Below are 48,362 nucleotides of genomic sequence, written 5' to 3'. Positions count from 1 at the left end.
AAATGAATGCAAAATAGTTAGAAGAATTAAGCTATTGAATTGTATGGATAAAATCACGACTAACTGTTAGCTTGGGTCCAGAAGCAATCGCATCGATAAGCGCAATTGTGCTCACAGCTGAGCTGCAACAGTGTTAGTGATTGCGGCCTGCTTCATCCCAGCCCGCCTCTATTTCTTTGGCAATTTTCCGCTGCCCTCGGCGCGACCACCAAATCAGACCAAGGACAAAGGAAAAGCAAAGTCCGATCGCACCCAGCAAGTAAAAATAATCTCCCATACAGCCTCCAGTTCTCGGGCACGATAATCAGGCCCTGGTAATGCAAAAGGCCCTAACAAGGGCCTGTGGGAATCTGGTTGCAAGAACTACCCGCGTAAGCCTCGCCGGCTTGTGTTACGGGGCGCTGCCATTGTTTTCCACTAATCCAGGATCAGCTAAAGGTTTCCTAGCCTTTGGGTGCTGCGAGCCCAAGGCGGCGGATGATTGCATTTCGATCACCCTCAGCCAAAAGCATGTCTTCTGCAAACTGCGCTGTTTGCAACTTGTATCGCTCCCAAACCTCACGCTGTAAGGGTGTCATCAGAGCTGTACCGGCCTCGATAAAATCAATGGCGGTAGCTATCTCCTCAAATGCTGAAGCACACCACGCGGTTGACATTCGTCGCGGAGAATCAACCTCTGGAAGTAGTTCGTTAATTTGCGTCTTGGTAGCGTCCATGAGTAGTTTCTCAGTAATCGTTATGGCCTCAGCGTCTCACGGGCTTTCGGAATCCCAAGCGAAAGATCCGACCCATTTAGCTGTTGTTTTGCTGGTGGCTATCCCAGCCCACCCACCACTCGTTGTGCTTCCAGGTGTGCTCCTCGTAGGGATTGAACATCCGGCTTAGTCCAATGGCAGCAGCGGCATATCCTTCATCGAAAGGAAGCTCAATAGTCGACGACTCGGGCTTTTCCCCGGTCGCGATAAGCCGCTTGCGGCGGTAGGCCAGGCGCTGGATCTCACCCATAACTTCTTGGGCTCGTGGCATTTTCTGGTCGAGCAGCCAAGCATCTGCTTCGGCATTTAACTCCCGCCACGGGTCCTCAGGTCGACCTGGGCTAATCGGCATACCATCAGGATGCAGCACTCCCCCGTAGCACTCCGGGCAAAAACGTCCGAACGGTACGGCCGGCTTACCGCAGGCCGCACAGGGCCGGTCGGGGGCTTGCTCGGTCATGGGGAATGACTCCTTCGTGATTACATCAGCTGCTTCTAACAATTTTCCCACAGTTGCGGGTAATCCAAACCAAAACCAGGCACTCAAATCAACTCAACCAGGACGGGCCCTATAGCTCGTGCAGCGACCATCTACAAACGCCCCAAACCTCCAATAGCTCGTCCTCTCCCAGCCGCAAGGGTGGATACCTTGGGTTATCTGCGCACAGCATCGCCCTGCCATCGGAGTCGTACTGCAAGCGCTTGACCAGAAACTCCGAGCCGACAACCGCCAACACCACTTTCCCTGGTTGGGCCTGCCGCGACTTGTCTACCGCGATTAAGTCGCCGTCATGGATACCCGCGCCGATCATAGAGTCGCCAAACGCACGGAACAGGAAGATCGAGGAGGTTGGACCTATGCCAACCAACTTATCGAGCGAGAGGTCAGGCTCCTGGTAGTCGGCGGCCGGCGATGGAAAGCCACAGCTGACGGGGCCGCAGAACTGGAGGGTTGCCGGGCTGGAGTCTGGCGTGAGCTGGCCTATTAGATGTACGCGCATTGCTACTACTGTTCATTTATACAGCATTGAGTCTATATCTACCGCCAGCCTCATGCAAAGCGCAGTGGATTTTTTCTCCTGGGATTGCTTTCGTGCCTGAGAACTGCCCAACCCCCACCACGCCTTCGCCTTTTCTAACCGTTATCCGTCCTGATATTCGCCTTGCGCCTTCGCTCGATCTGGAAAAATGCCACACGGACACACCTTCAAATTGAGTACCAACATGCCAACATCCGTTGAAATCGAAGCGATTCTCTGCGATCCAGCCACCAGCGGCTGGCTCAAACGCTGTCTCGAAGAGGCGTTGACACGTGACCCGCGGTAACTGTCAAGGTATCTGTCGCCCTGTTTGATTTTTATGCAGCTATTTTCTCTACCTCCCTAACTACTCGGCGCTCTGGGTTTAGCGATACTAATGTCACAGGATGCCAGTTGCGGGCGTCACCACTCCAGCGCTCAGGATGCGCAGCTCTGGCTGCAAGGTTGAGCGCATGTCTCTTGGCTAATATGGCTTTGTCTTCTCCTGTGTGGCGCTGCATCGGCGTCACGAAGCGGATAGCACTGTGGCGGTGCTCATAGTTGTACCACTGGACGAAGCCGTGCACCCAACGCTGGGCAGCTGATAGGTCAGCGAAGCCACTGACGGGGTAGTTCGGCACATACTTGCAGGTGCGGAACAGAGCCTCGGAGAAGGCGTTATCGTTGCTCACACGCGGTCGACTGAACGAAGGCTGGATCTGCAGATCTCTCAGCTTCTCAAGCAAGGTGACGCCTTTGAAGGGGCTGCCGTTATCAGCGTGCAGCACCAGAGGCTGGCCTACCATGTTTTCGGCCAGCACGGCTCGTTCAATGACACGGCGTGAGTTAGCTGCAGACTCCCCCAGAAAGGCTTCCCAGCCCACGACTTTACGGCTGAAGATGTCGAGGATCATCACCAGATAGTAGTAGGTACCCTTGGCTGGCCCAGGAAGCCAGGTGCAGTCCCAGGACCATACCTGGTTGGGGGCGATTGCTGTATGTGTAGTCGGCGCTGGCTGTGATTTGCGGGCTTTGGCGCGTCCCCGGTGTGCCAGCTGGCCATGTTTACGCAGTACTCGATAAAAGCTCGATACGGAGGCAATGTAACGCTGCTCTTCATCCATCAGCCGAATAACAATCTGATCCGGCGGTAAAGCAGCAAACTCGTCACGTTGGCATTGCCTCAAGATCTCAGCCTCTTCTTCTGGGGTCAGCGCATTAGCAGGGGCTGGGCGTTCGGCTACAGGGCGTTTATCGCCTGTTAGCTTTCCCGCCTGCATCCAGCGTTGGTGAGTCCGGATAGAAATCCCGACGACTTCACAGGCAGCCGTCAAGGTGGCGCCCTCGTTGCAGGCGACAGCAATCAGCTCTACGGCACGTTGGCGATCCTCGATGCTGATCATGACTCCTCGTCCCCCCAGATCGCCCGTGCTTTTTTTGACAGCGTCAGCAGTGCTGCTGTCTCCGCGAGTGCTGTGTTCTTGCGATGTAGCTCTCGTTCCAGCTCTTTGATCCGCTTGCGCTGCTGCTTGGCTTCATCCGCTTCTCGACGGCGGTCCTCATAGGACAGGCTGGCGGCTTGTTCGCAGTCATGACGCCAGCGTTGCAGCTGCTCGGGATACAGTCCCCGTTGACGACAATAGGCAGCAACGTCTTCGGTGTTCATCGCTGCGGTCTCAACCACCGCTGCAAACTTGTCTCGGGACGACCAGCCGGACGTACCCTGGTCACTTGCATCGGGCAAGCAGCGTCCCTCAGCACGAGCTTCTTTGCGCCACTTGTAAACAGTGGCTGGCGAGATACCCTCCTGCCGGGCGACCTCTTCTACGCTTTGGTTATAAGGCGGTAACAGCTTGGCCACAGCGGCCTGACGTCGCTCATCGGAATAGCGAGGCATACAGATCTCCAAACGCCCCTGAATGTTTAAGAGAGTGTAACAAGGGACGCGACATCAATCCTGACAGAGGGGGATCCGGACGAGATCGCCCAGATGTATCTGCAACTGCACCGGCAACACCGATCCACCTGGGCATTTGAGGTAGCGCTCAGGCCATGGAATGAGAAATGGTAGTAGGCGCTAATCCGCGTCAGATCAAATCACTTTCAACGTCCGAGACTAATGACCACCCTGATCGGTGGCCTGATAAGAGCCATACTGGCCCCGATGGTGACAACAAAAAAAACCGAGAGGTGAGCATGAGTACACTACGAAGCAACTTTGAAGCGGCTGCGCTGGCAGACCAGGAGTGCCTGTCCGAGTGGCACGTTATCACCCAGGCCATGGTGGACGAGTACGCCGCGCTCACCGGCGACGGTGAAGGCGAATGGGTCCATCTGGACCCGGAACGCGCCGCCCAGGAGCCCGGCTATGCCGGCACCATCGTCCAGGGATTCTTGCAGGTTTCACACCTGATCAAGCTGCACGCCGAGGCAATGAAAGCCCGGCCAGCCATCGACAAGAACTTCGCACTCAACTACGGCTTTGATCGGTTGCGCTTCGTCGGTCAGATGCCGGTGGGGGCGAAATTTCGGGCGCGTGTGGGTGCGCGTGAGCTGGTGCAAAAGCCAAATGGTGGGTGTTTGCTGAAGCAGGAAGTGAAGCTTGAGTTGGAGGATGGGCGGCCTACGCTGGTGGCTGAGTGGCTGTTTTATCTGGATTCGCGGGCGTTTCTTGAGGGTTGACTGGTAGGATTCAGGTTGACACAGGATCAGTGGTCGCCAGTGTATGTGATCTCACGGCGCAACCCGAGGCGCAGGATATAGCCGATACCCTGGATGCCGCCTGATAACCCATCAGGCGGCTGAAGCACCTAGCAACACCCTGGCCCTGGAACAGCTCTGATGCGAATCAGCTGCGCAGCCAAACCTCGATATTGCCCGCCCGCGCCACGCTGTAATCCCGACCTAGCGGCACTGCTGCGACCAACCCGAGCTGCTCCAGCTGTGCTATCAAAACCCGCGCTTCATCTGCAGGCAGGGCGTTTACCACGTCCGCAGCGCGCTGCAACAGGAACAACAAATAAGGCTCTACGCCAACCTCGATCGCTGTCCCGCGAAAGCAGGTGCTGACCATACCAATCTGCCGCAGCGCAGGCTTTTCAGTCACCGGCTCGCCGTCAGCCGGCTGCGCCTGCGCGACCCACCGATCCATAAACGCCAGCTTGTCGGTGAGCTCCGGAAAAATATCCACTGCGATGTGCTGCAGGACTGGTAACAGCGTTGGCGGCAAGGCGTCATTGGGCCAGAACTCAGGACGGCTGTCGGAATACTCCACCACATCCAGCCCGGGCGCCGTCATGCGCTCGACCCAACGGTGTACGCGGGGAGCACGGGTTTGCATGATCCCCAGCGGCACCGGATCGCGTCCCAGGTGAGCGAACATGGGGCCTATCAGGCCGTAATCGGCAATTGAAGGACGCCCACCCAACAGATAGGGCATCACCGCGAAATGCGCGTCCAGCACCTCAAGGAGTTGCTCGAAGGATTGCTCGATCAGCGCTGCGCTCTGCTCATTCACGCCCAGGCGTGGCAGATAGGAATTCATGCGCCCCATGATTTTCTCGGCCATTTCTTCGCCAGAGCCGCTGATAAAGGCATGGCGTAAAAAGCCTTCCTGCTGCACGCGGTACGACCAGCGATAATGCATGGCGTGCTTGAGCATGGCCTGGCTGCCGTAGTATTCGATAATCACCGCGACCACGCGTTGCAGGGGTGTGCTCGGGTAAACGGGATAACGCACGCCCTGCGCCTCGAAAAAATCGATAATGTCGACCGTGTCCTGAATCACTCGGCCCTCCGGCGTTTCCAGCACCGGAATAATCCCTCGGCCAATTTGCGGCAAAATGCGCGTGGCAAAGTCCGGGTGCGAAGTAGGCACCTCCACATAGGCGATACCCTGGTTGCGCAAATAACAGCGCGCCTTGCCGGTATATAGCGAGTGCGAGGAGCCGTAGAGGGTATAGAGGTTCTGATCGAGGGACATGACAAATTCGTTGTTATGGCTGGAAGACTGCCTCAGATCCTAGCGATCTTCTCCCCTGAAGGCAACCCGAAACCACGGCTGGTGTTGTCACCGGGCCGCCAAAGAGAGTGGCCACGCTCCAGACGTGGTTAGAGCTACCACGCGTCTGTGTCCCGGGAGTTAACCTTCACCTGCCCCCAATTAGGGTGGTGGTGGTGTTCTTGCCAACTTTCCATTCCTGCTGCTGGGTCAGTTGGTTGGCGTCGTCATAGGTGATGGTTTGATCGCTTTCACCATATGACCCTGAGCCAGACTTTTCATTTCAATTTCAAACGGTTAGCGCTTAAGTAAGTGCCATTCTCATCTGACCCCGTTACCGTGCACCGTTACCGCGCAAGACCCGTACCGCCTTACCACTGTCCCTTCAAGGCTCCCAGCCCGGAGGGGGCTGGCGCGGGCGATATCGTGGATCAGGATACTGCACGCCGCGCGCTTTAAGCATATCGATAACTTGGACTTTATGTTTCATTGCATCCGATTCGGCCGGTACTTGTCGTATCTGAACACTCAACGCCAAGTCCTGAAGGTTGTTATTCAATCCCTTCTGCAAAAAATATGCAACTAGATCGAACCTGCCCATGGCGACGGCCACTTTCGCGGGCGTATCTCCATTATCACACTGTACATTCACATTTGCATGATAGTTTTCAACCAACAAACGGACACACGCCTCACAAAACTCAATGACAGCCTGATGCAACAGGCTGTCTCCGTTTGGCCCGATCAGATTCGGGTCCCCTTTGTAGCGAAGCAGCACATCTAAAAGATCGACCCTGCTGGCGCCAACAGCCAAATACAGTGGCGAGGCGTGCAACTTTTCGTCACGGTAATTCGGATTTGCACCCAGCTTCAGCAGTTTCTCCGCGCCCCGGACGTTTCTTAAATAAACCTGCCAGATCAACGGCGTCACCCCATCAGCACCGATCGTATTGACGTCAGCTCCAGCCTGGACTTTTTCATCCACTTTCTGAAAATCATTTTGAGTAGCCGCTACCACCAACTCAGCAACTAGCGGATCACTAAAAGCTTGCTGAGGAGTCATGCCGCCGACCTTCTGTCCGGCAGCACAACTGCTTACCACTGAGAGCATGACTATAATAAACACCCTATGTTTAATGTTCATCTGACTCCAATTACCCCTTGATCCATGTTATTCTTCAGAAAAAACTCTTTTGGGTATTACGTTGTTCGAGATTTTTCCAATTTCTACGAGGCTGGGTTTTTTACCAAACTCGTGCTTTGCATAACCTGACTTCAGCAGGTGTTTTATTTCACCCAATTCCGCTGAAGACGCAAAGTCATATTTATACCTATTGGAAAGCGTACCAACTAAATTGTATAGGTAAAAAGAGTTTTTTGGGATTGATGAAATATAACTTTCCACATTGGATTTCCAATGTGCAGGCCTTTCATTTACAACCATAAGAATTAGATTGTGCCTGATAAGCTGGTCGCTTTCAGAATCTATGCAGTCATAAAGCAAGGGTGCAATCTTATTTGAGTATAGGTCCCCCGTGAACATTCTTACTACATTATAAGGATTTGCCAAAAATATTTTTTCACTCTTTCTTCTACTGTGTCGCCAAACCCATCTTCCAAAATAAAACCTTGGCCCTCGAAAGCAACTTTCCCTTGCGATGCTAAAAGCGGCGTAAGTGCAAACAGTATTTGCGAAACTTGTTTCCAACCACGAGTTATCTGCTTCAACAACAGTCTCTTAATATCTGGATCTACGTAGTCACTATTCCTAAGCGCTCGCGAGCTAGCCTTTATCTTCTGTATCAGACCACTAAGCGAGTATTCTTCAATAATATATTGAATTCTTTGGTCGTAAGGTCTTAGCTGATTATAATTTTTATCAGCGTGGTCATCTTTCAATGTATCGGGAAGGTTAGAATTTGAAATATTTTCGCTGACAGCCTCTTTTGCAATGGCTATAGATTCTGCGGAAGGACTCCACTCAATAGAAGCTAACGGATTTAGTTCCGCAGGAAGTCCTGTCTTTTGATCTACCAAGTCACATGCAGATGATAAGTCATCTGTTAGTTTTTCTAAGAGGTCACCCCGGTCCCGGTCGATACCTGTGTAGAATTCTATTATTTCAGGAAATGACGCATAGTTCTTTTGGCCTATAATGTAATCATGAAACTCTTTGCTAGCATACATTCGGCCCGGTAGACGCAGCCAACGACGCCGAGTTGCTTGCTGAAGTTCTCGCGAGCCATTGCGATAAGTTGCAACAGGCCAGCCGGTAAAGTCCTTGGGTTTTCCGGCACCTGCTTAACCCTAAGGTCCTCATCACCACCTAATGGAGGCCCAATGCCCAGCCACGCTCTTAACATCTATCCCCCGCAACGCTTTCGGGTGCGTGATGTTTCTCAGCACAAGGGCCTGCCACGTTTCGATCTCATCTTCGATGACTTCGAGAATGCCGTGGAGCGCTACTCAGAGTCCGTGTGGGAGACCGAAGCTCAGGCCCAGATTCAGGCCACCATGCTCGAAGAGGCCCAGGCCCGCCCTGTACATTGGGACGTGGTACGCCCAGACAATGAGAATTGATCTATGGCAAAAGGCGTAATAATTAGGATTGCCGCTAGTCTCACCGCGTCTTGGGCATCGTTTGCGCCGGTGTTACGCCCTTTCGTAGAAAGAAAGTCTCAATAAATAGGGATTTCGTACGGTATGGAAATTCCGGACTTGTCCCGCTTCTCTTCTTCATAGTGAATCGCAAGTGACGTATAAATTATTGCATACCGTACTTTTTTCATAAGCCTCAATGTTTGTTCTCGCAGCTCTTTGTCTGTGATTACAAGAGGATATCCTCTTAAATTTTCCTTCCCCTCAATTAGTTCTAGATCAGCGGCTATTTTAAGTTTTATTGCTTTTTGCTCTGCCTTTGGAACTCCGCTCTTGAGCAGTCTTCTATTCTCTTCTATGCGATCTAGAATTTCCGCACGATTTTTGTCTTCACGCTCAAGCTCAAAAGACTTAGAGATTGTATAGAGATCATCAATAACAACCCTGAATCCGCCGTGCTCAATTTTATTTCTTATATCCGCCAACTTACCGGCATTTGGGTCCATCCAATGATCATGCCCTTCGGCTTCGTTGTCATTTATTTCTCTGGACAACCAGTACAAGGCCAAAAGAAAGGGATTTTCTGATTCTAGAAATCTGCCCTTAACGTCCTTATCACGCACATACCAGACATTGGAAAAATATACTCTAGCGGCGGAATTAGGCTCCAAGTATTTAAAGAGAAGAACTGCAAGCTTATCAAAGCAAGAGTACAGCAATCTAAAGCAAATCTTAATCTGCTCGATATCGCGCCGATACAAGCAATAGTCCAAAGAGTTTGTCAGAAAAAGATCATTGCTCGCATAATGCGAAACCTCTCTTTTAGCGTACTTGCTTTCAATTGCCTCAAAAAAAGTAAATCTGGCATGCGCATACTGGTGCTTAATTTCAGAGAAGCCTCCGCTTAACCACAAACTTTCGGATACGCCAATTAGGGGGTTGATCGAATAAGTAACACTGGGAAGACCCATCACATCTTGGGCCACAACCGGCTCGTTAGAAATATCATTCAAGTCGTTAATGAAAAGGCGATTCTCTAAACACCACTGCTTATACAAACGCTCTTTCTGCGATCTTCCGACAAACCCCTCTAGGGTAGACAGATGAGGAAAGCTTTCACATATCTCGGAGAAATTGTCATCAAAATGCCGGACAAAGCCCTGCAAATGCTGGGCAGCATTCACAACTGCCAAATGTCCTTCATCGAACAAATCGTCCTTGCACTCATAAACGTATTTTAATATTGGGTAAGCTTCTTTCTGGAAGTACATGCAGTGACCTTCATCATATAAGCCACGCGAAAACTCCATAAGAGCCTGCCCTTTGCAAAAAAAGGCCATAGGGTTGTTGAAAGTAGCTATTGCTCTATCATATTCCACTACAGCCTCAAGGTATCGACCCTGACCATAAAGAGCGCTAGCTAGATTTGTATATACCCGGCTCTTCACGTCATCATCAAGTGCAGAGAACCCTGGCTCATACTGTGCTTTTTTGAAAAAATTAACTTGAAGCCCCGTTTTTTCATCCCAAGGGGAATTAAGTCTATCCGCAAGTACAGCATAGCCGTTTCCGACAATATAATGATTGTACGCCCGCAGCTCAGAGTTATCGTACATGCGACAAACTAGCAGCTCTATAAAGGCACTAATTTCATCGTACTTGCGCCCTGCAATTAGTTCATCCATCTTCGCAGCATCATCATTAATGCAGGTCTTTCCCATTATGTAAGGCTTCCGATGGTTGAGGGATGAACTTTCAGCTAAACCTTGAGCTTAATCTGAATCGTCCCTGGTTTTGTAGATGCCCAACTGTTCGCATTTTCCCTGGAACCGATAAGTACGCCGAACGCACCAGACCTACAGTAGCGCGGCGCTAACGAAATGTGCGGCGAGCGCTGGCTCATTACTGGTTCTCCCTGGAAGGCCGGGGCATAATGCACGTCAAGCTTCATCCCCTTCACTCAGGGGGCAGCCTATCCCAACCGGGAAAGGGTGTTCTCACCAGCCTCGGAGCCTTCATGCAACGCCACTACCTGAACGACTGACGCTCTCGCGCTCTCGCAGAAATGGCATTCCTTCGGTACGCGCCGAAATCGCATGAGGCTCACCATGACTACCCTTGGAACTACCCTGCTCGCTGAGTGGGAACTCGCCCTGCTGCAAATGCAGGTGGATATTATTGCCCTCGCCGCCAGTCACCTGGAGGAAGGAACCCGAGACGCAGAAGTCGCCCAAGAAATCGCCGACCGGGCGCAGGTGTTCGACATGATAGCCACCAACGGTCATATGCCGCTCAGCCCTGCTGCACGAAGCTTGATGCACCAGGCCTACTACGATGCTGCAAAGCTACTGCATGACGCCTACGGAGAGGCGGTTGAGGTCTAGCCATCCTGTGTTGCGCTGCTGGCCCGCCAGCAGCGTACTTGGGATCAGCGGCGCGCTCTGTAGATTGGGATTCACCCAGTCCTGCGGAGAAGACCATGACCACCATTGAGCGAGTTTCCCCTCAAAGACCCTACGTTGCGTCCTGGCGGGCATTGGGCGGCCATCAGATGTTCGTCGGGGCTTTTGAAAGTGCCAGCTGCGGCATAGTGCTGCTGGCCACCGACAAGGACAGCGAGGCGGCTGGCTTCGAGACGCCCGAGCAGTGCGCTGCGGCGATGCTGGCCCACGGGTTCAAGACCGACTCAACTACCTGGCTGGACATAGGCCCATTTCAGGGGCAGCTCGCCCTGTTCTGAGCGCGCGGGCGCTTGGGATTCTGACGGCTGGGGGTAGCCTGGAACCATCTAAACCAAGGAGGTTTCCTATGTCCCCGCTGCACTTCTCCCTCATTTTTTCAGGCACCGTTTCCCCTGACGGCGGCGATGCTGAGGCGGAAAATATCGCCCTGACTCCGGTCGAGCTGCTGGCCAACCTGGAGCAAGCCGTGAACACCATCACCGGAAACGGCCTGGTGACTGGCGATTCGCCGGCCACTCTCGACGAGCATTCCCATTGCGTGCGTGTCACCAGCGGTAAGCTCGACATGATGGCCATGCCGGTTATCTCGATTGCCCACCTCGACAGCGATACAGCTCAAGCGCTCACCGCCAGCGCCGGCCAGTGCAAGTGGGCTACCGTCGCCTGCTATCCAGAGGGGTTTTTCATCGGTTTCTTCGACGAAGGCCACGATGCCGAGATGCCCGAGTCCGCCCGAGCCATCCACCAGTGGCTCAAAGGTCAAAACCTAAATCGCTGGGTACGCCTGGATTGCGATTGGGATACCGTCGACGGCCTGCCTGCGTATGTGTGGTGATCGCCATGACCGACAAAAACACTTCGCACTCTGAACGGGCCAAGACCTTCAATCACGCCTTCACCATCGCCTTCGAGGTCGGCGGCTCAACCACAGAAGACGGCGCGGACGTGACGGCCGAGCAGATGGCCGCAGCCTTGAGCAAGCGGATAGCCGATCTGCTGGCCAACGGCGAAATGCTTGAAGCCGTGGGCGGTCCCAACGATACCTACCGCGAGGACGTGTAAGCTCTGTTATCTGGCCACGCATGGGGCGTGGCCAGCGCCGGAGATCGTCATGAGCAGCACCCCCTTTCTGCGCATCAGCGCCACCCTGCTTGACCAGCAAGCACCGCATACACCGCATGCTGGCCTCGATCTGGACGAGCAGGAAACCCAGGCCCTCACCCTGCTGCTGAACCGCATTGGCCATGCCCAGGTTCAGCCGCTGGCAGGCGATCAGCTTGAGGCGCACCTGATGGTTGCCGCCTTGGACAAGCTGCGCACAGCACTGCACCGCGCCTACGATGCCGAGTTTCCGCTCCCGGTAGCCTAGCTTGGGATTGCGAGGCCTTCCGGTAGCCTGAACTCAGCTACCAAGAGGCCTCCGCAATGGACAACCGTACAGTCAAGCACCTGATGCGCAACCCGCTGGCGATGGCCAACTACAGGGCCACCGGCAAAGCGCCGCAGTTCCGCACCCCCTCCAGCCCCCTCATCACCCTGCTGCAATCACTGTACCCCCGTGAGCGCGCCCAGATCACCGCTGTGCGCGTCAACGAGCAGCTGGGCTACCAAGGCGGGCGGCAGTTCCATAATGCCGCGCAAGCCCTCAACTGGCTGCTGCCGGCCAATCCAGGAACGCACATTCCTAGCGAGTCGTGGCAGAACAAGCGCTTCCAGAAGGCGCTGACCATTGATGACCTTGCCCAGTGCGCTCGGGTACCGGATCTGGTAGCTGATGAATGGTGGCGGCGTCACCCGCAGCTGGCCAGCTTGCGCCAGTCCACGCAAACAACTTCCAGTCCGCAGGCTCTGGAGGGCTCCCAGTGAATTTTGTCCCTCTCGATCACGGCAACCCGCCGAGTTCGGTTGCATCGTGCTGTTGCGAACGTCTTTGCCTAGACATGGCACAATGATGACCTGACCACCGCCAAGATTGAGCGACGACGTTTGAGCACGGACACTCTCTTACCCAAGATTTCTGAAGTAAAAGGCCAGCCCACGTGGGTTGATAGCAATCTTCCCGACCTGCGTACCTTGGAACGTGAACTGCGTACACACGCACTTGAGGAAGTCACTGCCGCGACCACCCATGAAGACGCTATCGAGGTGACAGCTCTGCACCTGGGATTTATTGACCCTGCGATCTTGTCCATAACCGTCGAGACGCCTATGGGGGATGTGACTATCCTGCGTAGCAGCATCTATCATATCGTCGAGAAACGACTGGATGCCCGTGAGCGCTACGTTAGATTGGCTTTAGATACGCTCACAGGGCCGCTGGAGGTCTGGAAAGTGGCCTTCACAGACGGCACTGACCGGCTGGCTTTCATTGGTGTGTATGAGTCAAAGCGGCAGATGCTAGTAAGCGTTGTGTTCTTCGAGGGCCAGATGCTCTGGAACTTTATGCACACGGACGCCAAATCGCTCAACAAGCATCGTCATGGCGAGTTGCTGTACAAGCGCTACACGCTTTTGTGAGAGCAAAGAAAAAGGGCTACTGGTTACAGTAGCCCTCGAATTTTTGCTTGATATTCATATACACACCCTCAAGCAGGGGTGTGGAGGTCTCACCCTACGCCGATGTTCAGCCATCGCCGGGGTTCCTACGCCAGTCATTGCCGCTGAAGGCCACTGGTTTCGCGCTCACTTGCAATCATATACAAGGCGACACTTGTGTCAATCAAATTTGATGAATGACCGTGATGTTACGGGACTTCCAGTGATCCCGGATGAATGACCATCGAGCAAGCCAACGAGCTTCGGCATCAGTTCCGGTTACTCATAAGTCGGATTCAGGCTCAGGCCTGAGCCAACCCTACCCGAGCAAGCTGAAGCCCCCCCGCTGCTGACCCAACTCGCTTGGGATTTTCCTTGTTAGCCGTAGCCTGGAACCATCTTCCAGCGGCCAACACGGAGTTGCCCATGTCACTTGCTCGTAAAGCCTCAATCCTCGCTCCAGCCCTCATTGCCTGGGTCTTCTTTGCCCTCGGCGGAATCCAGGCCGTTACGGTCTGGGCAGGGGTCGGGGTTATGATCCCTGATGAGTTTATGATGCTGGCTGGAGGTCTCGCAGGGACGGCCGGTATGTTCATCCTGGGTCTTTTGGCCTGGGTGTTCTGGGGGGTGCTGGGTCTGTTGCTCGGATTGCTGGCAGAAGGGAGCGATCGGGCATGAAGTACAACACATTCCAGGTGAAGCGCCGCGAGGTTAGCGTCAATGAGCGCAAGGCAGCGGCCTTCCGCCGCAAGCAGCAACGCGAGGCGCAGGCTCTGCCCCTCTTCAGCGAACAGATCCGCGAGCAGCAACACAGCTGGGACACCGAGCTGGAGCGCCGACAAGCTCAAGATGATCTCACTGTGGGGCGTATGCGCTCATTCGAGGCGCAGATGTGGCGCAAAGCCCGCGCCATGTACTTCGCCCTGCCCCTTGAGCTGCGAGGCCCCTGCAAAGCCGAATGGGAGGCCTGGCGTGGCCCTCACAACCCGTTCAACCTGATCTATGTGGTGCAGAAGCACAACGGCGTTGGCGCGGCCCGCGAGGAAAAGATGGCCGCAGAGCGCCGGGCAAGCAATGCGCGAATTGCCGCGATGGTGAGCGCGCAGCCCTGTTTGGTCTGAGCCGCTTCTCTGGTTGGGTATACTGCACTGCCGGTACCAAACGCTAGATTTGATCAGATAGGCAAAGTTGCCTACTCTCTTACTTAGGCAATGTTGCCTATTCCTCGTGGCGAAATCAGATGGACAACCGCAACCGCTTCCTGACTTTGCTGAAAGAGAACGGAATAACGCAGGCGAAAAGTGCTGTCCTAATCGCTGCCGTCACTCAGCGTCCTTGCTCGCCGCGCACCGTTAGATCCTGGGTGAATGATCCCGAAAAGGCCAGCTCGACACCATGTCCTGATTGGGCTGTTGCCGCACTCGAAAAGGCAATCGAGTTCATGAAGCGCGCATTGCAACGGCGCGAAGAAGAGCGGCAGGCGAAGGGCGATGAAAGGGAGCAATAGCACCGCTCCCCTACCAGCTGATCACTGACGCTTTGGCCTAACCGGCAACCTCTCGACGTTTGTCGATTCTTCGATTGCCACCTGGGCCTGCAGGTAGGCGAAAAATTCAGCATGTGACTTGCGGATACCGTCTATTCGCTGCCGGGCAAGATCGAGCATGGCAGACAGTCGCTCCTGCGGCGGGTGGTCCCGCTCCCAACCAAGGTTGGCGTCCAGGCCGCTCCTCAGATCACGGTAGATATAGTCCGCAACCTCCCAAAGCGATTCACTGCGGGCTGTGTATCTGTCGACCTTGCGCCGAAGGTCCGCCACCAGCTCATCCTTGCTCATGAAAGTGAGGGTCATCTTTTCTGCGTGAAGTGCCAGCAGCAGCTCAGTCATGGAGAGGATTCGAGCGCCGATGTCGGTGGCGTCCCGCGAAATGGCCGGTAGCGTTTTGTCCAAGGCCTTATCGATGGCAACCTGGTGAAGCTGCCGGGCCTTCTCCTTACGTTTTTCCTCCCGATTCTTTATCTCCTTAGCGTGCTCAACACGGGTATTGAGCTGGCGAACCAGGTCAGCAGCCTGACGGATAATTTCAGCCTCGTCTGGGGTCAGTAGGTGGCTCAGCCGGCCCCCCAGCAGCTTTTCCAGCTGGGTAGCTGCACCCGATAGCTTGGACTGCTGGGTGCGCAGTTCGGCAGCGCTGAAGTAGCGCATAGTCTCCAGAATTTGCTCGGGGGTTACCCGCCACTTCAGCTTGTCGTCTGCCATGTCCTTGGTCCTTGATGTTTGTGCGTTGATCATAGCCCGTAGGATTGGGATTCTGCCGGAGGCTGGCATTGTGAGGCAAAACCAAGGAGGTTTCCCCAGTGATTACGACCAATGCCCGCACCAAAGACCTCGAAGACGTAGGCCTGCTGCTCCACTCGATCCTGCGCTACGCAGAAGCCAATGCCGAGCGCTTGGATCGCTCGATTATCTCTATCGGCTACAGCACCCTGCTGAGCAACGCCGATCAAGCAGCCTGCTGGCTGGCAGAGCTTCACGTTGATACCGGCCCAGACTGGGACGGCTGTGTCTGGCTGGAACGCCTGGAGGACATCAGCGAGGGCAGCTTGGCGCAGATGCTCTACGCCGAAGATGTGGACGTAGAAAGCGCCGTGATTCGCTGGCTCTCGCGCCGTTGAAACCAGGCAGAAAATATTGATTGAGGGTATCCCTATGAGCGAACACACCACCATGCAATTTGGCACCCTAGAGCTGCGCAGGACTGAGGAGGGCTGGCAGTACCTGAGTGAGGGCGTCGGTCACGAGCCTGACGCTTGGAACGATGCCGCCAGCGTCCTAGGCCCTTTCGGCGGTTCTGGCGTCAACGATCTGCTTGATGAGCTGGCAGCTGTAAAGGTCAGTGCCGCTGCGCGGGAGCAGGAGCTGGTAGAGGTTCTGAAGCACATTCGAGGCAAGAGTAACTGTTGCGATGCCTGGGATGATATCGACGAAGTTGTTCCCTACAACCACGCTCTTTACAGCTGAAACAGCTGTGATCTGAGGCGGATTTTATCTTCTCCAATGCTCCGCGGTGATGCGGGTTTCCGGCCTCCTCTGGCGCTTGGGATTTTCTGGGCCGGTGAGAGGCTGAAGGCATCACCAAGGAGGCGATGCACATGCACACCCAACCCCACGACTTCAGCCATGACGCCCAACACATCATCGCGGGCGATGTCCTCGATCAGTTCTACGCCCCGGTCCAGTTTGATGCTCTGACCCTGCTGGCCAGCGAGCATATCCGCCTGCGCGAGCGCATCATCGAAGTCCACGGCATCATTACCCAAGAAAACGTCAGTGGCGTGATGGGCTTCTTCTTCAAGGGCAACGGCAGCGACAAATACGGTCACAACGCCTCTCTGCGGCACCTCAACTCCTTCACCGAAATCTTCAACCTAGAAGGCGCGCTCAATGAGCTGACGGCGAACTTCTGGGACCGCGCGCTGCGCCAGACCGACCTAATGGAGTACATGCCCCAGGCTCGCCGCTCGCAATGGACTGAAACCCTTAACGCCTGGCGTGAGCATGGGTACCAGCGAGGAAAGAACCCTGAGATGGACATGCCAGAGTTCAACCTCGATAACCTGCGCGCCACGGTGCAAGGGCTCCTGGCTCGCCGTGCTGAGTTCCTGGCTGAGCGGGTCGATGGGATTTTTCGAGGCCTGTCCAAGCAGCACGTCACCAATGTGCCGGAAGGCTTTTCTAAGCGCATGATCATGAGCGGAGTCTTCAATGAGTGGGGCAGCACTGACCACGAGAGGGAGGGCGTGGTACACGATCTTCGCTTGGTAATCGCCAAGTTCATGGGCCGCGATGATCCGTCCCGAGCCTCTACCGGCCAGCTGCTGAAAACAGCCCGCGCCTCGCGTGGCGAATGGCTGGAAGCTGATGGCGGGGCCTTCCGCGTCCGCGCCTACCAGGTCGGTACCGCCCATCTCGAAGTGCATCCTGACATGGCCTATCGCCTCAACAGCGTGCTGGCCTACCTCCACCCGGCCGCCATCCCGGAGAGCTTCCGCAAGCGCCCGGCAAAGGTAAAAGCCAACGGCAAAACATTCGCATCAAAGCCCTTGTTCGAGCGCCCATTCTCCAACGCGGTAGGCGCTGTTCTGGCGACCCTTTCCCAGTACAACAAAATCGTCAAATCCGAGAGCTTCCGCCGCGACTACGACCATATCCCAGTGCGTAACGCCGTAGCGGTTCCCTTCTACGAGCGCGACCGCAGCAAGCACCTGATAGCTGAGGTCGATACCGTCATGCAGGCTTTGGGGGGCGTGCTGACCAACTGCACGGTCAATCAGCGAAGCCAGTATTGGCAGTTCGATTTTGATGCCCTGGATCTTATCCACGAGGTCGCCGCACTCGGGTACATCCCCGATCACAAGAGCCACCAGTTCTACCCCACCCCGGTGACCGTTGCCGAGCGCCTGATTGACTGGCTCGATATCGGCTTGCTTGATACCTGCTGTGAGCCTCAAGCCGGTCAGGGTGGGATTGCTGACCTGATGCCCAAGGATCGCACCCGCTGCATCGAAATCAGCCCGCTGCATTGCGACATCCTGCGCCGCAAAGGCCACAACGTCATCGAGGGCGATTTTCTCACCTGGAATTCAGGCAAGTTCTCCGTCATCGCCATGAACCCGCCTTACTCCGAAGGCCGTTGGCAGGCCCATCTGCAGCACGCCAGCACTCTGCTGGAGGACGGTGGCCGCATCGGCGCTGTTCTGCCCATGAGCGCCCGCCGTCATGCCGTTGATCTGCTGCCGGCCTTTGATCTGGAGTTCAGCGAGCCTATCGAAAACGCATTCTCGGGCACCTCAATCAGCGTGCTGTTGCTCAAGGCCACCAAGCGCTGAGCCAGTCCTATCTGTACGAAATGTGGCGGGATATAGCGCCCGCCCTTGATCCGACTCCCCTACCCTTGCAACCCATAACCCGAACAAGGAATTGAGCATGACCCCTCAAGACATCCTCGCTATGCCGGCCGATGCCTACATGAACGACTGCCAGAAGAATTTTTTCCGCCAGGTTTTGCTGGATAAGCAGGGCTCTGCGATGGAGTCCACTGCTCAAGCGCGTGAAACACTGGCCAACCTGGGTAACGCGCCTGATCCCGCAGACCTGGCCAACATTGAAGAAGATCGGCAGAACCTGACCCGCACCCTGGATCGTCTGCACGGCCAGATCCTAGAGATCCGACGCGCCCTCAAAGCCATTGATGATGGCGACTATGGCTGGTGTGAAACCACTGGCGAGGAAATCGGCCTGCGCCGTCTGCTGGCCCAGCCCACCGCGCGATACTCAGCTATCGCCCAGAACATGAACGAAAGCATCTCCCGGCACTACGCTGCAGCCTGACCCGACTTGGGTTTCCCCACCCTCGTGCGAGGCTTCCTGATATCAACTCAAGGAGCCTCGCATGCTTATCCCGACACATCAGGGCACGCCTGCTGATGCAGCAGAGCACCACCGCCCAGCTTACCTCTCAAACAACCTTCTATTCGCATGCTACGGCCCCAACCAGGTGGGGCGGGATTTCGTCGTGGGCGATATCCACGGTGAGTTCTCCCTCCTGCGTAGCCTGCTGACAAAGGTCGGGTTCGACGAGAAAACCGACAGGCTCTTTTCTGTCGGTGACCTGGTGGATCGAGGCCCGGAGTCCCCTGCTGCGATTCGTTGGATGAGGTACCCGTGGTTCATCCCGGTACGCGGCAACCACGACCACTGGTGTATTGAAGGCGGGTTGATCGACGAGCCTGCAGGCCATCGACGGCACGGTGGCGCATGGTTCTACGAGCTTCCCAAGGCAGTGCAGCCGCTCATGGCAACCCTTCTCAACCAGATGCCCGTAGCCATCGAGGTCGAAGGCCGCGATGGTGAGCGATTCGGCATCGTGCATGGTGAATGCACTCATCACTCCTGGTCCCGGTTTCGTGAGGCGCTGGAGGGCGAGCTGGGCGACTCCTACCGCAACCACCACATCATGGAGGCAATCTGGCGGCGATCCCGCCTCGAAGACCGTGATACAACCCCTGTAGCTGGCATCGACAAGGTGTTAGTCGGTCACTCTGTTGTCGAGGAAGTAACCACGCTGGGCAATGTCGTGTACCTGGACACTGGCGGCTGCTTTAAGGGCGGACGGCTAACTTTGTTCGAGCTTGGGGGGGCTGGAGAGATTATTTCTGTACCAAACATCAGCGCCACTTCTGAGCAACTGGACATATAAGCTAGTTTTATTCCAGCTTTCTCCTCTCCTATAAAAGCCATATATAACTGGAGCCATTCTGTGGCCAGCAAAATAGCCAAAGCGAACACAACCCCAATTCAAATTGAGTGGCCGCGAGCTGACCCAGTTGAACTTGCGAAGTTTGACCCCGCAACTAAATCTTGCACCATGAACTGCGGGCCTCACGCACATGACCCAAGGAAGCAAGTAGAGCGAATTTTCCTGTGTAGCGACTGCCTTGTCACGGAGACTAAACAATGAGTATCACCGCAACTGACATTAAGAAGTGCAAGAAATGTGAGAGCACTGATATTGGCTGGCAAACTTTTTACACATCGACTGGTGGCGTGCCGGATGGCCGGCTGCGACTCAGCGAAGTTCAGTGCCAATTTGTACTTGGCTGCAACTTTTGTTCGGAAACTTTGTTGGTTCTTTCTGGTGATCGCGTAGCCGAAATCTTAACTAATACTTTGAAGTATTAAGTTATTCGTGCGGCGAATTTTCTCCCTCGAAGGCGCGATGCACTGGGAGCGTGAAGAGCAACCTGGTTGGTAGGGTTTCACGACAGAATCGCCAGTCACCCCCATAGCCTCCCCCCCATTCCCATGATGGCCTGCACGAGCGGGCCATTTTTTATCTGCTGTGGGTTAATATGTGGGGCTGTAATTTCGTACAGTGCTAGAGTTGTTGCATGCCGGGGCTTGGGTTAATTCTGTACGGGGATAATTTATCCCCGTACATAGCGGCGCAATCTTCGCCACTACCCGTACAAATACCCGCCCTCGCCCGGTTCACTCGGGAAACATTCCTCCCAGGAGTCTCTTCTAGTGGATAACGCCATTTATCACGTCACCCTCAGTGAGAACGTGGCCAAGATTCTAGAGCTTGGTCTGATACCGCAAATCGGCACCCTGGCCAGCGCCTGTGCTGAGGTCGAAAACCGGACGTTTTTCTTCCCATCGGTTGCTGCGCTCGAAGATGCCCTTTCCGGGTGGATGGGAAATGAGCTTGAAGAAGCTGACGCCCTTTCAGTGCTGCTAATCGACTCGTTCGGTCTGGAGCTGAAACAAGACCTTGATTACGAGCTGTACTCCACGAATCCAATTCCGCCGTCCAGAATCACAGTCATTGTTGACCCAACACTGCCTGGCTTCGCTGCCCCCGGTTTTGAGCAACTGGCGTATATCGCAATGACCGAAGGCGTTCTGCCGGGGCAGCAGGCATGAGCAAACTAACCCCTCGTTTTGTAAAAGACATCGAGCAGCCCGGCACCTACCAGGACGGCCGGGGGCTTTTCCTCAAGGTCACATCGACCGGCTCCAAGAGCTGGATTTTCCGCTACAGCATTCTCGGCCGACGCCGCGACATGGGGGTTGGCACCTACCCGGATGTGTCACTGAGGGACGCGCGACTTCAAGCGGACAAGTCTCGCCTCGAACTGGCCCAAGGCATTGATCCGCTCGCACGGCGTGACGAGGCAAAGGCTGCAGAGGCTCACGCACGTCGCCGTAGAGTGGACTTCAAGGCCGAGGCTGAGCAGTACGTCCGCACACATTCGCCATCCTGGAGCGACAAGCACTCCAAACAGTGGCGCAACAGTCTGGCGAAGCATGTCTACCCTGCCCTTGGCGCGTTGCCCATCGACCAGATCGACACCAACCAGGTTGTGGATGTCCTCACACCCATCTGGGCCAAGATCCCCGTCACCGCTTCCCGACTTCGCAACCGTATCGAGCTGATCCTCGACGCGGCAAAAGCACGCGGCAGCCGCACGGGGGATAACCCAGCACGCTGGCGGGGCCACCTGGACAAGCTCCTACCCAAGCAGAAGCACAAAGCCCGCCCCTCCCCGGCAATGCCAGCAGAAAGTATCCGTGGACTGATGCACAAGCTGGACAGCCTGGACTCCCCCGCAGCACGCGCAACAGAGCTGCTGATCCTCACCGCCTGCCGGAGCACAGAAGTCTGCCGGGCTGAGTGGGTTGAATTCGACTTCAAGGCTCGTATCTGGACCATCCCAGCCGCGCGGATGAAGGCTGGCCGTGAGCACCGTGTACCTCTGACCGAGGCCATGATCCAGGTGCTCAAGCAGCAGGAGGGTAAGCACGCCCGGTATGTGTTCCTCAACAAGTGGCGCACTGGGCCATTACCAGGTAACGCCATCGGCCGCGTGCTCTACGAGCTGCAGGCCGGCGAGGTAGTGCCCCACGGCTTCCGTTCGAGCTTCCGGACATGGGCGGCCGACTACGCCAACTATCCGCGAGAGGTATGCGAGATGGCCCTGGCCCACACCTTGGAGAGCAAAGTTGAAGCGGCATACAACCGTGCCGATCTGCTGGAGAAGCGTCGCCAGTTGATGGCCGACTGGGCCGATTTCATCCAGGCTAGCGGTGTGGCCAGAGCGGCCTGAGGCACCCTTAACCCATCTTAATCAGGCAGCTTTCCAGCCAGATTCAAGCTCATTTGGCCCCCATTCCTGCGTAGCATCAGATTCGCTAGCAAGCCGGCAACAGCTATCCGGCACGGCGTTTACGGTTCTACCAAGGGGGCATCATGCTCAGGATTGCAAAGCAAAGCGTTCACCTGCTAGATGGGACTGTCGTCGCTGCCGAAGTCCTTGCTCGGCTTCAGATCGGCAACAGTGAGTTATCACCAGTTGCGTTCATGAGCGGTTGCTCGCCAGAGTCCTGGTACGCACTCGATATCGAGGTTTTGCGGCTGGTTGCATCCTGCGAGGAGTTGCGTCAAGCGACTGTCCCCACGTTCGTCAACGTCTCCCCAGCAACCCTGCAGAACGATCACTACTTCACTGCATTCTGTGCTGAGATTGCGGGGATCGTCGACCAGATGAAGGCAAGGCTCGTCATTGAGATCCCAGAAGCGAGCAACCTCTCCGGACATGAGTTGAGCCGCAAGCTGCATGAGATCGAATTCTCAGGCGCACAAGTCGCTATTGATGATTTCGGGACCAAGTTCGCCGATCAAGCCAGGCTGTCCCTGCACCCGTGGAACTTCTGCAAGATTGATCTGGCAGCATTTCAGGAGCAGGAAAACCTCAACTGGTTGGATGCGGCGATAAACTACGCACGCAATCATGACATCCAGCTCATCATGGAAAAGCTAGAATGCCTGACCCACATCGAAGTGATGACCCCAGTTAAGAATTCCGCCTGGTATCAGGGCTACGTCTTCTCGCGCCCTCTCCTCGTCTCGACGCCCAACGCGGTATTCGGCCTTCCGCGTACGCCATTGCAGCGCCGCGATGTTGCCATTGCTCAGCGGGCATAAACCGCTTTAACTCAAGAGGGGCGTCACCTTGCTGGCCGCCCCACTACTCATCGTTTACTTGTCCATCTTGGCTACCAGCCGCTTGAATCAAGCCGGCCCTGCCGCAGCAGCAGCCCTAATCATGATGCCCCTTGCGTAGCGCGGATCAGCGCAGCAACGCCGGCTGCATCCATCCAAGGGGTGTTGGCCTGCAACTGGCGCAGAAATAGCGAGGTTACAAAGAACACGTCAGGGGCCTCAACCGGAACAGCTTTGACGCCTTCGTCCTTGGCAAACACTTTGATGAAGACCTTGCCGCCGTCCTGCCGCTCCATCGAGAAGCCCTTGCTGTTGTCCTGGCCGTGATTCTTGAACTCGCACCGCTTCATCACGCCCAGCAGCACAGCGGTGACGATGGGAAGCTCGCTGCGGGTCAGTTGAAGGCGAACTTTTTTCCCCCAGTTGTACTGCTTGGGGCCGGTCGCGGTCGCAGCATCGAGCGCGATGGTATGCACTTCGTTGCGGGTGAGGTCAGCCTCAAAGCACAGTGCCGCCTTACCGCCGTAGACATGGAAAGAGGCCCTGTCCTGTGGACGCTGGCCCTGGATCGGCTTGGCGGTCTCGTCCTGTACCTCACGCACCGATGCTGACTCATCTGCAGCACTTTCTTGGTTGGGTGCTGTTACGCGCGTGATGATGTTTCGCAGGAACTGAACGGCGCTGGTATTGGCCGGTACCACCTCAAGGGCCTGCACGAACCTTTCACGGGTGGTGTACGCACCGATGGACTTGATCTGCTCAGGGCGAAGAATATCCAACCCAGCGCCCTGCAGCTTGGCGTTGATATCGCGCAGCGTAAGCTGGCCTGCGGTTGACTCTGACATAGCGCTCGTCTCTGGATTAACTCAGAACCAACTTACGACCACTATTGGGAAACCCAAATGAAAAAACCGGCTATGCGCCGGTCTTTTCCTCAGTTATCGGTAATCGACAACTCTTGCGGTTCTTGATTTCCTGCAGAGTTGGTTGTGAAGGGTTAAACACAAACTGTCCATCATCGTAGCGCTCCAAATAACCCCACTCGACATCGAGGTCACTTTGTCCAGGTTGTGGGCGCTTGGCCCACCAAGGTTCACGCCATAGCAGTTGAGCCATGATTAACCCTCCAGGTTAGTTACGCTTGCAACCAACCATCTACAACAGCAGCACCGTGTTCAGCTTTCCATGCTTTCAGGACTTTGTTGTTGCCGCCCTTGGTTTCAACAACCTCCCCGTTATTGGGGTTCTTGTAGACCTTAACCTGGCGCTCACGGCGTTTCGCAGGCTCTGCCACAGCGTTCTTGACGCTTTGCGGGTCAAGAATAGCGATCACGTTCGGGAGCGATTTTCCATACTCAGCCATCAGCGCGCGCAACTTATTCTCGAACTCGATTTCGGCCTTCAGTCGATCATCCGAGCTGAGCTTTTTCAGTCGATCTTGCAGTTCGGCCAAGGCCAGCTCGGTTTCGCGGTATTGATTCAAAAGCGACATGCAAACTCCTTAACAGATAGTTTTTCCTGAAATAACGGTAGGCAAGTGGCCTATTAATTCAAGCATCAACGCATTTTCGATTTACGCCAATCCCACGGTGGAACAATTTTTTCGTCTGGAAGTTGCCATAAACCCACTTGGTCTGCCTTTGCTTTCTTTACGAGCTTCACCAGCTCCGGCGATTTAGAGTAACGGGGATCAACCCAGGCATAGCCGTCAACTACCATAGCGCGGTTAAGCCAGATGTCGCCCATATAGACATGAGCCACAATCCTCGAATAGCTCCGTTGACCTTGATCATCAACCTGCACACTCTGTCCCAGCACTGCTCCTCTCAGAGCATCACGAGCCTCAATCCCATAGGGCTGTTTTCGCTCAGGTGCGTCGATCTCTGCCAGGCGTACCCGGTAAGCCTTCTTGCCCTTAAAACAGCTCTCTCCTGGCTCGCACGGCTTCGGCACGGTCACCGTGATGGTATCCCCGTCCGACACCGCCACAACGGTCGCGTCGAACATGGCTGCCTGTGCCAGCAAAGGAAGGGCAAATAGCGCCATGAGAAGTGCTCGACTCATCACACCACACCTGCCGCGACCAGGAGCGAATATCCTGCCATGAACCCTGTGCAGCCACACAGCGGGTAGAAGGCGTATCCCTTCAGTGTTTTCATAGTGTTCAGGAAGGCTAAGCCTCCTCCTCCATTTTAATGATTCGTGTTTGCATTTGGTTCAGCGCTTCAATGGCTGCATCAATAGCCTTGCGCGTGGATGTCACCAGGGAGTCTTTTCCATCGAGCATCGCATCCATCCGGTTGTTTTCTTTGCGCAGCCGCTTCGAGATGCTGTCGAAGTCTTCACCCTCGGCTGGCTTGATACCGAGCATCTTGTTTTCCATTACTTTGGACTGCTTGTTCAGCAGCTCGCGGAGGGTCGCTCGCTGGGTCTCTGCATTCTTGTCGAAACCGATGAGGCTTTCATACAGCTTTACTGCTGCCTTCCCCGACTGCAGCACAGCGAACGACTCAGGTTGCTTCTTGGCTTTATCATCTTGAGCCACGGCAACCTCGGCACCCTTCCCTGCCGGAGGGTTGCTGCCCGAAGAGGGCTTGCCGCCTTGTAATGCTACAAATTCCGTGTTGGTTTCGACCAAGGGCGAACCGTCAGAATCGTTAGTAGTTTCATGGCCACGATCTTGGGTGAGGTCGAGTGCCAGTTCACTTTTATTCATGTTGTGCTGCATGAGGTGATCTCCTGGATCTGTTTGTCGTTATGGACATGCAAACATGACTGCCAGGAATCCCAACCCCTTATCGGCGGTGCTGACGAAGCGCCAAGCGTTCTTTGAGCTTGAGCGCCACCTCAACAGCAAATAGCAGTGCTTGAGTGTCGAGCCCGTCTTCCAGATCGCATAGGATTTCTTCTGCTACAGATTCCGCGTCCCAGCCCCCCATCATCCCTTCCTCAGAAAGCTCGAACATCCGTTGGGCTGACGGCTTGCGTTCCAGGGGCTCTATTGGGGTGTTTATCTGGGCGGGCTTCTCTGGTTCGACCAGATTCAAAGGCTCCGGCTCTTTGACGACCTCAGCAGTGGGTACCGATGGCTTCGCTTTGTTCTTGGCTGCCTCTCGTAACTCTCGTGCAGCCTTTGCTATCGCGCGCGGGCCACGCTCACAAAGAGCGCGTTGCTGATCCTGGTCGAGCTTCGTCACTTGCTCTGCTGCTGAGACGCGAATATCGCCGCGTTTAACCGCCTCGCATAACTCCTCGGTTCCATCCTTGAACACACGCAGCGCTGCAGATACAGATCGCGGGCTGATGCCGAGGGCTTTAGCCGCATCTTCGACACCAGGGAGTGGAGTGTCGGTTCGGCCGGCATCTTCTTCTGCGCCCGGTTCCCCGGTCTCAATCTCTCTCTTACGGCGAATCATTTCGGCTGCGACTATCGCGCGCTGGGCAACTGTCAACTGTCGGCGGTGCATGTTAAGACTGAGCACGAGGCCGAGCGGATCATCGCCCGTGTATACAGTTGTCTGCGGCTCTATATCTAGCTCTCTACAAGCCCGATAGCGATTGCGTCCATCAAGAATCTTGCCGCTGTACAGAATAATGGGCTCTAGCTGACCGTTTGCCTCGATGTCTTTAGCCATCAGAGCAAAGTCGTCGCCGGTAATGAGAGGGAATAGGGATGACAGTTCGTGGTATTCGAGCTGCTGTGTGGACATGACACGCTCCAGTTAAAGATTCACTGGAACGGTAGATGACAGCCGCCTCTCTAGGAGGCGGAATCTGGATGGATTACCAACAGATTTCAGTCATTCGAGCATGGAGCTCAAATCAAATCCTCTAGCTCATCGATCAGTTTTTCGAGAGCTTCTGGGTCTGGTTTCTCATTGGTAAAACGGAGTGATTTATCGGACATGACTTCGACAACCCCCCATTCCAGATCGCGTAAATCTTGCCCTGGCTCAGGTGGGTTGACCCATGCCGGATGACGCCCAACGACTTGCGCTGATTTTTTCATGATGGATCTATGTCTCGCGGGTGTTAGAAGCTCGTAGCTGCCGGCTGCAACTGTGCGGTCAGAATTTGCCTTCAGCCTATGCTTTCGGCATTTCAATAATATATCTATTGACAGACTTTCACAGAAATTTGCCCCAGAAAACAGTACATTTTGTCTGTTTTTTTTTACGCAAATTTGCGAGAGGTCGATTTTTTGCGTGGTCCAGCATGGACCATTCAAATCGAGGGGAGGGTGGTCCAGTATGGACCACGGATAGTAAGAGGTGGCCGGTGGTCCATGCTGGACCACTGGATAGAGCGGAATCTATTCGGTCATTAACGCATCAAGAATCGCACGCTCGACTTTCTCCATATCAACACCCTTTGGGACCTTGATCCGGATACCAGACTTACTGACAACAAGTGAACCCTCCAGGCCGCCAGCAAATTTAATGGACTTCTCTTGTGAAGCACTAGGCAGAATTGGCTTCTCTCGATCCTTGAGTACCTGGTTAATCCAGCGCAAGCCCTGTTCTTGGGATATGCCTTCCTGATCGATCTTGTGTAGAGCCTCAAGTACAAGGTCTGGGTGTTTCTCACCGGCTGCTGCGTATTCAGAGGCGAGGGTGCTGCCGAGAAGGCGAGGGTGCAGAGTCAGATATTCAAGACAATCTTGCGGCAGCTTAGTGAGGTTTAAGCACCGCATAACTGACTGGTGGCTTACACCAACACGGCTCGCCAGGTGGCGAATAGATGTAACCTCACCGCGATCCAGGATCTGTTTGTAGGCACGACCGCGCTCGAAGTCTGTAAGCCCTTCTTGCCCTTCGTTATCGGCGAGTGCGAGGACTTGAGCCTCGGCATCATCGACATCGAGAATCCGCGAAATGATCGTTTCCCAGCCAAGGAGTTTCACGGAGCGCCAGCGACGTTCGCCTCCAATCAGCTCGTATCGGCCGTTAGGCTTGATGCGCAGAGAAATCGGCCGGTTGACACGACGAGCCACCGATATCGAATTCGCCAGCAATTGAAGTTCGTCATCGGTGATATCCAGACGCGGCTGGAAAGGAGAGGGGTCGATCAGGTCGACCGGCACATCCATGAATTCAGAGTTGCCAGCAACAGCAGGCTGCTCAGCAGCAAGCGCATAATCATGAGCATGGCGAGTTTGCTGCTCTAGGATGGAGTCGAGCGAAACATCGAGCTTGGCCTTGGGAAATTCAGCAGGGGCAACAACACCCTGAAATACCTGCGGTGTTGTTGGCCGATCTACTCCCAATCTCCGGCTTTCTTTTGGCATATCCAATCCCTAAAACAAAGTGGTCCATGCTGGACCAGGGTAGGGTGGTCCAGCATGGACCACCACTTCACATCTGAACAAGGCGCTCCAGGATCTCCCCGAAAACACTGCGCATTGCACCGGCAGAATTTTCTGACGCACCCTTCCAACCCAGTACAGGAAGGCCTGATTCAAGGGCCTTCGAGTAGTCCTCGGAGAAGTAAAGTTTCCCCTCGGTTACCTTGCCAGGGAACATCTGGGAAAGAGCCGCTAGGTGAGCCATTGCACGAGGCCTGTTCTTGATGAACATAGTGGGGATAGCAGCGACATCAGGGGAGCGCTGGTACTCCTCAGCAAAACTCTGCAGCTTATTGCCCAGGCGGGCGAGGGCACGGCAGGAGAATTTATCCATCCGGATAGGGCAGAGGATCATGTCACTTGCGACCATGCTGTTGCGGGTCATCAGCGAGCCGCTTGGGGCATTGTCGAACAGAATGACGTCATAGCCACTGAGGTCTGCTTGCGGGAGCTCACGCTTACGCCCTTTGCTGATGAACAGTGCGTAGCGGAAATCCTGATTGGCTGAGGCGTTGATGGCAACCTCCATGTCCTCCAAAAGGCCTTCGGCGGGCAGCAGATGTGGGCCGTATTCACCAAAGGGTTTCTTGATGATATCGGCCAACCCCTTCGGGGCGAACAGGGACGAGGTGGCTATGATGTTGCCGAGGCTTCCATTCACCGCGCGGTCAGCCGGAATACCCAGATCCACCAGCTCCTCTGGAGTCAGGTCCGGATCGTAGCCAAGCATCGACGTTGCATCACCCTGAGGATCGTTGTCGATCAGTAGAACCTTGAGCCCCATGAACCCAAGGTACATGGCAAGGTTCACAGAAGTCGTGGTCTTAGCGGTACCGCCTTTCTGAACGAAGGTCGATATGGTCAGGGGTCGCTGGAGGGTTTTCGTCAGCCCCTTGCTGCGTCGAATCGAGGCGATCTTGAAGAGGTCGGCCGGGGTGTAGACACGAGCAGGAACTGAGCCCCTGTTCATCCGACGAACTTCCATGCCAGGCTCGTCCTCGAAAGAACGAAGGGCTTTCGTGGTTATGCCGAGGCAATCAGCTGCGAACTGAGGCGCGTAGAAAATCTGATCAAAGTCAGCATAAGGCAGGGTATCGAAATCCATAGCATCTCCGATGCGTATTTTTACCTGCCAACTCTACCTCACTGCTCTGATAACGCAAGCTCGGGTCATGTTTGAATCGATTTTCGATAGTTAAACATTCCCCCAACAAAAAAACGCCCTTTCGGGCGTCTCATGAATTTCTTTCGTTTCAGGCCACGCTTTCGCTGACCTGATCGTCGTGTCGGGCTTTTGCACGAGCTATGGCGAACGAGGATGTCATGTAGGTCAGGCACGGAGATCGACCATACCCCTGTGGTTCAGCACAAATCTGGAGACCGCCCAGGTCGAACGTAATGCCATCAGGTTGGACTCTGTCGTGGGGCTCAAGCGTTGCCATCATCTGGTTAACGATTTCCAAGTAGGCCTCTTCCTGAACCTTAGCGACCAAGACATCGAGCATGTTGAAGCGGTTGAACGCTACTTCAGCGGTCAACACTCCAGGAAGGTCAACCATCATCCGAGGTACTTGGAAGATCGGACCATTCGTGAACGACATGCCAAACGAGCTAGTCAGTGCAAGGTTGCGCTTAGCGTCTTCGAGCCAGGATTCACCTATTACGAGTCGCCGAGTTGCCAGCGGGCTGGTGAATTTGTGGTTGGCCAAATTGATGGTTTTTTTCTGGTCCATGATGGCTCCTAGTGAAATTGGAGCCATTTTCGCTGCCTGAAAATGCAGTTTGGGTCTCTATCTGGATGGTTTGGCTACAGATTAGCGATAAGGCGAATTTTCTATGTTCACAGTGAGCTGAAGGCTCAAGTGACCTATCAAGGCGAGCGTCAGCATAACCACGCCAGCCGTCTCGATTCGCCGTCATCCTGTGTAGTTCTGGTGATAGGGCAGGGGGCTTGATAAGCCCCTGTCGTCATCTGGTGCCTATTTGGTGCTCCAGTGCTTCACCCTAAAGCTACTGCTGCAAGACCTGTCGTCATCCTGCGTGCGTCTGGCGTTTGCGCTTTTTTCAGGCCAAAAAAAACCCCGCAGGGTGGCGGGGTGGCTAACGGTAAAAACTACCAATGAGAATTTTGTGATGCGGGGAAGGGTAGTGCTATTTGACTGCCACGATCAACTGCCGTCTCCAGTTCGCCACCTGGTCAGTAGTTGCTTTGCCGCTCGACCGCATTGCCTCGAACAGGTTGAGCAGGTGGTTAATGGCTATGTCGTCATCGTCGTGGTACTCAACGACGAAAATGGGGAATCCAAGGTTGCCTGCTGCTGATATCGCTGATGCGATGATCTCTGTTCGCATCGTCTCGGAATCATCTTCATCAGCTCCGGTGAGGTTGATCCTGTGCAGCTGCAGCAGCTCGCCTCTGCGGGCCATGTCGACGATGCTGCATATGTGGTCTTGGGTCGGTTGGCGAAAGGTGTTCATGCCTGCTCCTGGTTGGGACTTGCTAGCAGGTTCTCACGGAGTTTGGATAACCCAAGATCCGGCTTCGAGGGCTCACTCAGTCTTACCAACGTGCCATTCGCTGTTTGCTTTTGATCTGGCTTTTCGCTCTTGATTCCAGAGAAATTTGAAGGCTTTTCCCTTTTAAATCTTTTTAACTTGTTTTTCTCTTGTTTTTCTCTTGTTTTTAAAGAGCTGGAAGCCGCGTTGCACTAGGGCTCCAGAGGAGCAATGACTACAGATTCCGTGTAGCGTGCTACAGATTCCGACTTTGACGACTACGGATTCCGTGTCCCACGACTACAGATTCCGTGCTTGCTGCTACAGATTCCGCCTGTTATCCACAGGCCCTGTTTGCAGGCTATACGACTACAGATTCCGTGTGATGAAAATGAGCTGCATCGTGCTCCCAATATTAGCTTTCTTACTGGGTTTTTGCCGGTAAAAGTCGTCATCTTGTTGGGAAACGGGTGATCTGGCACTGGGCGGTGGCATGGGGCGGTCGTCATGTTTCGACTCTGCGCGTTCCCGATCTTGGTAAAGCTACAAATTCCGGGTCTACCATGCTCTCCATCGCTTGTGCTGCGTTATCTGGACACATGGCATCCAGATTAATAATTCACCTCTGATTAATCATATAAGCCATTGATCTATAACGAAAAACTAATTTATTGGCTCCCGCAGCGCCGGTAGGCCACGATTTCTGCCATCTGCTACAAATTCCGTGCTCTCAGATCCGCTTACGACTACAGATTCCGACTAAGCCGATTTTGCTACTGCTACAGATTCCGGGTTGAGCAGCGGCATCGACTACAAATTCCGTGTCCTGGTTTAGGCCCCATAAAACTACAAATTCCGGCCATTGGTTGTCCGAAAGCTAGATTTAGAAAGGGGAGAGGGAGCGGTCCGGGTCAACCCAACTGCTACAAATTCCGGGTTGCGATACTGTATCGACTACAAATTCCGTGTCCCCGCCTCGTAGCGCAAATTGCTACAAATTCCGTGTCAATGCTGCGGCAGGTGAGCTGATTGTGTGCAGCTTGCCCCCCATTTTTATCGACTACAGAACATTGTGCGCGTAGTTGTATGACGAGCCGTGTTCGGATAGTCTCACTCCAGCCTTAATCAGGATCTTTGCTAATGGACGCGCCAGAAATTACTGAAACAGAGTCGAGCGTTAAGGTCACCAAGCACAACGACCTGGTGTCCGCATCGTATCGCCTCACTCTGGCCGAGCAACGCCTGATCCTAGCTGCTATTGCTCAAATCGACCCCCGAAAACCTATGCCTAAGGCCAGTTCGGTGATGGCTGTCGATTACGCCCACATCTACGGCATCACGCCAGGCCAGGCCTACGAGCAGATGCAGGACGCGGCCAAAATGCTGTTCAACTCCAAGATCACCTCGATCCGTGGATCAGGTAAGAACATGGGGATTCGAGAAATCCGCTGGGTTCAGGAGTGCGAATACGTAAAAGGCGAGGGCAGGGTAGAGCTGGTGTTTTCCGATAGCGTTAGGCCCTACCTTTCTCGACTTCATAGCCATGTGACAAGTTACGACTTGTGGCGTGTTGCACGCCTGGATTCGGCTCACAGCTTCCGGCTGTTCGAGATGCTTATGCAGTTCAAGAGCACGGGTTGGGTCTACATGCGCCTAGACGAATTGCGAGAGCGTTTAGCCCTGGGCGAGTCTTACCAGCGCTTCAACAACCTGCGGCAGCGCGTAATTGACCCTGCAGTCGAAGAGCTTCGGCAAAAGGCCGGCTTGAACGTCAACGTGGACTTTATCAAGGAAGGCAAAGCGGTCACGGCCCTGCGGCTGACCTTCACAGATGCCGATGACCTGCAGCTCCTGCGCAATGACGGTTGGCCAAAGAGCCTGCAGGATGCTTTGGAAGATGCGATGGCTGAGGAGGATCTGGAGGAGGAAGCCAGCTCGGCCGAGTACCAGGATGAGCCACGCACTCAGGATCTGTTCGGATAAACCTCAATTAAATCAATAACTTGGTTTAACATAATCTATGTTATGCGAAGTTCGTGCCAACCTTGCATAGTACCCGACAAGCGGACCGGCATCAAGTCAGCACTCTGCACCCATCCTTGACCGCATGCGCGATGTCAGGGCCGCAAAGCGCCGCAGGTCGACGCTCCGCTGGTTATAAGTCGGGGCCGATTCGAGGCTTGCAATGTGGATGGTTTGCTGGCCCAGGAAGCCCTGAACATCTTCGTCCTGCAGTAGGTCTGTGCGCAAATAACGGCTACCCATCTGAAGTAGCTTGTTTCTGTCCCCCAGTAGGCCTGGCCACTTGCGTTGGTGGAGCTTGATCTTCCAGTCGGCGTTTCCGCCCTTGTACATCCATAGCAACCGGCGCTCTGCGGTGCAGCAAGTATTGAGCGTTGGAGAAATGCTTCTTAGGATTGAAGGACTTAGATCCTCTACGTTCAAGCCTTCGTTGCCACGCAACACAACGACCCCACGACCCTCTGTCAATACGAGCATTGCCCGCACGCTTGCAACCTGCTTGGCAAGGTCTGCCCTGCCGCTTCTCGCGATAGGGTGGATGATAAATTTCCGCATGATCCAGCCTTGCTCCCTGATCAAAATCGTCCTGAGAATATGTACTTGAGCTGTGAAGTCAATAATAAGGCGTCATAGGTACGTCAAAAATCTGAAATCGCCCTGTAATGCCCTAAATAGAGGGCTTGCGCCCGTTTGTCAGATGGTTCAGAGAGCAAGCTGAACCACCCAACCAGGATGGCGATCGTTCAGCGCTAAGTGCGCTAAGTGCGCTAAGTGCGCTTAGGCAACGCCGGCATGCTGATCCCCTTGGGATCTGCAGCTGCATCCCACGACCACCAGCCAGTCGCTCCAAACTCTCTGTTGTAGTGCCGAATCTTGTTGTTCTTGCGCTGCAGGTAGGCTGGATCGCTCCGGCCGAAAACCTCCATTGGCGTCTCGCGCTCGCCGGTATCGAGCAACCAGAAATCAGGGAATACCTCATCCTCCGACGCATCGAATCGAAGTGGCTTCCAATAGCTACGGCCTTCATCGCTCAGCAGCTGCTCGATGTCGGCCTCAAAGGATGATGCAACTGGAATCCACCGCTCGCTCACGGCCATCAGGGCCAGCCGCATGACGTTGGCTTTACCCGCCCCAGGCGTGTCGGTTATCGCGATTGCTATTACCCGGCCACCGGCTTTCCAGGCGGCAATTTCCACTGGGAAGCTCCTGCATGCTCCTGCCCAGAGGGCCTTACTCAGCGTCAACACCGGGATGCCGGCGAAGCCGGATATTTTCAGTCGACCTATGCCACCTTCCGCTTCCTTGGTGTGCTTGGCTAATGGGGCGATGACAACCAGGCGTCTTTCCAACCGAATCGCTTCAGCTGTCTTGGCCTCGTTCGCTTCGGCCTTCGCCTTGTCACGTTCAGTCGCAGCCACCAAGAGGAAGTCGCTAAGCCTTGCCCCACTGGCGAGAATTGAGGCAGCTGTCTCTTGGAGCTTGGCATGAACAAGACCTAGCCGGCGCTTGCCCTCCATGCGCGGGTACCAGGTGTTGAGCCTGGCCTCAGACCACAGCAGGTGTAGCAGACCGAGAAGAGTCATCGCCGGCCGGCGCGTGCTGGTCCCGCTCGAAACCTGCGCAGTAGCCGCGGCTGATTCGAGCGGATCTTTTTTCCTCAGTCCAATGCCCAGCCGAACACGCAGGCCGCCGTCCTCAATCTCGGTCACGACCCCTTCTGCGTAACCCTGCAGCCCGGACTTCGATGGGTCCGGCGCATAATAGATACAGTCATTCGCGTGCTGCGGGCCGGAGTTGGGGTATCGGGCCAGACAGTAACTATCTGCGCCGCCGAGGTGCCGCACAGAGAGTTTTTTATCGCCACGGCCGAAGCACATGCAGGTGATGTCAGCGCCCGCGTGCGCCGTTTCGAGCACTGATTTCCATCCTTTAGCGAATTCAGGCTTGGTCTGAAAGTCAGCCGTATACGGTTTCTTCGTTTGATCCTGGTACTTGATTTGGATGGTGTATCGCTTTTCCATGCTGGCCTCGGGTTTTCATGGCTCCTCAGTAAACTGTCACTGATGGTGAGCAGGCGGTCAAATTGCCGCCCAAACGAAGACGCACGAGGTCGAACATGCTGATTGCGGTGCTGGAGTGGACAGGGAGTATTTGCGGGGTTCTGGGAGCGTTGCTCATCGCTAGCAACACCCGCCTCTCCCCTTGGGGTTGGTGGTTGTTCCTAGTGTCGAGCGTCAGTCTGTGCGGATACGCGGTCCTGCAGAGTGCATGGGGACTGCTGCTGCTCAACTCGTGCTTTGTCGGCACCAACCTGATGGGGCTTATCCGCTGGTGGGCACCTGCAGTGCTAGGGGCTCGCCAGCCGCAATCGTGAACTACCACGCTTGTGATCGGCCTTGGCTCCAGATGAAAAAGCCCGCTTACGCGGGCTTTTCTATTGCTGGTCGGTTCACTTGGCCGGGGCCGCGATGCGCTCCTCGCGCTGCTTGCCGTTGTAGACGCACATCGCTGAGTTGAAATCGTTGTAGGCGACGGAATAGGTGAAGTCGCAGAAATAGGCTGGGTGTTTGGTTGCCACCGTGTCACCAGCCTTGCAACTGTCATTGAGGGTTTCGACAAGGGTGTCGTGGTTCGCGCCGAGGCAGGCCTTACCGGTTAGCTCGGTATCGTGCGGGTTACAGCCGGCGAGAATGACGGACGCGAAAAGAATTGCAGTTGCGTGCAGCTTCATTGGAGTTCCTTGTGTGTGTTTATGGGGGCTGTGTTGCTGGTTATGCCAACTTGAGGGTCATGGAATAGATCATGTCCGAGCCATAGGACTCAGCTGTGTCGATGATGTCCTGCTCGTTCAGATCGGCCTGCTTCAGGATATTCTCGCGGAAAACCTCGCGCGCTTGCTGCTCGCTGTCGGCCAGTATGAGTCGAACGGAATCGGTGCTATCCCCAGGCACCCGGCCGGCGATGAGCCAGGGGTGAGCGCCTTCGCCGATGAAGTGCTTGTTGGGGATAAGGGTCATGTCGGGATTGGGCATCAGGCTCTCCTGGTTGGGTATGTGGCTTTACTCTGGCATTGTCTTGAGCAATCCCAAGCCCTACTCAGGCAGCACACGATCAGTTTGAGGCCGGACTCTAAAACTTGGGATTTGTGAGGCATCGGCGACAGTGAGGCATCGGCAACCGCCGCCCTACAGCCAGATGGAGATGTCCCATGTTCGCAACCCCCCAAGTTATCGCCGCCCTTGAGCACGTCCGCACTTTCCGCCCCGAAGTCACTCAGGTCTTCTACACGAACGAGCTGAAATGGTTGTACATGACAGACGATGGCGATGCGCCGGCCTTTGGCGGTGAAATCGACACCTCGCTTCTCGAAGACGCGGTAGACAGCCTGGACACCTTCCCGGCCGCGTTCCACATCACCTCCCCAGTTCGCCCGGCAGACGCACCGGACAATCTGACCCTGCGCGCCCTGGTCAAGGCTGAGCTGTTCATGTCCGGCTTCGAGGGCGATGAAGTTCAAGAAGGTGTTGACGCTGATTTGGCCAGCATCCGTCAGGCGATCCAGCAGTGCCAGGACCAAGCCAAGCGCGGGGTAACTGTTTCGGTGTCCGTAAAGGGCGGGATGATCACCGATGCAGCCGCCAGCCTGCCGGGGGTCCGCCTGGTGGTCACCGACTTCGATGTTGAAGACGCTTTGGCCACTTCTGAATTGCAGGCATTGCGTGATGTCTTCGCCCCCTTCCCTGTCACTGATTCTGCATTCGAGGCAGATGATGCCGATGACCGTGCCCGCGTCGAGGTTCTGCTTAACGGCGTTGCCAGCGGCATGACCCAGCTTAGGGCTGTGATCGAGCAGCCGGTATCGCTGAGCTACAGCGAAAATATCTACCTAGAAATCGCGCCGGCCAGTCATGACGAGCGCATCAACGTCTGCAACCACGACCTGGGCTGGACTACCGTCAACTACACGAGTGAAGGCCTGATCCTGGACGTGTTTGCCAACGATCAGTCCGCATTGTCGCCTGTGTCGAGCCTGCAGCTCATGCGCGATGACCTGTCGGCGTCTGATGACGACTGATAGCCGGTACTACGACCAGCTCATATTCCCTGCCCGAGAAGTGTGTGGCGTGGTGCGTCACTCACTTGTTGTGCCCTTTCTCAGGCCGCCAGAGTGCTGGCAGCGACCGGTGACGTTGTGACTGTTCAGGCCATCCTGGGCCACCATCACCTGGATCACAGCAGTTGTGGGAGAATTGGTACATCGAGCTGGGAATAGAGAGGAAACGACAGCATGAGAATTGCAGACCCAATGGACGCCTTGGTTAGCCTTCAAAGGGAAGTGCGCCGAGGCATGCCGACCCATCCCGCTGACCTGAGCCCTGGTATCAGAGTTGTCCTCGATCAGCCGAATGGCGTTACACGCTATACCTATGCCCGGATCGAGCACGGGCGAGTCAAATCGATAGCGCTTTTCGTCCATCATGAGCCTATCGAAGGTGTCCCGTGCTTCAACCTGGGGTACGCCGTTCCAGAAGCCTACCGCAACCGTGGCTGGGCCAGCGAGATCGTTGAGCAGAGCATTCAGGAGTTACGCCGTGGGCTTGGTCGTCATGGAGTGAAGTCCTTTTATGTCGAGGCAGTTGTCGGCAAGGATAACCTCGCGTCCCAGCGGGTTGCATCCAAGATCATCTCGGACGTACCTGTTGCAGGCACCGATTCGGAGTCAGGAGAGCCGATACTCGCTTACACACGACTCGTAGAGTGCTGATCAAGGTAAACTCCAACGCCCGCCTGCTTCGTTGGGTTTTCTCCGACATCGGTGACACTGGCTTCATCAGTCACCAGCGGAGGTCGCCATGCCACGGATCAATCAGCCCGAGCCCGGCCAAGTCATCTGGACGGTCGTAAACGGTCAAATCTGCCAGCGCGTCTATGTGCGCGCTGATGATGCCTACAACGGGCACGTCCTCGGGTTCCCCAATGCCGAAGGTAGCTACTTCGAGCCCCACCTGTACGCTTATGAGCGCGAGAGCGACATCCTCGGTATCCAGCTCGAATCGGCCCGCCAGCAGGCCGAAGAAGCCGTGGCCCGCGTCCCCCGTGCAGAGTTGGCATACCGTAACGCGCTGCGTGATGAGCGCGATGCGGCCTATGCAGCAGCTGCAGCCCAAGCTGCATAATTAGCCCGTCATTCCCTGGAGCGGTCCCATGCGTCTTTTTCTGTCCCTTATCATCCTCGCCTCTGCCTCTCTCTCCGGCTGCGGCTCCGACAACCCCTTCCCGCGTGTCGATTTTCCGAGCACGCCTGGGAACTACGTCCAGTTCTACAGCGGAGTCGGTGGCACCATCGCCGAACTGGCCCAGGTAAGCCCAACGGGCCAGACAGTGACCATCGCGACATCTAACTGGCATGGGGGAGTTTCCCTTGAAAGCCCAGTCGTCAACCAAACGGCACTGTTCAGCGAGTGCGGCCTGTTCACCTTCCGCGAGACTCCAGATGGTCTCGTGTCCAGCAGTTACCAGCGAGTTGCACTCAAGTCCGACTGCCCGTTCAACCCGGTTCCCAGACAGTGGAAACGTATTGTTCCTGATCGAGCAAGCAATTGATGCTGGCTCGACTATGCCAAGGGTCTGCTGCCGAGGCGGCTGGCAAGTATACTCAGGCTGGCTTGTCGCCCTTCAAGTGCTCGGTGCCATAGATACTGCGCAGTTCGGCGCGCTCCTCAGGCCCGCAGTGCTCATCGAGCATGCCTAGCATCTTGTTGAGCGTCATCGGCTCCTTCGGCAGGTTGGTTTCCACCGTGCAGGTGTAGCTGGTCCCGTTGGCAGTCATGCCGTTCCCGCCTGACCCGCCGAACGAGGCGGCGTCGAAGGCGTTACTCATGGCCTGGCCAAACTCATCGGGTGTTTTTCCCTGGATCTGGATGGTGATGGTGGCCTTGTAGCCTACCGGCTCATCAAGCAGGGGAATCGCTGCCGCTGCCTCTTCTTCAATCGCCAGCAGGGCGCGCGCACCCTCGTCGGACATACCGCTGGCCTGCATGTGGCCCAGCTGCAGGAGCGTTGTTAGGGCAGTATGGCTTTCCTGAAACAGCTCTAGATCATCCTCTAGGACTTTCCCGGCCCTCTGCTTGGCATAAAACCGCTTCACCGCTTCCAGGTAGTCGCGGGCAATGGAGATAAGGGTACTTTCCAGTGGCGTCATAGCGCAGGCTCTGTGTGTCGGGTATTGGCCGGAGTTTACCACTAGGGCATGCCAACCCAACCAGGTGGGGCGTGCTGGCTTGGGATTAAGAGGCAACCTGCCACGCTGGGGTTCTCTTTCCCCATCGGAGCACCCGACATGACCCAACAGAATCGCATCGCCGGCATAGACCGACTGGACATCAACGGCCAGCAGTACACCTGGAACGAAACATTCTCCTCGTACTGGTCGGATAGCGGTGAGCCGCGCGCCCTGCAGGGGGGCGAGATTGCCGCCTGGCGCATGGACTTCCAATCCGGTCGGAACTACGGGCCGAGTGGTCATCGAATCGAGGCGAAAATTATCTCCTCCCAGTCCTGCCCGCTTGAAGGCCGGGACATTCACCGGGTCATGTTCCTCGATCATACGCGGGGCATCTGCGGGTATGTCCTGCTGGCATCGGTGACTCCGGAGGCGCTAATGCGCGAGTATGATGCGGGCCGATACGAGGGCTCTTGGACTGGGGCATTTGCATGAAATGGATTCGGTGGCTTGCTGCCGCATACTTCGCCGTGGCCCTGTACGGGGCCTTACAGGCAGACAACGCCCCGCTCAGCGTAACGCTGTACAAGGCAGCCTTGCTGGTGGGCATCATCGTTGTGCTGCTGGCGTGGGATTTCATCTTCCACGGCAATTGGAACAAGCCGCGCAAGGATGGAGAGTGACATGGGCTCGATCTGCATCATCACTGACACACATGGCGAAGCCGAGCCGGATATTCTCGCCCCGGTTCGTCACGAGGACTTCCAAGCCCGCAGTCTGGCCGGCGATCTGCTGGTGGCCCGCCCGGCACCGGCCGATGGATGGAGCTACGCCCTGCTCTGTGAGCTGGCCCAGGAAATCGAGCACCTGACCGGCGAAGGCGCTGATGCCCATGTTGGCGAGGTCTGGGTGGGGTCGACCGAGGTCTAGCGGCTTGGGATTACCGGCCGGCGTGTGACGATGGAGGTAACTGAAGCCATCGCCACGCGGGCCCGACATGATCCTTTCTGACCGTTACCTGGCCACCAAGGCCAAAATTTCCGCTCACCTGGTCCACCTCGGCTGGAGCGTCGAGCAAGCTGGCACTATCTGCATTGGAAAAAAGACCTATGACACCGCAGTAGGGGAAAAGGAGGCCATCGGCTACCTGGCCCCCTCCGGCGATGTTGCCTACTTCCAGGCCAGCTATGAGAGCGAGGGGCAAAATGTCCTGAGCAGTATTCGCGCAGGCTGGAAGCCGATCACCCACGTCGAGTCGGACGTGGATCTTGAAGCACTAGCAGCAGCCTTCGCCGCCGAGGTCGATGCCCTGGTTTCTAAGACCTACGCCATGCGGCTTGCAGCTGCCCGAGGTTGATGCGAATAACATTGTCGCTCGCCGGTAGGGTAGTCCTCCCAACCAGAGGAATGACCATGCCCGCCGACTTATCCCGCCGCTGCGAGATGGCCGAGCTGCTGAAGGTTCGCGCGGCCTCGCTCGAACTTGCCGCCTGGCTGCAGGCGCACCCGCACCCTCTCTAGTACACGCTTCAACGAGAAACTGGAGAGGGGAAAATCTCTCTCGAATACGGCGTTGGCCATCTAGGGCAAGTACGGCTGGATTGAGCCTGCTGTTGCACCTGTTCAGCCTGGCCTGTTGAATCTTGAGTGGTAGAGACCTCGTTCTTGGGATTTCCCCCAGCGCCCGTACAGTGAACCCAACTCCATTCAACGGGTACACGACCATGCAAATTCCTACTGCTCAACCACTCCCCAAGGGTCTTTGGCTCTCGCTCACCTCCGAAGGTGATGGCGACCTTCCGTCCCTCATGTTGTTAAACGGTGCGGCTCTCCCAGTACTCCTCAAGCGCGCTGAAGGGTTGGTGGCGGATCTGCAAAGCGCAGGCTTCAGCGAGGCCCGTATTCCCCTCGTCGCAGGCTGGACGCTGCTCAACGAAAGCGCCGAGGCCAAGCCGGAGTATGCCAAGGCATTTAGCCGTCACTGCATGGAGCTGGCCAGCTCCGGGCCAAATCACCTCTGGTTCACCATCAGCACCGGCAGCGAGTTTCGCACCAAAGCCTTCACCCTGGATGAGTTCAGTGGAATGTGTGCTGCCTGGAGTGCGAATCAAGCTGACATCGTGGAGGCGGACGCTTGGCATGCGGACCGCATCGAGGCGATGCGTGAAGTTGAGCGCGACCAGGGGGTGGGGGCATGAGGACCGCCGCTACCCTGCCGCATGCTGACAGGGCCGCTCAATCACAGGAGAAAATATCCGCTCAGCTGGTGGCGGATGAGCACGGGTACAACGATTACGACATCGCCGGTCATACGTGCGTGCATCGGGCCTGTGTACCCCACGACATGCAGAAAGGTGATTACTTCAACGTCTACCACGGCGAGTCCAGTAAGTCGGGCTGTCGCTGGGACGGCGATCTGATCAGCTCCCTTCGCAAATTTGCGGCCTAAGGCACCCAGAACGATTTAGCCCTCCCGCTTCAGCTGAGCGGGATCGGCACAGCCAGAGTGCCGGTGATTTGCCGGCTGTAAGTTCTATCGCTATTTGCGAATGCGGGAAGCATGCACAGCTGTATGTGCGAGTAGAGTTTTCCTAGCGATCCGTTGTAATGATTACGGTCGCGCCTTCGCCAGTGACGATTGGACTGCTCGCTCCGTGAGTGGCCAGCTCGCTGGATGCCGGAGCGCAGTCGGTGTTTTGCCCCTGCTTGTAGGTCTGCCCATCAATGACTACGACGCTGCTTTGCCCAGTAACGATTGGCGAGTTAGCCCCGGTGGTCACGCAGTTGTCCGTACTAGCAGGTGCAATTTGAATTTCCGCAGTGTGTCGAGCCGGGCTTTTCTCACTCAAGGCATCGCAGCCTGAAATCATGGCCAAAGCAGCCAGTGCAAAAATTAAGTTCTTCATATTTTTCCCTGAACTCAGCGGTCTATCACTTTCGCGCGTTGAGGAAGCGTTTGGCGTTATCCTCGGCGGCCTTCATTCTCTTTGCGAAAGCGCGATCTGCACGGTCAAGCTCATAGAAGGAAAATTCAGCCTCAGCTTTCTCGCGTTGAGCCATCACCAATGGATGATTCATCAGATCATGCGTACTCAAAACTGGGGTGTCCTCTACCGGATCTCCAAGGAACATCACGATCTGACCGTGCCTGACAGATTCGCATCGGAAACCAAATCTTTCATAACGTGGCACTAGCGCAACGTCGCAAGACAAGGCCATTGAGGGATACCGTCCAGTGATGTCGTTCATCATCAGGCTCATCAACCCATTGCCCCTCAGTGCCTTTGCAACGGCTGTGTAATAAATCCCACACTCAGTAGATGACCCGTTCAACGGCAGACCGCACAGCGTGAAACCTGCCATCACACCATCAGATGAGACTGTCACCAGCTCTATACGGTGGGGCGCTTCCATCTCCAGGTAGGTTTGGACTTCCAGACGCAGTGCAGCGCAGTAAGCTCCGAACTTAGGATGATCGGCCGGGGGATGTGTCATGCTCAATGCCGTCACATTTTGCGAAACAAGGGTCAACACATCTTCACGCACTTTTTCATCGACAGGAGCAGTGTGTCGCTCAATTTTCATACTGCTTAGACAAACCATTGCCATTGATTCCGATTCTTTCGCGAGCGCGAAAATCGCCCCTGCTTCTACGTCCTCGGCCCCGGTCATTAGGCCGGGGCTTGGGGTGCAGCTGAGCGATTTCCCTTAACTGTTAGATTCCTGGTGGCTATCCCAGCCCAACCACCATTCGTTGTGCTTCCAGAAGTGTTCCGCGTAGGGATTGGCATCGCTGCCAATTCCAGCGGCAGCAGCGGCATAACCCTCATCGAAAGGAAGCTGCTCGGACGCCGACCACGAGTGGATCACCCAGCCGTCAACCTCGCACTTCGCCTTGACTGCCTCAAAGCTCTCGCCAGAAACCTTCTCGACCAGTTCTGTATGCGGCCTGTAGACCGAGCCGTTTGCTTCGTTGCGCGTCAGCTCAAGTGATAGCTTGATCATTGATCGGTGTTTTCCTCAGTTACAGGTAGCCAGGATAACGGCAACTCGCCAAATCCCAACTCGATGTACCAATTCTCCCACAACTGTTGGGAATGCAAGCCCAAATCCAGCCGCCAATACACCTGAAACTCCGACTCGCATTTAGTGTTGTGTTTGCGGGGCGTATTCGCAAATAGCGATGGAAGTTACACCGGCCCTGGCCCCGCCCTCCATGTCCCTGCCCTGTTCCGCTCAAGTCTGAGCGGAAAATATCTTTCTCGATTAGCCGCGGTTGATCTGGCCTGTCGGTATCCGGCTTGGGATTCTCGGCCCCTCTCGTAGCCTGTAATGACTGGCACCAAGGAGGTGCCGGACTACCAGGAGCCCGCCATGAAACTCTTTGACGCCAGCCAGCTCGCCACCTCTGCACGGGAGCCAGTCGCCCTCGAAGAGATGAGCTTCGAGCAAAAGGTCGCCGCTGCCGTCTGCGCCGTTAAGCAAGAACTCATGGCCGGCAAGCACCTGGTTGTCGCCTGGAGCGGGGGCAAGGACAGTTCCTGCACCCTGAACATCGCACTCACTGCCGTCCGTGAGCTGGCCTGCGAAGGCTTCAAGTGCCCTCGCCTGCACATCATGCACAGTGACACCAAGGTCGAGTCGCCCGTGGTGCATGCCTACAACCAGCACCAGATTGAGCGAATCCGCGCATACGGGGATCGCACGGGCATTGATCTCAAGGTCTGGGTAGCCTCTCCCTCCCTGAGTAACGATTACCTGGTGGGCATGGTCGGCGGCCGACTGATTGCGTCCGTGGGGGCCAACACCAAATGCCAGCAGCTGATGAAGGCCACCCCGCTTGAGCGAGTGAAGAAGGCAATTGCCCGCGAGATTTCAACCGACCTGGGCCGCAAGCTGGCAGGCGATGAACTCGTGTCCCTGATCGGAACCCGTTTCGATGAGTCCGCCCAGCGGGCCAGGATGATGAACTCCCGTGGAGAGAGCGCCAGTGCGGCAGTGAACCTGGCCGCTGATACCGGGGGGCATGATTGGGTGTTGAGCCCGATAGCTCAGATGACCACGATGGATGTTTTCACCTACATCGGCATGGTCCGCTCGGAAAAGATCGATTGCTACGACCCCTTCAATCAGCTGGTTGAGGTGTACCGCGACATGAATGGCGGGGACTGCATGGTCAACGTCTACCTCGCTGGCCGCGAGAGTGAGCGCCCCGCCTGCGGAAGCCGTACCGGCTGCTGGACTTGCACTCGTGTGAGCCGCGACTCTTCTGCCGAGAACATGATCGCCAAGGAGGGTGGCGAGTACAGCTGGCTCAAGCCGCTCAACGATCTGCGCAACTACATCCGCGCCCGGCACTTCGACCCGTCCGCCCGCTGCTGGCTATCGCGCACCGTGAATGATCAAACCGGGGAGATAAAAATTGCTCCAAACAGCTACAGCCCTGAATTCACCAGGGAGCTACTGGGCATCCTGCTCACCATCCAGCTCGATGAGGTCGACGAGGCCGCCCGACTGGGCATCGAGCCGCGCTTTCAGGTACTGAGCCTGCAGCAGCTGATCGCCATCGACTGCCTCTGGCAGCTAGCTGGCAAGAATATAGTTTGACACAATAGCCCCTGGAAACACTGGGCTTGAGCGTTCTCTTCAACCCTAACTCCGACAATATAGTTTGACACACGCCATGGCCTGTATCGAATACGAGCAGATCATGCAAACAATATAGATTGACACAAGCTTGCCAGCGGCCGCGCGAGTGATCGCTCAGCGGCCAAGAACAATCAAGTTTTTGTCTTCCCGACCATCGGACTCCGCTCCAAAAGCATTTTGGGCAAAAGCGATTAATCTTCAAGAGCTGATCGACAAATGCAAGGGGACCGTATGAACGTCTTGGACTTGCTCAACCCTGCGGTCGACAGGGTTCGTCGTGCCGGCGAACTGTTGTCCGCTGAATGGCATCGCACCGGTGGCCCTAGAGGACACGGGGACAAGGCAGTTATCGATTCTCAGATTGAAGTTCAGCTACGTTTGGAGTTACTCAATCTTCTGGATTGTGACTTCTGGGGCGAGGAAACCGGTTCCCACATGGCGGGCCATGAGTTCTGCTGGGTAGTTGACCCGAATGATGGGACGCGAGATTTCTTGCAGAAAATCCCTGGTTCTGCGATTTCAGTTGGGCTCCTCCATAATGCAAAACCAATTCTCGGGGTCGTTTACGCACCGATAACGCTAGATCTCGGTGAGGACTGTATCTATTGGGCAGAGGGGCAAACGGGGCTGATGCGTAACGGGCAATCAGTTCACGCTCCACTCGGCCAATTAACGCTGCAGCCTGGTAGTGCAGTGCTGGTGAGCACTGCCGCCGCCGGCAAACCAGAGCTCAACGCAGAGCTCTGTGCCCCAGCAGAGTTCATACCGATGCCCAGCGTAGCCTATCGTCTTGCCCGCGCTGCTGCAGGTGATGCTCTGGTTGGTACATCTTTAGTCCCCGTGTCCGCCCACGATGTGGTCGGAGGACACGCGTTGCTAATCGGTGCGGGTGGCGTGCTACTTAATCAGGATGGTGAACCGGTCTCTTATGAATCCGAAGACCGGATGAGGGAGGTTTGCTCGCGTTGCTTTGGTGGAGCGCCACAGGCGTGTCGCGAGCTCGCCACCAGGGATTGGAGCCGCTTGTTCCAGCAGTCATGAGGCTCCATCGTGACTACCGTCGGGCCTGCAGACGCTCAGCCTGTTGCCGCTCCCGAATCTCAGCCTGCTGTGCAATCACGGCCTGGATCTGGGCATAGAGCTGGGCATCTTCGTTGTCACGGTCAGCAACCGTCACAACCAGTGCATAAGGTTCTTTCTCCAAGACGTCTGGATGATTCCACTCGCGATCTTGCCTGATCACCACTACAAACCATTTTTCATCGGGATTGCGCCGCCGGAACGTCCAGCGTGAAGACTGAACGGTGCCGCGGCTTCGCTGCTGAGCCGTAATTTCACGATTGCCTGTTGCATCATCGTTGCGCGAAAGCACCTGGTTCTTGGGCGATACCATGTTGTAACTGGGGCACCCCTGGGCGAGGTGATAGACCTTGCTGTTCCGATTGCCAATGATTGCGCCGCCTCTGTGAGACTTTGGTGATTGAGCTGCAGCACCCCGGGCAGGAACAGCGCTCACGATTCCCTCGCGAGAAGGCTTGTGTCCTAAGCTCCAAGTGCGGTCACGGGTGATAAATAGGTTCGCGTGCCCCATCACGCTGGCGGTGCGGCGGTTCCACTCTTTCTCCCATGCTGACACCGGGTATTGCCGATCCCAGGCCATAAGCAGCTGCTGTTGCTGCTTGGACATGGATAGCCCGTAGCGGTCGTACATGTAAAAAGTGGAGCGCGCTACCAACCCCTTGACGTCATTACGCGGCTCGGCCGCTCGCCCCTTAAAATCCACGCGAGTGGGGCACGCGCCGTACTGCGGTGCAACTCCGGCCACCGTGCCGTACTGGAAGTTGCTGCGGTCGCCGTTCACCTCGCCAACTGAGGGGTAGAGTGTTGCCGCTGACCGAAAACTGACCCAGTAGAGGCTGTTCTGCCGACTGAAAACTGACCCAGGTGTTCAACTGCTTCTGCTCAATTTTTGAGCAGGAGAACACAGGGTGATCAGTATGGAAATGATGGGCAAAATTCGCCGGATGTATTTCCGCGACAAGCTGTCGCTGCATGAGATAGCCAAGCGCACCGGGTTGGCGCGCAACACGATTCGCAAGTGGGTCAGAGCACCTGAGGCCAAGCCGCCGGTCTACCAACGCCGCGCGATCTTCAACAAACTCAGCCCTTTTCACGCCACGCTGGAGCAGGCGCTAAAAGCCGATTCGCTGCGGCCCAAGCAACAGCGGCGCAGTGCCAAGGCGCTGTTGGCGCAAATCAAAGCCGAAGGTTATGACGGTGGCTACAGCCAGCTCACCGCGTTTATCCGTGCCTGGCGAGGGGGACAGGGCAAGGCGTCGCAGGCCTTTGTGCCGCTGACCTTTGCTCTTGGCGAGGCGTTTCAGTTTGACTGGAGCGAAGAAGGCTTGCTGGTCGGCGGCATTTACCGGCGTATGCAGGTGGCACATCTGAAGCTGTGTGCCAGCCGTGCGTTCTGGCTTGTGGCGTATCCGAGCCAGGGCCATGAGATGTTATTTGACGCCCATACACGCTCGTTCGGCTCCTTGGGCGGCGTGCCGCGCCGGGGCATCTACGACAACATGAAGACGGCCGTCGACAAGGTCAATAAGGGCAAAGGCCGGGCGGTGAATGCGCGCTTTGCGGTGATGTGCGCGCATTACCTGTTCGATCCGGACTTCTGCAACGTCGCCGCTGGTTGGGAAAAGGGCATCGTTGAAAAGAACGTGCAAGACAGCCGCAGGCGTATCTGGCTAGACGCCCAGGACTGCCAGTTTCACTCCTTCGAGGAACTCAATGCCTGGCTGGGCCAGCGCTGCCGCGCGCTTTGGAACGAGCTGACGCACCCTCAATACAGCGGTCTGAGTGTGGCCGAAGTGCTGGAGTTGGAGCGCGCTGAACTGATGCCTGTGCCAGCGCCATTCGACGGTTACGTCGAGCGGCCTGCGCGGGTCTCCAGCACCTGCCTGGTCAGCGTCGGGCGCAACCGCTACTCGGTGCCGTGTGAGTACGCGGGTAAGTGGGTCAGCAGCCGTTTGTATCCGACGCGAATCGAGGTGGTGGCTGACGACGCGCTGATCGCCAGCCATGTCCGCTTGCTGGATCGCGACCAGGTCAGCTATGACTGGCAGCACTACCTCCCGCTGATCGAACGCAAGCCCGGTGCGCTGCGCAACGGAGCGCCCTTTGCTGATCTGCCGGCGCCGCTGCGTCAGCTTAAGCACGGTCTGGGGCGTCATGCCGGCGGTGACCGGATCATGGCGCAAGTTCTGGCTGCCGTACCGGTCGCCGGGCTCGATGCGGTGCTGGTGGCTGTTGAGCTGGTACTGGAAAGCGGCAGCCTGAGCGCCGAACACATCCTCAATGTCGTGGCGCGCCTGGCCGCGACCGAACCACCACCCAGCGTCGAAACCCACTTGTCGCTCAAGGAAGCCCCCGTCGCTAACACGGCGCGCTACGACCGCCTGCGTGGCCAGACCGAGGAGATCGGTCATGCGTGATTTGATGGCGGAACTCAAGGAGCTGCGCCTGCACGGCATGGCCACGGCCTGGGCGGAGTTAACTGCACAGGGTGAGTCGAACACAGCCTCGTCCAAGTGGCTGCTCGAACACCTGCTGGAACAAGAGCACACAGATCGCGCCATGCGCTCGGTGAGCCACCAGATGAACATGGCCAAGCTGCCGATGCACCGCGAC

Annotated in this window: 61 protein-coding genes and 3 pseudogenes; 36 read left to right on the top strand and 28 right to left on the bottom strand. The window is 55.9% G+C overall.

Features of this window, described 5'->3' with window-relative positions:
• Window positions 1-443: 443 nt before the first annotated feature.
• The 4 genes and pseudogenes from FHL16_RS30125 to FHL16_RS30110 all read right to left on the bottom strand — a co-directional run bounded on the left by FHL16_RS30125 (window position 444) and on the right by FHL16_RS30110 (window position 3,671).
• Entirely contained in the window at window positions 444-716 is a 273-nt protein-coding gene (locus tag FHL16_RS30125; RefSeq protein WP_069900608.1) for a hypothetical protein, read from the bottom strand.
• 76 nt (window positions 717-792) lie between these two features.
• Window positions 793-1,215 carry a hypothetical protein gene (locus tag FHL16_RS30120; protein ID WP_069900609.1) on the bottom strand — a complete coding sequence of 141 codons (423 nt, stop codon included), beginning with the start codon at window positions 1,213-1,215 and terminating at the stop codon, window positions 793-795.
• Window positions 1,216-1,324: 109 nt separating this feature from the next.
• Window positions 1,325-1,756 carry a LexA family protein gene (locus tag FHL16_RS35125; protein WP_069900610.1) on the bottom strand — a complete coding sequence of 144 codons (432 nt, stop codon included), beginning with the start codon at window positions 1,754-1,756 and terminating at the stop codon, window positions 1,325-1,327.
• 356 nt (window positions 1,757-2,112) lie between these two features.
• Window positions 2,113-3,671, bottom strand: a pseudogene (locus FHL16_RS30110) (IS3 family transposase).
• 299 nt (window positions 3,672-3,970) lie between these two features.
• Between FHL16_RS30110 and FHL16_RS30105 the strand changes: the two are divergent.
• Window positions 3,971-4,456 (top strand): MaoC/PaaZ C-terminal domain-containing protein, encoded by a 486-nt coding sequence (locus FHL16_RS30105; RefSeq protein WP_010465782.1) that lies wholly within the window; start codon window positions 3,971-3,973, stop codon window positions 4,454-4,456.
• Window positions 4,457-4,622: 166 nt separating this feature from the next.
• Here FHL16_RS30105 and FHL16_RS30100 read toward each other — a convergent pair whose 3' ends face one another.
• The 3 genes from FHL16_RS30100 to FHL16_RS30090 form a co-directional block, all read right to left on the bottom strand.
• Entirely contained in the window at window positions 4,623-5,756 is a 1,134-nt protein-coding gene (locus tag FHL16_RS30100) for a glutathione S-transferase family protein (RefSeq protein ID WP_077750177.1), read from the bottom strand.
• A 403-nt stretch (window positions 5,757-6,159) separates the two neighbouring features.
• A complete protein-coding gene (locus FHL16_RS30095) occupies window positions 6,160-6,918 on the bottom strand; it encodes an ankyrin repeat domain-containing protein (protein WP_010465777.1) in 759 nt (252 codons plus the stop codon).
• Window positions 6,919-7,322: 404 nt separating this feature from the next.
• Window positions 7,323-7,961, bottom strand: a complete 639-nt coding sequence (locus FHL16_RS30090; RefSeq protein WP_077750176.1) for a hypothetical protein — start codon at window positions 7,959-7,961, stop codon at window positions 7,323-7,325.
• A gap of 153 nt (window positions 7,962-8,114) precedes the next feature.
• Between FHL16_RS30090 and FHL16_RS30085 the strand changes: the two genes are divergently transcribed.
• Window positions 8,115-8,354, top strand: coding sequence for a hypothetical protein (locus FHL16_RS30085; protein ID WP_069900611.1), 240 nt, complete (start codon window positions 8,115-8,117; stop codon window positions 8,352-8,354).
• Between the two features lie 98 nt (window positions 8,355-8,452).
• On the opposite strand, the gene FHL16_RS30080 is transcribed toward FHL16_RS30085, so the two are convergent.
• Window positions 8,453-10,093 carry an LA2681 family HEPN domain-containing protein gene (locus tag FHL16_RS30080; protein WP_069900612.1) on the bottom strand — a complete coding sequence of 547 codons (1,641 nt, stop codon included), beginning with the start codon at window positions 10,091-10,093 and terminating at the stop codon, window positions 8,453-8,455.
• Window positions 10,094-10,480: 387 nt separating this feature from the next.
• Here FHL16_RS30080 and FHL16_RS30075 point away from each other — a divergent pair, with 387 nt between their 5' ends.
• From FHL16_RS30075 to FHL16_RS30030, 10 genes are all read left to right on the top strand, one after another.
• A complete protein-coding gene (locus tag FHL16_RS30075) occupies window positions 10,481-10,756 on the top strand; it encodes a hypothetical protein (protein ID WP_069900613.1) in 276 nt (91 codons plus the stop codon).
• 95 nt (window positions 10,757-10,851) lie between these two features.
• Window positions 10,852-11,112 carry a hypothetical protein gene (locus FHL16_RS30070; RefSeq protein ID WP_069900614.1) on the top strand — a complete coding sequence of 87 codons (261 nt, stop codon included), beginning with the start codon at window positions 10,852-10,854 and terminating at the stop codon, window positions 11,110-11,112.
• Window positions 11,113-11,180: 68 nt separating this feature from the next.
• Window positions 11,181-11,669, top strand: coding sequence for a DUF5983 family protein (locus tag FHL16_RS30065; RefSeq protein ID WP_077750175.1), 489 nt, complete (start codon window positions 11,181-11,183; stop codon window positions 11,667-11,669).
• Between the two features lie 5 nt (window positions 11,670-11,674).
• On the top strand, window positions 11,675-11,896 hold the full coding sequence (locus FHL16_RS30060) for a hypothetical protein (RefSeq protein ID WP_138739097.1): 222 nt from the start codon (window positions 11,675-11,677) through the stop codon (window positions 11,894-11,896).
• Window positions 11,897-11,945: 49 nt separating this feature from the next.
• The gene (locus FHL16_RS30055; RefSeq protein ID WP_069900617.1) at window positions 11,946-12,203 is read left to right on the top strand and encodes a DUF7706 family protein; all 258 of its coding nucleotides are present in this window, start codon (window positions 11,946-11,948) and stop codon (window positions 12,201-12,203) included.
• Window positions 12,204-12,259: 56 nt separating this feature from the next.
• Window positions 12,260-12,700, top strand: coding sequence for a hypothetical protein (locus FHL16_RS30050; protein WP_069900618.1), 441 nt, complete (start codon window positions 12,260-12,262; stop codon window positions 12,698-12,700).
• Between the two features lie 120 nt (window positions 12,701-12,820).
• Complete coding sequence (locus FHL16_RS30045; protein ID WP_069900619.1) at window positions 12,821-13,351, top strand: PBECR2 nuclease fold domain-containing protein; 531 nt, start codon at window positions 12,821-12,823, stop codon at window positions 13,349-13,351.
• Between the two features lie 444 nt (window positions 13,352-13,795).
• Window positions 13,796-14,047, top strand: a complete 252-nt coding sequence (locus FHL16_RS30040; protein ID WP_069900620.1) for a hypothetical protein — start codon at window positions 13,796-13,798, stop codon at window positions 14,045-14,047.
• On the top strand, window positions 14,044-14,490 hold the full coding sequence (locus FHL16_RS30035; protein WP_069900621.1) for a hypothetical protein: 447 nt from the start codon (window positions 14,044-14,046) through the stop codon (window positions 14,488-14,490). The genes FHL16_RS30040 and FHL16_RS30035 overlap by 4 nt, the downstream gene beginning before the upstream one ends.
• Before the next feature lie 119 nt (window positions 14,491-14,609).
• Entirely contained in the window at window positions 14,610-14,876 is a 267-nt protein-coding gene (locus tag FHL16_RS30030; RefSeq protein ID WP_069900622.1) for a hypothetical protein, read from the top strand.
• A 21-nt stretch (window positions 14,877-14,897) separates the two neighbouring features.
• Here FHL16_RS30030 and FHL16_RS30025 read toward each other — a convergent pair whose 3' ends face one another.
• A complete protein-coding gene (locus FHL16_RS30025; protein WP_069900623.1) occupies window positions 14,898-15,629 on the bottom strand; it encodes a hypothetical protein in 732 nt (243 codons plus the stop codon).
• A gap of 98 nt (window positions 15,630-15,727) precedes the next feature.
• On the opposite strand from FHL16_RS30025, the gene FHL16_RS30020 reads away from it, so the two are divergent.
• The 9 genes from FHL16_RS30020 to FHL16_RS29980 all read left to right on the top strand — a co-directional run bounded on the left by FHL16_RS30020 (window position 15,728) and on the right by FHL16_RS29980 (window position 22,917).
• Window positions 15,728-16,045 (top strand): hypothetical protein, encoded by a 318-nt coding sequence (locus FHL16_RS30020; RefSeq protein ID WP_069900624.1) that lies wholly within the window; start codon window positions 15,728-15,730, stop codon window positions 16,043-16,045.
• A 34-nt stretch (window positions 16,046-16,079) separates the two neighbouring features.
• Window positions 16,080-16,391 (top strand): hypothetical protein, encoded by a 312-nt coding sequence (locus tag FHL16_RS30015; protein ID WP_069900625.1) that lies wholly within the window; start codon window positions 16,080-16,082, stop codon window positions 16,389-16,391.
• Window positions 16,392-16,522: 131 nt separating this feature from the next.
• A complete protein-coding gene (locus FHL16_RS30010) occupies window positions 16,523-18,259 on the top strand; it encodes a DUF4942 domain-containing protein (RefSeq protein ID WP_158080556.1) in 1,737 nt (578 codons plus the stop codon).
• Window positions 18,260-18,356: 97 nt separating this feature from the next.
• On the top strand, window positions 18,357-18,761 hold the full coding sequence (locus tag FHL16_RS30005; protein ID WP_069900627.1) for a TraR/DksA family transcriptional regulator: 405 nt from the start codon (window positions 18,357-18,359) through the stop codon (window positions 18,759-18,761).
• Between the two features lie 61 nt (window positions 18,762-18,822).
• Complete coding sequence (locus FHL16_RS30000; protein WP_077750173.1) at window positions 18,823-19,629, top strand: metallophosphoesterase; 807 nt, start codon at window positions 18,823-18,825, stop codon at window positions 19,627-19,629.
• A 257-nt stretch (window positions 19,630-19,886) separates the two neighbouring features.
• Window positions 19,887-20,111 carry a hypothetical protein gene (locus FHL16_RS29995; RefSeq protein ID WP_069900628.1) on the top strand — a complete coding sequence of 75 codons (225 nt, stop codon included), beginning with the start codon at window positions 19,887-19,889 and terminating at the stop codon, window positions 20,109-20,111.
• Between the two features lie 345 nt (window positions 20,112-20,456).
• Entirely contained in the window at window positions 20,457-20,855 is a 399-nt protein-coding gene (locus tag FHL16_RS29990) for a hypothetical protein (protein ID WP_069900629.1), read from the top strand.
• The gene (locus tag FHL16_RS29985; protein ID WP_069900630.1) at window positions 20,852-22,039 is read left to right on the top strand and encodes a tyrosine-type recombinase/integrase; all 1,188 of its coding nucleotides are present in this window, start codon (window positions 20,852-20,854) and stop codon (window positions 22,037-22,039) included. Before FHL16_RS29990 ends, FHL16_RS29985 begins: the two co-directional genes overlap by 4 nt.
• A gap of 143 nt (window positions 22,040-22,182) precedes the next feature.
• The gene (locus FHL16_RS29980) at window positions 22,183-22,917 is read left to right on the top strand and encodes an EAL domain-containing protein (protein WP_069900636.1); all 735 of its coding nucleotides are present in this window, start codon (window positions 22,183-22,185) and stop codon (window positions 22,915-22,917) included.
• 119 nt (window positions 22,918-23,036) lie between these two features.
• Here the strand turns inward: FHL16_RS29980 and FHL16_RS29975 are convergent, their stop codons facing one another.
• The 11 genes from FHL16_RS29975 to FHL16_RS29925 form a co-directional block, all read right to left on the bottom strand.
• A complete protein-coding gene (locus tag FHL16_RS29975; protein WP_069900637.1) occupies window positions 23,037-23,780 on the bottom strand; it encodes a hypothetical protein in 744 nt (247 codons plus the stop codon).
• 70 nt (window positions 23,781-23,850) lie between these two features.
• Window positions 23,851-24,051 carry a hypothetical protein gene (locus FHL16_RS29970; protein ID WP_069900638.1) on the bottom strand — a complete coding sequence of 67 codons (201 nt, stop codon included), beginning with the start codon at window positions 24,049-24,051 and terminating at the stop codon, window positions 23,851-23,853.
• Between the two features lie 19 nt (window positions 24,052-24,070).
• Window positions 24,071-24,427, bottom strand: coding sequence for a histone-like nucleoid-structuring protein, MvaT/MvaU family (locus FHL16_RS29965; RefSeq protein ID WP_069900639.1), 357 nt, complete (start codon window positions 24,425-24,427; stop codon window positions 24,071-24,073).
• Between the two features lie 65 nt (window positions 24,428-24,492).
• Window positions 24,493-24,999, bottom strand: coding sequence for a thermonuclease family protein (locus FHL16_RS29960; RefSeq protein ID WP_202979498.1), 507 nt, complete (start codon window positions 24,997-24,999; stop codon window positions 24,493-24,495).
• Between the two features lie 109 nt (window positions 25,000-25,108).
• Complete coding sequence (locus FHL16_RS29955) at window positions 25,109-25,663, bottom strand: hypothetical protein (RefSeq protein ID WP_069900640.1); 555 nt, start codon at window positions 25,661-25,663, stop codon at window positions 25,109-25,111.
• 67 nt (window positions 25,664-25,730) lie between these two features.
• Window positions 25,731-26,645 (bottom strand): ParB/RepB/Spo0J family partition protein, encoded by a 915-nt coding sequence (locus tag FHL16_RS29950; RefSeq protein WP_069900641.1) that lies wholly within the window; start codon window positions 26,643-26,645, stop codon window positions 25,731-25,733.
• A 107-nt stretch (window positions 26,646-26,752) separates the two neighbouring features.
• Window positions 26,753-26,944 carry a hypothetical protein gene (locus FHL16_RS29945; protein ID WP_069900642.1) on the bottom strand — a complete coding sequence of 64 codons (192 nt, stop codon included), beginning with the start codon at window positions 26,942-26,944 and terminating at the stop codon, window positions 26,753-26,755.
• Between the two features lie 303 nt (window positions 26,945-27,247).
• Window positions 27,248-28,222, bottom strand: a complete 975-nt coding sequence (locus FHL16_RS29940; protein WP_077750172.1) for a ParB/RepB/Spo0J family partition protein — start codon at window positions 28,220-28,222, stop codon at window positions 27,248-27,250.
• Between the two features lie 67 nt (window positions 28,223-28,289).
• Entirely contained in the window at window positions 28,290-29,384 is a 1,095-nt protein-coding gene (locus FHL16_RS29935; RefSeq protein WP_069900644.1) for an AAA family ATPase, read from the bottom strand.
• A 148-nt stretch (window positions 29,385-29,532) separates the two neighbouring features.
• Window positions 29,533-30,012, bottom strand: coding sequence for a hypothetical protein (locus FHL16_RS29930; protein WP_069900645.1), 480 nt, complete (start codon window positions 30,010-30,012; stop codon window positions 29,533-29,535).
• A 418-nt stretch (window positions 30,013-30,430) separates the two neighbouring features.
• Window positions 30,431-30,757: a hypothetical protein gene (locus tag FHL16_RS29925; RefSeq protein WP_069900646.1), complete on the bottom strand. Its 327-nt coding sequence runs from the start codon at window positions 30,755-30,757 to the stop codon at window positions 30,431-30,433.
• Between the two features lie 1,158 nt (window positions 30,758-31,915).
• Here FHL16_RS29925 and FHL16_RS29920 point away from each other — a divergent pair.
• Window positions 31,916-32,758 carry a replication initiation protein gene (locus tag FHL16_RS29920; RefSeq protein ID WP_069900647.1) on the top strand — a complete coding sequence of 281 codons (843 nt, stop codon included), beginning with the start codon at window positions 31,916-31,918 and terminating at the stop codon, window positions 32,756-32,758.
• An 806-nt stretch (window positions 32,759-33,564) separates the two neighbouring features.
• Here the strand turns inward: FHL16_RS29920 and FHL16_RS29915 are convergent.
• From FHL16_RS29915 to FHL16_RS29900, 3 genes are all read right to left on the bottom strand, one after another.
• Complete coding sequence (locus FHL16_RS29915) at window positions 33,565-34,818, bottom strand: DUF1173 family protein (RefSeq protein ID WP_077750171.1); 1,254 nt, start codon at window positions 34,816-34,818, stop codon at window positions 33,565-33,567.
• Window positions 34,819-35,246: 428 nt separating this feature from the next.
• Window positions 35,247-35,528, bottom strand: a complete 282-nt coding sequence (locus FHL16_RS29905) for a hypothetical protein (RefSeq protein ID WP_177346265.1) — start codon at window positions 35,526-35,528, stop codon at window positions 35,247-35,249.
• Window positions 35,529-35,568: 40 nt separating this feature from the next.
• Complete coding sequence (locus FHL16_RS29900) at window positions 35,569-35,829, bottom strand: hypothetical protein (protein ID WP_077750170.1); 261 nt, start codon at window positions 35,827-35,829, stop codon at window positions 35,569-35,571.
• Window positions 35,830-36,005: 176 nt separating this feature from the next.
• On the opposite strand from FHL16_RS29900, the gene FHL16_RS29895 reads away from it, so the two are divergent.
• The 4 genes from FHL16_RS29895 to FHL16_RS29880 all read left to right on the top strand — a co-directional run bounded on the left by FHL16_RS29895 (window position 36,006) and on the right by FHL16_RS29880 (window position 38,401).
• Window positions 36,006-36,872: a hypothetical protein gene (locus FHL16_RS29895; RefSeq protein ID WP_077750169.1), complete on the top strand. Its 867-nt coding sequence runs from the start codon at window positions 36,006-36,008 to the stop codon at window positions 36,870-36,872.
• 213 nt (window positions 36,873-37,085) lie between these two features.
• The gene (locus FHL16_RS29890; RefSeq protein WP_077750168.1) at window positions 37,086-37,562 is read left to right on the top strand and encodes a GNAT family N-acetyltransferase; all 477 of its coding nucleotides are present in this window, start codon (window positions 37,086-37,088) and stop codon (window positions 37,560-37,562) included.
• 88 nt (window positions 37,563-37,650) lie between these two features.
• On the top strand, window positions 37,651-37,974 hold the full coding sequence (locus FHL16_RS29885; protein WP_077750167.1) for a hypothetical protein: 324 nt from the start codon (window positions 37,651-37,653) through the stop codon (window positions 37,972-37,974).
• A gap of 28 nt (window positions 37,975-38,002) precedes the next feature.
• The gene (locus FHL16_RS29880) at window positions 38,003-38,401 is read left to right on the top strand and encodes a hypothetical protein (RefSeq protein WP_077750166.1); all 399 of its coding nucleotides are present in this window, start codon (window positions 38,003-38,005) and stop codon (window positions 38,399-38,401) included.
• 52 nt (window positions 38,402-38,453) lie between these two features.
• Here FHL16_RS29880 and FHL16_RS34160 read toward each other — a convergent pair whose 3' ends face one another.
• Entirely contained in the window at window positions 38,454-38,999 is a 546-nt protein-coding gene (locus tag FHL16_RS34160; protein ID WP_177346264.1) for a hypothetical protein, read from the bottom strand.
• Between the two features lie 138 nt (window positions 39,000-39,137).
• Here FHL16_RS34160 and FHL16_RS29870 point away from each other — a divergent pair, with 138 nt between their 5' ends.
• From FHL16_RS29870 to FHL16_RS29845, 6 genes are all read left to right on the top strand, one after another.
• The gene (locus FHL16_RS29870) at window positions 39,138-39,515 is read left to right on the top strand and encodes a hypothetical protein (protein ID WP_077750165.1); all 378 of its coding nucleotides are present in this window, start codon (window positions 39,138-39,140) and stop codon (window positions 39,513-39,515) included.
• Entirely contained in the window at window positions 39,512-39,703 is a 192-nt protein-coding gene (locus FHL16_RS29865; protein WP_077750164.1) for a hypothetical protein, read from the top strand. The genes FHL16_RS29870 and FHL16_RS29865 overlap by 4 nt, the downstream gene beginning before the upstream one ends.
• A gap of 1 nt (window position 39,704) precedes the next feature.
• Window positions 39,705-39,950, top strand: a complete 246-nt coding sequence (locus FHL16_RS29860) for a hypothetical protein (protein ID WP_077750163.1) — start codon at window positions 39,705-39,707, stop codon at window positions 39,948-39,950.
• 67 nt (window positions 39,951-40,017) lie between these two features.
• Entirely contained in the window at window positions 40,018-40,377 is a 360-nt protein-coding gene (locus FHL16_RS29855; protein WP_077750162.1) for a hypothetical protein, read from the top strand.
• A gap of 367 nt (window positions 40,378-40,744) precedes the next feature.
• Window positions 40,745-41,218 (top strand): hypothetical protein, encoded by a 474-nt coding sequence (locus tag FHL16_RS29850; RefSeq protein WP_138739096.1) that lies wholly within the window; start codon window positions 40,745-40,747, stop codon window positions 41,216-41,218.
• Entirely contained in the window at window positions 41,215-41,469 is a 255-nt protein-coding gene (locus FHL16_RS29845) for a hypothetical protein (protein ID WP_077750160.1), read from the top strand. The genes FHL16_RS29850 and FHL16_RS29845 overlap by 4 nt, the downstream gene beginning before the upstream one ends.
• A gap of 142 nt (window positions 41,470-41,611) precedes the next feature.
• On the opposite strand, the gene FHL16_RS29840 is transcribed toward FHL16_RS29845, so the two are convergent.
• The 3 genes from FHL16_RS29840 to FHL16_RS29830 are packed head-to-tail and all read right to left on the bottom strand — an operon-like array spanning window position 41,612 to window position 43,025.
• Window positions 41,612-41,926 (bottom strand): hypothetical protein, encoded by a 315-nt coding sequence (locus FHL16_RS29840; RefSeq protein ID WP_077750159.1) that lies wholly within the window; start codon window positions 41,924-41,926, stop codon window positions 41,612-41,614.
• 25 nt (window positions 41,927-41,951) lie between these two features.
• A complete protein-coding gene (locus tag FHL16_RS29835) occupies window positions 41,952-42,692 on the bottom strand; it encodes a GNAT family N-acetyltransferase (protein ID WP_077750158.1) in 741 nt (246 codons plus the stop codon).
• 36 nt (window positions 42,693-42,728) lie between these two features.
• Window positions 42,729-43,025: a hypothetical protein gene (locus FHL16_RS29830; RefSeq protein ID WP_077750157.1), complete on the bottom strand. Its 297-nt coding sequence runs from the start codon at window positions 43,023-43,025 to the stop codon at window positions 42,729-42,731.
• 369 nt (window positions 43,026-43,394) lie between these two features.
• On the opposite strand from FHL16_RS29830, the gene FHL16_RS29825 reads away from it, so the two are divergent.
• Together FHL16_RS29825 and FHL16_RS29820 are read left to right on the top strand one after the other, a co-directional pair.
• Window positions 43,395-44,627, top strand: coding sequence for a phosphoadenosine phosphosulfate reductase domain-containing protein (locus tag FHL16_RS29825; RefSeq protein ID WP_158080555.1), 1,233 nt, complete (start codon window positions 43,395-43,397; stop codon window positions 44,625-44,627).
• Window positions 44,628-44,900: 273 nt separating this feature from the next.
• Window positions 44,901-45,710, top strand: a complete 810-nt coding sequence (locus FHL16_RS29820; RefSeq protein WP_077750178.1) for an inositol monophosphatase family protein — start codon at window positions 44,901-44,903, stop codon at window positions 45,708-45,710.
• Window positions 45,711-46,038: 328 nt separating this feature from the next.
• Here FHL16_RS29820 and FHL16_RS34585 read toward each other — a convergent pair.
• Window positions 46,039-46,551 (bottom strand): annotated as a pseudogene (locus FHL16_RS34585) (endonuclease I family protein); the annotation flags it as partial.
• 115 nt (window positions 46,552-46,666) lie between these two features.
• Here FHL16_RS34585 and istA point away from each other — a divergent pair.
• The gene (istA, locus tag FHL16_RS29800) at window positions 46,667-48,166 is read left to right on the top strand and encodes an IS21-like element ISPst3 family transposase (RefSeq protein WP_024012635.1); all 1,500 of its coding nucleotides are present in this window, start codon (window positions 46,667-46,669) and stop codon (window positions 48,164-48,166) included.
• Window positions 48,159-48,362 (top strand): annotated as a pseudogene (gene istB / locus FHL16_RS29795) (IS21-like element ISPst3 family helper ATPase IstB); the annotation flags it as partial. The gene istA and the pseudogene istB, both read left to right, overlap by 8 nt.

It is taken from the genome of Pseudomonas sp. FSL W5-0299, from assembly GCF_005930655.1.
GTDB classification, from domain to species: domain Bacteria; phylum Pseudomonadota; class Gammaproteobacteria; order Pseudomonadales; family Pseudomonadaceae; genus Aquipseudomonas; species Aquipseudomonas mandelii.
This window is presented reverse-complemented; position numbering and strand designations above follow the sequence as displayed.

What these genes read in the sequence shown, in the direction of transcription:
- FHL16_RS30125 (WP_069900608.1), bottom strand. Translation starts at nt 716, where the DNA reads ATGGACGCTACCAAGACGCAAATTAACGAACTACTTCCAGAGGTTGAT.
- FHL16_RS30120 (WP_069900609.1), bottom strand. Translation starts at nt 1,215, where the DNA reads ATGACCGAGCAAGCCCCCGACCGGCCCTGTGCGGCCTGCGGTAAGCCG.
- FHL16_RS35125 (WP_069900610.1), bottom strand. Translation starts at nt 1,756, where the DNA reads ATGCGCGTACATCTAATAGGCCAGCTCACGCCAGACTCCAGCCCGGCA.
- FHL16_RS30105 (WP_010465782.1), top strand. Translation starts at nt 3,971, where the DNA reads ATGAGTACACTACGAAGCAACTTTGAAGCGGCTGCGCTGGCAGACCAG.
- FHL16_RS30100 (WP_077750177.1), bottom strand. Translation starts at nt 5,756, where the DNA reads ATGTCCCTCGATCAGAACCTCTATACCCTCTACGGCTCCTCGCACTCG.
- FHL16_RS30095 (WP_010465777.1), bottom strand. Translation starts at nt 6,918, where the DNA reads ATGAACATTAAACATAGGGTGTTTATTATAGTCATGCTCTCAGTGGTA.
- FHL16_RS30090 (WP_077750176.1), bottom strand. Translation starts at nt 7,961, where the DNA reads ATGTATGCTAGCAAAGAGTTTCATGATTACATTATAGGCCAAAAGAAC.
- FHL16_RS30085 (WP_069900611.1), top strand. Translation starts at nt 8,115, where the DNA reads ATGCCCAGCCACGCTCTTAACATCTATCCCCCGCAACGCTTTCGGGTG.
- FHL16_RS30080 (WP_069900612.1), bottom strand. Translation starts at nt 10,093, where the DNA reads ATGGGAAAGACCTGCATTAATGATGATGCTGCGAAGATGGATGAACTA.
- FHL16_RS30075 (WP_069900613.1), top strand. Translation starts at nt 10,481, where the DNA reads ATGACTACCCTTGGAACTACCCTGCTCGCTGAGTGGGAACTCGCCCTG.
- FHL16_RS30070 (WP_069900614.1), top strand. Translation starts at nt 10,852, where the DNA reads ATGACCACCATTGAGCGAGTTTCCCCTCAAAGACCCTACGTTGCGTCC.
- FHL16_RS30065 (WP_077750175.1), top strand. Translation starts at nt 11,181, where the DNA reads ATGTCCCCGCTGCACTTCTCCCTCATTTTTTCAGGCACCGTTTCCCCT.
- FHL16_RS30060 (WP_138739097.1), top strand. Translation starts at nt 11,675, where the DNA reads ATGACCGACAAAAACACTTCGCACTCTGAACGGGCCAAGACCTTCAAT.
- FHL16_RS30055 (WP_069900617.1), top strand. Translation starts at nt 11,946, where the DNA reads ATGAGCAGCACCCCCTTTCTGCGCATCAGCGCCACCCTGCTTGACCAG.
- FHL16_RS30050 (WP_069900618.1), top strand. Translation starts at nt 12,260, where the DNA reads ATGGACAACCGTACAGTCAAGCACCTGATGCGCAACCCGCTGGCGATG.
- FHL16_RS30040 (WP_069900620.1), top strand. Translation starts at nt 13,796, where the DNA reads ATGTCACTTGCTCGTAAAGCCTCAATCCTCGCTCCAGCCCTCATTGCC.
- FHL16_RS30035 (WP_069900621.1), top strand. Translation starts at nt 14,044, where the DNA reads ATGAAGTACAACACATTCCAGGTGAAGCGCCGCGAGGTTAGCGTCAAT.
- FHL16_RS30030 (WP_069900622.1), top strand. Translation starts at nt 14,610, where the DNA reads ATGGACAACCGCAACCGCTTCCTGACTTTGCTGAAAGAGAACGGAATA.
- FHL16_RS30025 (WP_069900623.1), bottom strand. Translation starts at nt 15,629, where the DNA reads ATGGCAGACGACAAGCTGAAGTGGCGGGTAACCCCCGAGCAAATTCTG.
- FHL16_RS30015 (WP_069900625.1), top strand. Translation starts at nt 16,080, where the DNA reads ATGAGCGAACACACCACCATGCAATTTGGCACCCTAGAGCTGCGCAGG.
- FHL16_RS30010 (WP_158080556.1), top strand. Translation starts at nt 16,523, where the DNA reads ATGCACACCCAACCCCACGACTTCAGCCATGACGCCCAACACATCATC.
- FHL16_RS30005 (WP_069900627.1), top strand. Translation starts at nt 18,357, where the DNA reads ATGACCCCTCAAGACATCCTCGCTATGCCGGCCGATGCCTACATGAAC.
- FHL16_RS30000 (WP_077750173.1), top strand. Translation starts at nt 18,823, where the DNA reads ATGCTTATCCCGACACATCAGGGCACGCCTGCTGATGCAGCAGAGCAC.
- FHL16_RS29995 (WP_069900628.1), top strand. Translation starts at nt 19,887, where the DNA reads ATGAGTATCACCGCAACTGACATTAAGAAGTGCAAGAAATGTGAGAGC.
- FHL16_RS29985 (WP_069900630.1), top strand. Translation starts at nt 20,852, where the DNA reads ATGAGCAAACTAACCCCTCGTTTTGTAAAAGACATCGAGCAGCCCGGC.
- FHL16_RS29980 (WP_069900636.1), top strand. Translation starts at nt 22,183, where the DNA reads ATGCTCAGGATTGCAAAGCAAAGCGTTCACCTGCTAGATGGGACTGTC.
- FHL16_RS29975 (WP_069900637.1), bottom strand. Translation starts at nt 23,780, where the DNA reads ATGTCAGAGTCAACCGCAGGCCAGCTTACGCTGCGCGATATCAACGCC.
- FHL16_RS29970 (WP_069900638.1), bottom strand. Translation starts at nt 24,051, where the DNA reads ATGGCTCAACTGCTATGGCGTGAACCTTGGTGGGCCAAGCGCCCACAA.
- FHL16_RS29965 (WP_069900639.1), bottom strand. Translation starts at nt 24,427, where the DNA reads ATGTCGCTTTTGAATCAATACCGCGAAACCGAGCTGGCCTTGGCCGAA.
- FHL16_RS29960 (WP_202979498.1), bottom strand. Translation starts at nt 24,999, where the DNA reads ATGAGTCGAGCACTTCTCATGGCGCTATTTGCCCTTCCTTTGCTGGCA.
- FHL16_RS29955 (WP_069900640.1), bottom strand. Translation starts at nt 25,663, where the DNA reads ATGCAGCACAACATGAATAAAAGTGAACTGGCACTCGACCTCACCCAA.
- FHL16_RS29950 (WP_069900641.1), bottom strand. Translation starts at nt 26,645, where the DNA reads ATGTCCACACAGCAGCTCGAATACCACGAACTGTCATCCCTATTCCCT.
- FHL16_RS29945 (WP_069900642.1), bottom strand. Translation starts at nt 26,944, where the DNA reads ATGAAAAAATCAGCGCAAGTCGTTGGGCGTCATCCGGCATGGGTCAAC.
- FHL16_RS29940 (WP_077750172.1), bottom strand. Translation starts at nt 28,222, where the DNA reads ATGCCAAAAGAAAGCCGGAGATTGGGAGTAGATCGGCCAACAACACCG.
- FHL16_RS29935 (WP_069900644.1), bottom strand. Translation starts at nt 29,384, where the DNA reads ATGGATTTCGATACCCTGCCTTATGCTGACTTTGATCAGATTTTCTAC.
- FHL16_RS29930 (WP_069900645.1), bottom strand. Translation starts at nt 30,012, where the DNA reads ATGGACCAGAAAAAAACCATCAATTTGGCCAACCACAAATTCACCAGC.
- FHL16_RS29925 (WP_069900646.1), bottom strand. Translation starts at nt 30,757, where the DNA reads ATGAACACCTTTCGCCAACCGACCCAAGACCACATATGCAGCATCGTC.
- FHL16_RS29920 (WP_069900647.1), top strand. Translation starts at nt 31,916, where the DNA reads ATGGACGCGCCAGAAATTACTGAAACAGAGTCGAGCGTTAAGGTCACC.
- FHL16_RS29915 (WP_077750171.1), bottom strand. Translation starts at nt 34,818, where the DNA reads ATGGAAAAGCGATACACCATCCAAATCAAGTACCAGGATCAAACGAAG.
- FHL16_RS29905 (WP_177346265.1), bottom strand. Translation starts at nt 35,528, where the DNA reads ATGAAGCTGCACGCAACTGCAATTCTTTTCGCGTCCGTCATTCTCGCC.
- FHL16_RS29900 (WP_077750170.1), bottom strand. Translation starts at nt 35,829, where the DNA reads ATGCCCAATCCCGACATGACCCTTATCCCCAACAAGCACTTCATCGGC.
- FHL16_RS29895 (WP_077750169.1), top strand. Translation starts at nt 36,006, where the DNA reads ATGTTCGCAACCCCCCAAGTTATCGCCGCCCTTGAGCACGTCCGCACT.
- FHL16_RS29890 (WP_077750168.1), top strand. Translation starts at nt 37,086, where the DNA reads ATGAGAATTGCAGACCCAATGGACGCCTTGGTTAGCCTTCAAAGGGAA.
- FHL16_RS29885 (WP_077750167.1), top strand. Translation starts at nt 37,651, where the DNA reads ATGCCACGGATCAATCAGCCCGAGCCCGGCCAAGTCATCTGGACGGTC.
- FHL16_RS29880 (WP_077750166.1), top strand. Translation starts at nt 38,003, where the DNA reads ATGCGTCTTTTTCTGTCCCTTATCATCCTCGCCTCTGCCTCTCTCTCC.
- FHL16_RS34160 (WP_177346264.1), bottom strand. Translation starts at nt 38,999, where the DNA reads ATGACGCCACTGGAAAGTACCCTTATCTCCATTGCCCGCGACTACCTG.
- FHL16_RS29870 (WP_077750165.1), top strand. Translation starts at nt 39,138, where the DNA reads ATGACCCAACAGAATCGCATCGCCGGCATAGACCGACTGGACATCAAC.
- FHL16_RS29865 (WP_077750164.1), top strand. Translation starts at nt 39,512, where the DNA reads ATGAAATGGATTCGGTGGCTTGCTGCCGCATACTTCGCCGTGGCCCTG.
- FHL16_RS29860 (WP_077750163.1), top strand. Translation starts at nt 39,705, where the DNA reads ATGGGCTCGATCTGCATCATCACTGACACACATGGCGAAGCCGAGCCG.
- FHL16_RS29855 (WP_077750162.1), top strand. Translation starts at nt 40,018, where the DNA reads ATGATCCTTTCTGACCGTTACCTGGCCACCAAGGCCAAAATTTCCGCT.
- FHL16_RS29850 (WP_138739096.1), top strand. Translation starts at nt 40,745, where the DNA reads ATGCAAATTCCTACTGCTCAACCACTCCCCAAGGGTCTTTGGCTCTCG.
- FHL16_RS29845 (WP_077750160.1), top strand. Translation starts at nt 41,215, where the DNA reads ATGAGGACCGCCGCTACCCTGCCGCATGCTGACAGGGCCGCTCAATCA.
- FHL16_RS29840 (WP_077750159.1), bottom strand. Translation starts at nt 41,926, where the DNA reads ATGAAGAACTTAATTTTTGCACTGGCTGCTTTGGCCATGATTTCAGGC.
- FHL16_RS29835 (WP_077750158.1), bottom strand. Translation starts at nt 42,692, where the DNA reads ATGACCGGGGCCGAGGACGTAGAAGCAGGGGCGATTTTCGCGCTCGCG.
- FHL16_RS29830 (WP_077750157.1), bottom strand. Translation starts at nt 43,025, where the DNA reads ATGATCAAGCTATCACTTGAGCTGACGCGCAACGAAGCAAACGGCTCG.
- FHL16_RS29825 (WP_158080555.1), top strand. Translation starts at nt 43,395, where the DNA reads ATGAAACTCTTTGACGCCAGCCAGCTCGCCACCTCTGCACGGGAGCCA.
- FHL16_RS29820 (WP_077750178.1), top strand. Translation starts at nt 44,901, where the DNA reads ATGAACGTCTTGGACTTGCTCAACCCTGCGGTCGACAGGGTTCGTCGT.
- istA (WP_024012635.1), top strand. Translation starts at nt 46,667, where the DNA reads ATGGAAATGATGGGCAAAATTCGCCGGATGTATTTCCGCGACAAGCTG.